General features: G+C 58.1%; 52 protein-coding genes and 5 pseudogenes (1 of these 57 running past the window's edge). 29 read left to right on the top strand and 28 right to left on the bottom strand.

The genetic code is table 11. The annotated features are described in order from the left end of the window. The 8 genes from tssG to tssA form a co-directional block, all read right to left on the bottom strand. Positions 1–872, bottom strand: partial view of a type VI secretion system baseplate subunit TssG gene (gene tssG, locus JTP94_RS14605; protein ID WP_204851210.1) — the 5' portion only. The gene continues 154 nt to the left of window position 1, outside the view; 872 of the gene's 1,026 nt are visible here — the first part of the coding sequence; it begins with the start codon at positions 870–872; the stop codon falls past the left edge of the window. Positions 873–893: 21 nt separating this feature from the next. Continuing rightward, complete coding sequence (gene tssF, locus JTP94_RS14600; protein ID WP_204851209.1) at positions 894–2,675, bottom strand: type VI secretion system baseplate subunit TssF; 1,782 nt, start codon at positions 2,673–2,675, stop codon at positions 894–896. Beyond that, the gene (gene tssE, locus JTP94_RS14595) at positions 2,668–3,177 is read right to left on the bottom strand and encodes a type VI secretion system baseplate subunit TssE (RefSeq protein ID WP_204851208.1); all 510 of its coding nucleotides are present in this window, start codon (positions 3,175–3,177) and stop codon (positions 2,668–2,670) included. The genes tssF and tssE overlap by 8 nt, the downstream gene beginning before the upstream one ends. Next, on the bottom strand, positions 3,170–3,997 hold the full coding sequence (locus JTP94_RS14590; RefSeq protein ID WP_204851207.1) for a type VI secretion system accessory protein TagJ: 828 nt from the start codon (positions 3,995–3,997) through the stop codon (positions 3,170–3,172). The genes tssE and JTP94_RS14590 overlap by 8 nt, the downstream gene beginning before the upstream one ends. Then, complete coding sequence (gene tssC, locus JTP94_RS14585; protein ID WP_281434807.1) at positions 3,994–5,397, bottom strand: type VI secretion system contractile sheath large subunit; 1,404 nt, start codon at positions 5,395–5,397, stop codon at positions 3,994–3,996. The genes JTP94_RS14590 and tssC (JTP94_RS14585) overlap by 4 nt, the downstream gene beginning before the upstream one ends. 49 nt (positions 5,398–5,446) lie before the next feature. Beyond that, positions 5,447–6,925 (bottom strand): type VI secretion system contractile sheath large subunit, encoded by a 1,479-nt coding sequence (gene tssC, locus JTP94_RS14580; protein ID WP_204851206.1) that lies wholly within the window; start codon positions 6,923–6,925, stop codon positions 5,447–5,449. A 110-nt stretch (positions 6,926–7,035) separates the two neighbouring features. Further along, complete coding sequence (gene tssB / locus JTP94_RS14575) at positions 7,036–7,548, bottom strand: type VI secretion system contractile sheath small subunit (RefSeq protein ID WP_034511320.1); 513 nt, start codon at positions 7,546–7,548, stop codon at positions 7,036–7,038. A 105-nt stretch (positions 7,549–7,653) separates the two neighbouring features. Beyond that, the gene (tssA, locus tag JTP94_RS14570) at positions 7,654–8,643 is read right to left on the bottom strand and encodes a type VI secretion system protein TssA (RefSeq protein ID WP_204851205.1); all 990 of its coding nucleotides are present in this window, start codon (positions 8,641–8,643) and stop codon (positions 7,654–7,656) included. A 286-nt stretch (positions 8,644–8,929) separates the two neighbouring features. Between tssA and tssH the strand changes: the two genes are divergently transcribed. From tssH to JTP94_RS14495, 15 genes and pseudogenes are all read left to right on the top strand, one after another. Beyond that, positions 8,930–11,677 (top strand): type VI secretion system ATPase TssH, encoded by a 2,748-nt coding sequence (gene tssH, locus JTP94_RS14565; protein ID WP_204851204.1) that lies wholly within the window; start codon positions 8,930–8,932, stop codon positions 11,675–11,677. Between the two features lie 63 nt (positions 11,678–11,740). Beyond that, positions 11,741–12,217 (top strand): Hcp family type VI secretion system effector, encoded by a 477-nt coding sequence (locus JTP94_RS14560; protein ID WP_034511314.1) that lies wholly within the window; start codon positions 11,741–11,743, stop codon positions 12,215–12,217. 117 nt (positions 12,218–12,334) lie between these two features. Beyond that, positions 12,335–12,883 (top strand): hypothetical protein, encoded by a 549-nt coding sequence (locus JTP94_RS14555; RefSeq protein WP_092574930.1) that lies wholly within the window; start codon positions 12,335–12,337, stop codon positions 12,881–12,883. 7 nt (positions 12,884–12,890) lie between these two features. Next, positions 12,891–15,047 (top strand): type VI secretion system tip protein TssI/VgrG, encoded by a 2,157-nt coding sequence (gene tssI, locus JTP94_RS14550; RefSeq protein WP_204851203.1) that lies wholly within the window; start codon positions 12,891–12,893, stop codon positions 15,045–15,047. A gap of 7 nt (positions 15,048–15,054) precedes the next feature. After that, positions 15,055–15,444, top strand: coding sequence for a hypothetical protein (locus JTP94_RS14545; RefSeq protein ID WP_204851202.1), 390 nt, complete (start codon positions 15,055–15,057; stop codon positions 15,442–15,444). 1 nt (position 15,445) lies between these two features. Further along, complete coding sequence (locus JTP94_RS14540; RefSeq protein ID WP_204851201.1) at positions 15,446–16,735, top strand: DNA/RNA non-specific endonuclease; 1,290 nt, start codon at positions 15,446–15,448, stop codon at positions 16,733–16,735. A 3-nt stretch (positions 16,736–16,738) separates the two neighbouring features. Further along, positions 16,739–17,131 (top strand): hypothetical protein, encoded by a 393-nt coding sequence (locus JTP94_RS14535; protein ID WP_204851200.1) that lies wholly within the window; start codon positions 16,739–16,741, stop codon positions 17,129–17,131. Positions 17,132–17,135: 4 nt separating this feature from the next. Further along, positions 17,136–17,603 (top strand): hypothetical protein, encoded by a 468-nt coding sequence (locus JTP94_RS14530; RefSeq protein WP_204851199.1) that lies wholly within the window; start codon positions 17,136–17,138, stop codon positions 17,601–17,603. Positions 17,604–17,887: 284 nt separating this feature from the next. Then, complete coding sequence (locus JTP94_RS14525; protein ID WP_034511304.1) at positions 17,888–18,139, top strand: hypothetical protein; 252 nt, start codon at positions 17,888–17,890, stop codon at positions 18,137–18,139. Between the two features lie 9 nt (positions 18,140–18,148). Further along, positions 18,149–19,165 carry a DUF2169 domain-containing protein gene (locus JTP94_RS14520; protein ID WP_204851198.1) on the top strand — a complete coding sequence of 339 codons (1,017 nt, stop codon included), beginning with the start codon at positions 18,149–18,151 and terminating at the stop codon, positions 19,163–19,165. Beyond that, on the top strand, positions 19,162–20,217 hold the full coding sequence (locus tag JTP94_RS14515) for a hypothetical protein (RefSeq protein ID WP_204851197.1): 1,056 nt from the start codon (positions 19,162–19,164) through the stop codon (positions 20,215–20,217). Before JTP94_RS14520 ends, JTP94_RS14515 begins: the two co-directional genes overlap by 4 nt. Continuing rightward, positions 20,217–21,206 carry a DUF4150 domain-containing protein gene (locus tag JTP94_RS14510; RefSeq protein ID WP_204851196.1) on the top strand — a complete coding sequence of 330 codons (990 nt, stop codon included), beginning with the start codon at positions 20,217–20,219 and terminating at the stop codon, positions 21,204–21,206. Before JTP94_RS14515 ends, JTP94_RS14510 begins: the two co-directional genes overlap by 1 nt. A gap of 36 nt (positions 21,207–21,242) precedes the next feature. Then, complete coding sequence (locus JTP94_RS14505) at positions 21,243–22,265, top strand: type VI immunity family protein (RefSeq protein WP_204851195.1); 1,023 nt, start codon at positions 21,243–21,245, stop codon at positions 22,263–22,265. Next, entirely contained in the window at positions 22,244–23,284 is a 1,041-nt protein-coding gene (locus tag JTP94_RS14500; RefSeq protein ID WP_204851194.1) for a type VI immunity family protein, read from the top strand. Before JTP94_RS14505 ends, JTP94_RS14500 begins: the two co-directional genes overlap by 22 nt. 399 nt (positions 23,285–23,683) lie before the next feature. After that, positions 23,684–24,264, top strand: a pseudogene (locus JTP94_RS14495) (type VI immunity family protein). Between the two features lie 229 nt (positions 24,265–24,493). On the opposite strand, the gene dhaL (JTP94_RS14485) reads toward JTP94_RS14495, so the two are convergent. The 8 genes from dhaL (JTP94_RS14485) to JTP94_RS14450 form a co-directional block, all read right to left on the bottom strand. Further along, positions 24,494–25,150 carry a dihydroxyacetone kinase subunit DhaL gene (dhaL, locus tag JTP94_RS14485; protein WP_204851191.1) on the bottom strand — a complete coding sequence of 219 codons (657 nt, stop codon included), beginning with the start codon at positions 25,148–25,150 and terminating at the stop codon, positions 24,494–24,496. A 55-nt stretch (positions 25,151–25,205) separates the two neighbouring features. Next, a complete protein-coding gene (locus tag JTP94_RS14480; RefSeq protein ID WP_246754972.1) occupies positions 25,206–27,302 on the bottom strand; it encodes a bifunctional sugar-binding transcriptional regulator/dihydroxyacetone kinase subunit DhaK in 2,097 nt (698 codons plus the stop codon). Positions 27,303–27,442: 140 nt separating this feature from the next. Further along, positions 27,443–28,084, bottom strand: a complete 642-nt coding sequence (gene dhaL / locus JTP94_RS14475; RefSeq protein WP_204851190.1) for a dihydroxyacetone kinase subunit DhaL — start codon at positions 28,082–28,084, stop codon at positions 27,443–27,445. 13 nt (positions 28,085–28,097) lie between these two features. Next, entirely contained in the window at positions 28,098–29,090 is a 993-nt protein-coding gene (locus tag JTP94_RS14470) for a dihydroxyacetone kinase subunit DhaK (RefSeq protein WP_204851189.1), read from the bottom strand. A gap of 33 nt (positions 29,091–29,123) precedes the next feature. Continuing rightward, positions 29,124–29,897: an SDR family oxidoreductase gene (locus tag JTP94_RS14465; RefSeq protein ID WP_204851188.1), complete on the bottom strand. Its 774-nt coding sequence runs from the start codon at positions 29,895–29,897 to the stop codon at positions 29,124–29,126. Positions 29,898–29,958: 61 nt separating this feature from the next. Then, positions 29,959–30,948, bottom strand: coding sequence for a substrate-binding domain-containing protein (locus JTP94_RS14460; protein ID WP_204851187.1), 990 nt, complete (start codon positions 30,946–30,948; stop codon positions 29,959–29,961). 85 nt (positions 30,949–31,033) lie between these two features. Further along, positions 31,034–32,038, bottom strand: coding sequence for an ABC transporter permease (locus JTP94_RS14455; RefSeq protein ID WP_204851186.1), 1,005 nt, complete (start codon positions 32,036–32,038; stop codon positions 31,034–31,036). Between the two features lie 54 nt (positions 32,039–32,092). After that, positions 32,093–33,571, bottom strand: coding sequence for a sugar ABC transporter ATP-binding protein (locus JTP94_RS14450; RefSeq protein WP_204851185.1), 1,479 nt, complete (start codon positions 33,569–33,571; stop codon positions 32,093–32,095). Positions 33,572–33,819: 248 nt separating this feature from the next. Between JTP94_RS14450 and JTP94_RS14445 the strand changes: the two genes are divergently transcribed. The 4 genes from JTP94_RS14445 (at position 33,820) to JTP94_RS14430 (ending at position 37,701) form a co-directional block, all read left to right on the top strand. Further along, positions 33,820–34,533 carry a FadR/GntR family transcriptional regulator gene (locus JTP94_RS14445; RefSeq protein ID WP_204851184.1) on the top strand — a complete coding sequence of 238 codons (714 nt, stop codon included), beginning with the start codon at positions 33,820–33,822 and terminating at the stop codon, positions 34,531–34,533. 64 nt (positions 34,534–34,597) lie between these two features. Beyond that, positions 34,598–35,572: a mannonate dehydratase gene (locus JTP94_RS14440; RefSeq protein ID WP_204851183.1), complete on the top strand. Its 975-nt coding sequence runs from the start codon at positions 34,598–34,600 to the stop codon at positions 35,570–35,572. Between the two features lie 38 nt (positions 35,573–35,610). Further along, entirely contained in the window at positions 35,611–36,513 is a 903-nt protein-coding gene (gene kdgD / locus JTP94_RS14435) for a 5-dehydro-4-deoxyglucarate dehydratase (RefSeq protein ID WP_204851182.1), read from the top strand. Between the two features lie 66 nt (positions 36,514–36,579). After that, entirely contained in the window at positions 36,580–37,701 is a 1,122-nt protein-coding gene (locus JTP94_RS14430) for a lactonase family protein (protein ID WP_204851181.1), read from the top strand. Positions 37,702–37,812: 111 nt separating this feature from the next. On the opposite strand, the gene JTP94_RS14425 is transcribed toward JTP94_RS14430, so the two are convergent. Next, entirely contained in the window at positions 37,813–39,909 is a 2,097-nt protein-coding gene (locus JTP94_RS14425; RefSeq protein ID WP_204851180.1) for a bifunctional diguanylate cyclase/phosphodiesterase, read from the bottom strand. A 394-nt stretch (positions 39,910–40,303) separates the two neighbouring features. Here JTP94_RS14425 and JTP94_RS14420 point away from each other — a divergent pair, with 394 nt between their 5' ends. Next, the gene (locus JTP94_RS14420; RefSeq protein WP_204851179.1) at positions 40,304–41,218 is read left to right on the top strand and encodes a DMT family transporter; all 915 of its coding nucleotides are present in this window, start codon (positions 40,304–40,306) and stop codon (positions 41,216–41,218) included. 87 nt (positions 41,219–41,305) lie between these two features. On the opposite strand, the gene JTP94_RS14415 is transcribed toward JTP94_RS14420, so the two are convergent. Further along, on the bottom strand, positions 41,306–42,889 hold the full coding sequence (locus tag JTP94_RS14415) for a DHA2 family efflux MFS transporter permease subunit (protein ID WP_204851178.1): 1,584 nt from the start codon (positions 42,887–42,889) through the stop codon (positions 41,306–41,308). Further along, on the bottom strand, positions 42,886–44,193 hold the full coding sequence (locus tag JTP94_RS14410) for an HlyD family secretion protein (protein ID WP_246754971.1): 1,308 nt from the start codon (positions 44,191–44,193) through the stop codon (positions 42,886–42,888). The genes JTP94_RS14415 and JTP94_RS14410 overlap by 4 nt, the downstream gene beginning before the upstream one ends. A 200-nt stretch (positions 44,194–44,393) precedes the next feature. On the opposite strand from JTP94_RS14410, the gene JTP94_RS14405 reads away from it, so the two are divergent. Continuing rightward, positions 44,394–44,987 carry a TetR/AcrR family transcriptional regulator gene (locus tag JTP94_RS14405; protein WP_204851177.1) on the top strand — a complete coding sequence of 198 codons (594 nt, stop codon included), beginning with the start codon at positions 44,394–44,396 and terminating at the stop codon, positions 44,985–44,987. A gap of 256 nt (positions 44,988–45,243) precedes the next feature. Here JTP94_RS14405 and fic read toward each other — a convergent pair whose 3' ends face one another. From fic to JTP94_RS14375, 6 genes are all read right to left on the bottom strand, one after another. Then, positions 45,244–46,350, bottom strand: a complete 1,107-nt coding sequence (gene fic, locus JTP94_RS14400) for a protein adenylyltransferase Fic (protein WP_204851438.1) — start codon at positions 46,348–46,350, stop codon at positions 45,244–45,246. 391 nt (positions 46,351–46,741) lie between these two features. Next, positions 46,742–46,894, bottom strand: a complete 153-nt coding sequence (locus JTP94_RS14395) for a hypothetical protein (protein ID WP_204851176.1) — start codon at positions 46,892–46,894, stop codon at positions 46,742–46,744. 138 nt (positions 46,895–47,032) lie between these two features. Beyond that, on the bottom strand, positions 47,033–47,713 hold the full coding sequence (locus JTP94_RS14390) for a transposase (RefSeq protein WP_271023005.1): 681 nt from the start codon (positions 47,711–47,713) through the stop codon (positions 47,033–47,035). A 79-nt stretch (positions 47,714–47,792) separates the two neighbouring features. Further along, a complete protein-coding gene (locus JTP94_RS14385) occupies positions 47,793–47,957 on the bottom strand; it encodes a hypothetical protein (RefSeq protein WP_204851175.1) in 165 nt (54 codons plus the stop codon). A gap of 271 nt (positions 47,958–48,228) precedes the next feature. Beyond that, complete coding sequence (gene rsgA, locus JTP94_RS14380; protein WP_246754970.1) at positions 48,229–49,302, bottom strand: ribosome small subunit-dependent GTPase A; 1,074 nt, start codon at positions 49,300–49,302, stop codon at positions 48,229–48,231. 240 nt (positions 49,303–49,542) lie between these two features. Further along, positions 49,543–49,752: a cold-shock protein gene (locus tag JTP94_RS14375; RefSeq protein WP_037191038.1), complete on the bottom strand. Its 210-nt coding sequence runs from the start codon at positions 49,750–49,752 to the stop codon at positions 49,543–49,545. Between the two features lie 731 nt (positions 49,753–50,483). Here JTP94_RS14375 and JTP94_RS14370 point away from each other — a divergent pair. From JTP94_RS14370 to JTP94_RS35780, 8 genes and pseudogenes are all read left to right on the top strand, one after another. Further along, positions 50,484–50,675 (top strand): CsbD family protein, encoded by a 192-nt coding sequence (locus JTP94_RS14370; RefSeq protein WP_033184625.1) that lies wholly within the window; start codon positions 50,484–50,486, stop codon positions 50,673–50,675. Between the two features lie 70 nt (positions 50,676–50,745). Beyond that, positions 50,746–51,084 (top strand): hypothetical protein, encoded by a 339-nt coding sequence (locus JTP94_RS14365; RefSeq protein WP_204851173.1) that lies wholly within the window; start codon positions 50,746–50,748, stop codon positions 51,082–51,084. Positions 51,085–51,171: 87 nt separating this feature from the next. Next, a complete protein-coding gene (locus JTP94_RS14360) occupies positions 51,172–51,723 on the top strand; it encodes a host attachment protein (protein ID WP_312038171.1) in 552 nt (183 codons plus the stop codon). Between the two features lie 75 nt (positions 51,724–51,798). Further along, positions 51,799–52,275 (top strand): cation:proton antiporter, encoded by a 477-nt coding sequence (locus JTP94_RS35920; protein WP_312038170.1) that lies wholly within the window; start codon positions 51,799–51,801, stop codon positions 52,273–52,275. After that, entirely contained in the window at positions 52,206–52,796 is a 591-nt protein-coding gene (locus JTP94_RS35915; RefSeq protein ID WP_312038169.1) for a cation:proton antiporter, read from the top strand. The genes JTP94_RS35920 and JTP94_RS35915 overlap by 70 nt, the downstream gene beginning before the upstream one ends. Positions 52,797–53,071: 275 nt before the next feature. Then, a pseudogene (gene istA, locus JTP94_RS14350) lies at positions 53,072–54,574 on the top strand (IS21 family transposase). A gap of 12 nt (positions 54,575–54,586) precedes the next feature. Further along, a pseudogene (istB, locus tag JTP94_RS14345) lies at positions 54,587–55,309 on the top strand (IS21-like element helper ATPase IstB); the annotation flags it as partial. Between the two features lie 550 nt (positions 55,310–55,859). Next, complete coding sequence (locus tag JTP94_RS35780) at positions 55,860–55,982, top strand: hypothetical protein (RefSeq protein ID WP_271022995.1); 123 nt, start codon at positions 55,860–55,862, stop codon at positions 55,980–55,982. A gap of 34 nt (positions 55,983–56,016) precedes the next feature. Here the strand turns inward: JTP94_RS35780 and JTP94_RS14340 are convergent, their stop codons facing one another. The 3 genes and pseudogenes from JTP94_RS14340 to JTP94_RS35520 form a co-directional block, all read right to left on the bottom strand. Then, positions 56,017–56,886 carry a transglutaminase family protein gene (locus tag JTP94_RS14340; RefSeq protein ID WP_204851172.1) on the bottom strand — a complete coding sequence of 290 codons (870 nt, stop codon included), beginning with the start codon at positions 56,884–56,886 and terminating at the stop codon, positions 56,017–56,019. Between the two features lie 177 nt (positions 56,887–57,063). Continuing rightward, a pseudogene (locus JTP94_RS14335) lies at positions 57,064–57,399 on the bottom strand (AI-2E family transporter); the annotation flags it as partial. 116 nt (positions 57,400–57,515) lie between these two features. Then, positions 57,516–57,671, bottom strand: a pseudogene (locus JTP94_RS35520) (response regulator); the annotation flags it as partial.

The following is a 57,671-nucleotide window of genomic DNA, read 5'->3' as shown; positions in this document are numbered from 1 at the left end:
AAGGGGATGTGCTCCTTCTTCAGGACGACCTGAATATCGAAATCAAGTGCCGGGCCGACATAAAGGCGTGTCAATGCAAAGAGCGCGTCGATGTTACTGCTATCAGGTGAAAGGGAGCAGTAGTCCTCGTAGTCGACGGGTCCGATGACGACGCGAAAACTACCGCCGAAATCATGGATCGCCGCTCCCGCCGTCGCGTTTACCCCCAGCTGCACGCCGTGGGCCTGGCCCATGCGGCTGCGCTCCTCGATGGGGATGGAAAGCCAACGCCCTTTGAACAGCTCGATTGCCACGGGCAGCCCACTGAACTCATGCAGTATGGCCTGCAGATTGACCGTATTGCGGGTCCGGGCCGCAAAGAAACCTGAAAATCTGAGGATGAGCTCATCGTCGGGTCGAACCTGCTCCTTCAGCCGAGCCGTGCCGAAGCCCGCAAGCGAAAAAAGCGTCGTGACGAAGGAGTTTCCGTTTCTGTCCGGATTCCATCGTAGCCGGCGGGCAAGGCGATACTTTTCGCTGGCATCGACGAAAAGCTCGGTCAGACGGCTGGTGAAAAGATCGAAGAAGCTTGCAAGTCCGCGGGCGCGATTGCGCTCCTCGCGCATCACAAGTTCATTGTAGCTCGGCGGCATCGCCCCGAGCGGCCCGAGCAGACCGCCCATGCTGGCACTCAGCGACGCACCATTGCTTTTCCGTTTGAAGTCGTTGACGGCGAGCGGGGCCGGCGAAACGCCGAGCGGCGAGGACACCGACAGATGATCGCCAGCCGAATGTTGGGCGACGCGGAATGCCGTCGTCGGCTCGAAGCGACCGGGGTCGCGTTCGAGCAGCGATGCGAGCATGTCGCTGTCACTCGGCCGGAATTGATCCATCGGCTTCAAACCATCCTTTCGTCAGAGCAGCGGCCGTTCGGCGGCGCGGGCCGGCCAGACGGCGATCGGTTTTGATTGTCCCTTCATTGAGATAGAGAGACGGGTGAAACTATTGATCGAGGTGTAAAGACCGAAAAACCGGTCGAGAACGCTGCCAAAGAGATAGGCCGACGGCCTGTCGATCGCCGCGGGGTCGAATTCCAACCGGATATCGGTGCCAGGAACCATGCCGCCGCTGCCAAGACGGGTCATCGAGCTCTTCGCCTCGATCCGCACCAATGCATCGGCAAGCTGTCTGGTCTCGCGGCTGTCGCGGAAGGCGTAGAGCGAAAGGATGTCCTTCAGCGCGGCCCCGTCATTGTCGAAAATGGAGAGATGGTTGAGCTGCAGATGCGACATGAGTCGCCAGTTGCGGCCCTGCTGCTCGTTCATCCGCACGGAAGGGGTTGGAGCCATCAGCGCCTCGACGGTACCGACTGCTTCGCTACCGGAGGCAAGCTGCAGATAGGGGTGGCCGCCGCCGAAGGGCAGTTGTTCGGGCAGTTCGCGATTGAGGCAAAGGGCGTCGATGCTGGCGATCTTGTCGATCGGTCCGCTGGGGCGGCGCGCGCGATCCACGAAGGCAATCTCCATGTCCGAGGTGCCGTCATCGGCATCGAAACGGCGAGCGCATTGCCAGAACAGCGACGAGGCTCCACCCTTCAGGCCGCGACCGAAGAAAGGCTGGCACTGCTCCTCCTCGCCGGCGCGTCCGGACACGAGCACTCTGTCGATCGCATAGATCTCGCGCGTCTTCTGCCGTCTGGCATCCGGCAGGACGCGATATTCGGTGCGCGTGCCGTCAAGCGCGATCGGCTCGCAGGTCTGGCGGAACAGATTGACCACCGGCGTCGCGTTGAGCACGAAATCGCGCGCCGAAATCGTCCGCTCCAGCTTTGCGTTGGTTTCATCGAGATAGATGAAGATCTCCAGCGTCTCTCCACACCAGGCTTTCAGGCCAACAATGTCGATGAAGAGGAATTTCTGCGGTAGCGCGAAAAATTCGGTCAGCAATCGGTAGCCGGCAAAGCTTGAGGCGGGATAGGGCAGTATGGCTTCGTCCGGCTCGAATCCGACCGGCCGCAGCGCCTTCGCCGGCAACATCACGGGGGCGCGATCATCCGCGTGATGGGCAAGCGCGATGCCGAGCGTGTGGTTGACGAGAAGCTCGTGGATGGCAACCGCCTGCTGCCAGGACGAGCCAATATGCAGCCGGAGCCGATCAAGGCCGATTTCGTTGAGCGGCTTGTTGGTGTCGCGCGCGCGGATCGACAGACGCAGGCAACCGGCAGCACCGGCGTGCGGCGAGGGCGGCGCGCTGATCGGATGGCCTGCCAGCGAAGCCGAGACGATCTCGATCGGCGCGACATCGGTATCCTGGGTCGTGCGAAAGCGGCAGCTCTCGCCGCCGATCGGCTCAGCGAAGATTTCCGTATGACGCGGAACGGTCTGAACTGAGGCAAGCGTGTTGCTTGGCGCAAAGCGCACGATGCTCATCGAGGGCAGCGGGGCGAGATAATGCGGGTAAAGCGTTTCGAGCAGGCCGTCGGTGAGTTCCGGAAACTCGTCATCGAGCTTCTGGCGCACGCGGGCAGCCGAATAGGCGAAACTCTGGATCAGCCGCTCGACATGGGGATCGTCGGCAACTTCGCCGGTCACGCGCAGACGGCCGGCGATTTTCGGAAAGGCATCTGCGAAGCGTGCCGCGCGGCGGCGGATGGCGACGAGTTCGTCATTGTATCGCTGCAGGAAGCCGTCAGCCATTGCCGGCCTCCACAAGGAAACGCTGCGTCGACGGATCGATCGTCGATTCAAAGCTGATCGGCGGCATGCCCTCATGCACCCGGAACGTCGCCTGGATGCGCATACGCAAGGCGCGTTCGCCGTTGCCACGGCTCTTCAGGATGCTGACGCGCACGTCGGAAAGGCGCGTCTCGAAAAGGGCGATCCGTCTCTCGATCAGGCGCGCGAGGCGGCTTTTGGCTTCATCCGTGACGAGGTTGGCCGATACCATGCCGTCGACACCGAAGGATACCAGCGCATCGCCGAGTTCCTCGTGGATCGAAGGTGGTGCGGTCGGGCGGCGTCGGGTATTGAGCAGGGCTTCCAGATCGCGGCGGATGCATTCGCGCAGCTCGCGCAATTGCTCGGCCGCCGTCAGCGGCGGGTCCTGCAATCGATCCGGGTTCTCGTCGATCAGCCGATCGATGATCGATCTGGCGACGATCCTTTCCCGGGGCCTGTAGCGTTCGAGCGGGTCAACCATGGGCGGTGCGCCTCGTCTCTTCGGCGTTGCGGGACACGGCTTCCAGCGTCTCCAGGTCATGGAAGGAGACGAGGTCATCGCCGGCCAGGAAACACTTCTGGCCGCGGCCGGTGGTGATGCCCGTCGGCTCGTCGATCCATTCGGTCTCGCGGCCCAGCAGCAGCTTTGCTCCTGTCGTTCCGTGATAGATCGCGGGCAGGAGGACCTGAGCGCTGGCGCCATCGGCGAGCTCCAGCTCGGCTGTGCGGAAGGCGAGATCACGCGGGCGCGATATGGGCTCGAGGCGAACAGCGGCGATCCTGGAAAAATCGATCCAGAGATAGGCTCCGCCGGTCATGATCGCTTCGAGCGCATGCGGAATTCGGTCGTCGAGATCGCGGAAATCCGAAACCGGCTTGCCGTTCCAGCTCATCGGTCGTTCGCCCCTGAGCTCTTCGAGGGATTGAAGTGCTGCGGCCGTTTCCGGAGAGCTGTCGCGATGTGCAACCGCAACCTTCAGTGCCGCCTGGTCGAGCGCGGTCGGGCCATTCGGGAAATCCGGAGTGGCTGCCTTATCGAACCAGGCCGACCGCGCTGCCATCGCCCGCAACTGATTGCGCAGCAAGGCAAAGCCCATCGTGTCTTCCGGAGCGAAGGTGGCAGCGAGATTGCACTGGGCGTCCGCGCGCGCATAGTCGCCGGCAAGGATCAGGAGATCGATGAAGAGATGCCTGGTGTCCTTGTCGCCCGGCGCCACCTTCAAATGCGCCTTTGCCTGCTCGATCGCATCATCGAGTGCATTTTCGCGGAGGGCTTCGGCGATCTTGGCGGAGAGAGTCATGCAGACATCCTTTGCGGCGCGTTTGCGGGACGGGAGAGCGTCTGCGTCGAGTTCGCTGCTTCCGCGATGAGATGGAAACTTGTCGACACGTCGTCGAGCTGGAAATGCGGCTGCAGCCGCACAGTGCAGGCAAACATGCCCGGCTTGCCGGGAATTTCATCGACCGTGATACCGGCCGAGCGCAGCGGGAAGCGGATACGCAACGGCACATCGGCATCGTCGTTGCCCAGAGTGTAGCTGGAGAGCCAGTCGTTGAGCTTGCGCTCGATCGAGACTGTGTCGGCAAGTCGGCCGATCTCGTCGCGCATGATGACCTTGAGGTAGTGCGAGAAGCGGGAGGCGCAGAGCACGTATTGCAGCATGGCGGCGATGCGCGCGTTTTGCCTCGCCTGCTCGCTCGAATAATGCGGCGGCGCATGCAACGACTGGTTGGAATTGAAGATCGCCGAGGAGGAGAGGTAGGTGGTCGCGACCGGCACGATGCCGAGTTCGCAGAGTTGCTGCTCCTGTGTGTTGGTCAACCGTATTTCGACCGGCGCCTGCTGTGAAAGCCCATGGCTTTCGGTCCCGAGATCGTAGGGCGCCAACTCCTGCGCACTCAACATGCCGCCATCGACCGCGTCCTGGGTCACCCCGCGGATATCGGCGAACCATCCGGATTCGATGAAGTTGCGAATGACGATCATTGCAAAGGCAAAGGCGCCATTACCCCACAGCAAGGTGCTGCCGTCGGCGGCAATGCTTTCGCGAAACGGAAATTGATCGTCGCGTTCACGCGCGAATGCTTCATAGGGCGAGCGCATCAGGATCCGCGGCGCGACAAGTCCCAGAAACCGCGAGTCTTCACGCGCACGAAGCCCGTTCCAGCGAATGCGGGTGGGATCATAGGCAAGCCAGGAAAAGTCCTGGACCCGGTTCAGTTCGTCGAAATGCTGCAGGCCGATTGTCTGCGGCGACGCGGCTGCGATGAAGGGGCAGAAGGCCGCGGCCGCGGCCATGCCGATCTGCGTCAGAGCACCGATCGTATCGCCGCCGCTCGGATCCTGAGGCGAGAGTTCATAGTCGCCGATCAACAGGCCGAAGGGTTCGCCGCCGGGCATGCCGAATTCGCGACTGTAAACCAGCTCGAAGAGATGGCTCTGGTCGAAATCGGTCGTGCGTTCGAGATGCCGCGACAGCTGCGCCCAGCTGACGCTCAGGAGCTTGATTTTCACGTCATCCGATTGCCCGGTGTGGTGCACCAGCATGGCAAGCCCGCGCCACCGCGCTTCCATCGCCTGGAATTCGGGATGGTGCAGGATGGCGTTGACCTGCCGGTTAAGGGCATCGTCGATCATGGCGATCACGCGATGCACCTGACGGGGCCAGGCGGCTCTCGATTCCATCGTCGTCGCGATCATGTTGGCTGACTGAAGGCGCACGGCGGGATGACCGCCGCGCGGTCTCCCCCTAGTTCTTGCTCGGAATACGGGCGACCATTCGCAGCGAGGTGGTCAATTCCTCCATCTGAAGCCAGGGTCGCATCCAGGCAACGGCGTTATAGGAGCCGGGCTTGCCCGGAACCTCCTGGACCGTCACCTTCGCATCGCGCAACGGATACTTGGCGCGCGATTCCTCGCCCGCGTCATCGTTGGCGTTGACATAATTGGAGATCCAGCGATTGAGCCAGTTCTCGCAGTCCTCGGCCTCCATGAAGGAACCGATCTTGTCGCGGCCCATCACCTTGAGATAATGCGCGAAACGCGATGTCGCCATCATGTAGGGCAGGCGAGCGGAAACCGCCGCGTTGGCTGTCGCTTCCGGCTTGTCGTAGAGTTTCGGCTTATGCGTGGTCTGCGCGCCGAAGAACACGGCATAGTCGGTGTTCTTGTAGTGGCAGAGCGGCAGGAAGCCGAGCTTGCCGAGCTCTGCGTCGCGACGGTCGGTGATGCCGACTTCGGTCGGGCATTTGAGATCAAGGTCGCCGTCGTCGCTCGAGAAGATATGCATGGGCAGGTTCTCGACCTTGCCGCCGTTTTCGGCGCCGCGGATGGCCGTGCACCAGCCGCTCTGGGCAAAAGCGTCCGTCAGCCGCGTTCCCATCACGTAGGATGCATTCATCCAGCAATAGGAATTGTGCTCGAGTTCGCCACTCTTGGAATGCTCCGTCTCGTCGAAGCCGAAATCGTCGATCGGGTTGGTCTTCGGTCCGTAGGGCATGCGGGCAAGGACGCGTGGAAGCGCAAGCGTGACGAAGCGCGAATCCTCGCTGTCGCGGAGGCTGCGCCATTTCGCATATTCCACCGTCTCGAAGATCTTTTCGAGATCGCGCGGACGGGCAAGCTCACGATAGTCGTCGAAGCCGAACATGCGGGGGCTTGCCGCTGAAATGAAAGGGGCAAAAGCGGCTGCGGCGATCGACGAGATGGCCTGCAATGTCTGTACGTCATCGAAGGAATTGTCGAATTCGTAGTCGCCGATAATCGCACCCATGGGCTCGCCGCCCGGGGTGCCGAATTCATCCTCGTAGATCGACTTGAAGAGCCGCGACTGATCGAATTCCACGGCCTTTGCCAGATCCTTCGAGACATCGCGTTTCGATGCGTTGAGCACGCGGATCTTCAGATTGACGCTGGTCTCGCTGTTCTTGACCAGGTAGTGCAATCCGCGCCAACTGCCCTCCAGCTTGGCGAACTCAGGCGATTGCATGATGGCGGCGAGCTGCCGGGAAATCTTCCGATCGAGTTCGGCGATGGCGTTGTTGAGGGTGACCGTCAGGTTGCGGTCGTAGGTGACGGTGCCCTTCAAGGCCTGGTCGGTCAGTGTCCTTAGGAGGTCCTGGGCGCGATCGGGTTCGGTTTGCCGGGTTGCTGAAACGATCTGCGTCAGCAGATCCTCCTCGGGCGCAAATTCGGCCTCTTTGGTCTTCAACTGGCTTTCAGCGCTCATTTTTCGATCCTTACGGAAAATGCGGCGATATCGGTGAAGCTTGCGCGCTTGCCGCTATCGGCTGCTTGAAACAGGATTGGCCGATCCGCCCCGCGGACCGCCGATTGCTATCAGCTTGCTGCCGGCTTTTCGTGGGCGCCGAGTTCGGACATCAGCTTCGAAAGATCCGCCTTGTTTTGCAGGACCTCTTCGAGCAGCCGCTCCAGCTCTTCCGAACGGTCCGCCTTGCTCATCAGGTCGCGAAGCTGGTTACGGGCATCGAGAAGGGCCTTCAGCGCGGGGACCTGATTGACGACGGAGCCGGGTTCGAAATCCGTCATACTCTCGAACTTCAGCGAGACGGCAATATCCGAGCCGTTGCCTTCGAGCGTGTTTTCGACCGTGATGTTCAGACCGGGGGTCATGCGGCGCATCACGTCGTCGAAATTGTCCCGATCGATCTGCACGAACTTGCGCTCGCCGAACGGTTTCAGCGGTTGGGTCGGATTGCCGGAGAAATCGCCGAGCACGCCGACGACAAAGGGCAGTTCCTTCACGACCATGGCGCCTTCGGTCTCCACCTCGTACTTGATGTGGACCCTCGGCTTGCGCACTCGCTCCAGTTTTTCATGAACACTTGCCATAAGCTTCTCCTTCAATCCCAGGCGGCAAAACTTGCTTTTCAAATGTGGCGCAACTCGATTTTGGAAAGGGCGGGTTGCAAAAAGTTGAGCGGTAGGTTGTATCGGCTACCCGCTCTTGTTGGATTTCGGCTGAATTCCTGCCGCCGTCAGCACGGCGTTTCGAGCCTGCTGTTCCGGCAGCAATTCGGCCAATAGTTCTGAGAAATCCATGCGTCCACGCCGCACCATCGTCTCGATCGCCATCGAGATCGGAGAGTGCGGCTCTGTGCGACGGAAGTAGCGCGCAACGGCGAGCAACAGCTCGAATGCCTCTTCGCGCGAGCCTATCGATTCGGCGCTCAAGGGCCGGGCACGCGGCTGAGCCGGCTCGTTCGTCCCTTCCGGCGGCTGCGGCACGACCTCGGCTTCGACTGTCTGGGCTTCGATGCCGGCAAGCGTGCGAAGTGCTGATGCGGCCTCAAGCAGGACATTGTGCGTGTTGGAGCTTGGTGGCGCCTTCGCTCCGCAGCGCTCATTCAGGATGGAAACGAGTCGGTCAAAGGCGGCGATGCAGCCGTTGACATGTTCGAGATGGGTGCTCATCGCCGAAGTGCCGGCTTCGATCACGGCCTGGTTCAGTTCCTCGCGTCGCCTGGTCTCGTTGGGTCGTTGCGAAAGCTGGAAATCCCAGAGCGAAAACTGGCCGAATTTCATGCCGGGCACGAGCGCTGTAAGCCGGATCGCCTGGATGATCGTGCCTTCGCCGCCGACCCCATTCAGCCCCGCCAAGGGTGCAAGACGCTCCTCTATGTCGTCCTCGCCGACGGAATGAAATTTCTCCCAATGCTTGTCTAAAAGCGACGCTATCGCCTGGTAGACATCCTTCAATCCTTCGAAACCACGAATGCGTAGTTCTGCTTCCGCGAGCCACGCTAATACTTCGAGGTCCTTACTTTTTGAAGAAACAATCTGCAATCCCAGATTGCTAACATCTGACCAAGCAGGTGGAACGCTAATATTCTCACCAGGCGATATACCTCGTTCTGCAGCCCGAGCCTGGTTTCTTGCGTCCTTTATTCTATAGTATATTTCGCGCATAGAAGTATTACTGCGCATGTTTTCTCCACATGGCGCATTTTCTTCAAATGGAGTCTCTATGTCGCGGACATTGAGCAGGGGCTTAACTCCGAATTTTCAACTACATCGCTTAAGCGCAAGATAGTTATGTCGATATATTTCATTGTCAACCGTGTATATTCTGCAACAGAATTATGACAATGCCAAATTTGGAAGTCAGGCAAAAATTAATGTTTGCGGGCTGGACACATTTGGATAAGCGCCCTAGTTGTTCTCGCGACATGGAGGATGCACCTTGTTGGAAACCTAAGGGGGAGATTTCTACGTGTCCAATATCGATCTCAATCGTCTGATCAGAACGCTTGAGCCAGAATTGCGTGTGGGTCTTGAGGCTGCAGCGTCTCTTGCTGCACGGGATCGGCATGCCGGCGTGGATGTCGCACATTGGATACGTGCGTTGCTCGACGCACCGGAAGTTTGCTCGTTTTTTGAAGGGCTTAACGTGTCTTCACACGCTCTGCGAGCCGAGCTCGATAGCGCCATTGCGGAGTTGCCGCGAGATGGCGGCACGGCACTGGTGCTATCGCAGAGCCTGCTTGCGTTGATGCGGGAAGCTTGGCTGGTCGCCTCGCTTCAATGTGGCCGGAACAGCATCGCTCTGGCCGACCTTCTCACTGCGCTAACCGATGATCAATCGCTGCGAATCATGGCCCGCGGTATGGCGCCTTCGCTGCGAAATCTCGACCGCAACGCGCTCGAAAAACGGTTGAATGTTGTGTCATCAACGGCTGGCGCCGCTTCGCCGACCCAACATTCGGAGCAAGTTCCGGCCACTGGTGAGAACGAATTTCTGCGTCTTTACACCCGGGACATGACCGCCGATGCCAGGCTTGGCCGCATAGATCCCGTCATCGGACGCGACCGCGAGCTCCGTCAGGTCATCGACATCCTGATGCGACGCAGACAGAACAATCCGATCCTGGTCGGCGAGGCCGGCGTCGGCAAGACGGCGGTTGCCGAGGCGCTGGCGCTTGAGATTGCCGCCGGAAGCGTGCCGGATATGCTGAAGCCGGTCCGAATTCTGCTGCTGGATCTCAGCCTGCTGCAGGCTGGAGCGGGCGTAAAGGGGGAGTTCGAGCGTCGCCTGCACGGCGTCGTTGCCGCGGTGCGGGCTTCAGTGGAGCCGATCATCCTGTTCATCGACGAGGCCCATGGCCTGATCGGCGCCGGTGGCCAGGCCGGACAGGGCGACGCAGCCAACATCCTGAAGCCGGCACTGGCGCGCGGCGAGCTGAGGACGATCGCGGCGACGACCTGGAGTGAATACAAGCGCCACATCGAGAAGGATGCGGCGCTGACCCGGCGTTTCCAGGTCGTTCAAGTTCTGGAACCCGACGAAGAGACGGCTATCCGCATGCTGCGCGGCATCGTCGACAGCTTCAAAGCCCATCACAAGGTTCGCATTCGCGATGAGGCCCTGGCCGCCGCCGTTCGCCTTTCGGCGCGCTACATCCCTGCGAGACAATTGCCGGATAAGGCGATCAGCCTCATCGATACGGCCGCTGCCGCCGTATCCCTGGCCCGACAAACCATTCCTGAAGCATTGAAGGGTCTGCGCTACGAGCAAGAGATGCTGGAAGCCGAGGCCGCGGCGCTCACAGCCGAGCCCCCCGCGCCTGAGCTTACTGCCCGCCTGGTCATCATCGAGACCGAGAAGCGTGAAGTGATCGCCGAGATCGAGCGGCTGCAGGCCAAGCTTGACGAGGAGATCCGGCTATCGAAGGAAGCCGATCGAATTGAAGCCTTGCTGAAAGATGCCGGCGCGCAGCCGACCGAAGACGGAACACCCATGCGCGGCGACAACGTCGCGCTTTTCCCGCCCCATGGCTCGTCCCCGGAAACCATTCGCGCGGCGCTGGCGCAGGCGGAACGCAATCTTGCCGATTTTGCCGGAGAGATGCCTTTGGTTCCCCGTGTCGTCGACAAGGAAGTCATTGCCGGCATCGTGGCGCGTTGGACCGGTATTCCGGTCGGCAAACTGCTGTCGGATCAGGTCGAGACGGTCAAGACGCTGGATGCCAGGCTCAAGGAGCGCGTCCTCGGCCAGGATGCCGCAATTGAACGGATTTCGGCTGCCATGCGGTCCGCCCGCGCCGGACTTTCCGATCCGCGCCGCCCGCCGGCCGTCTTCCTGCTCGTCGGCATGTCGGGAACCGGCAAGACCGAAACGGCGCTTTCTTTGGCCGATCTTCTGTATGGCGGCAGCCAGTATCTGACGACCATCAACATGTCCGAGTTCAAGGAGGAGCATAAGGTTTCGCTGCTGCTCGGATCGCCGCCCGGCTATGTCGGCTATGGCGAGGGCGGGGTGCTGACCGAAGCCGTGCGCCGCCGCCCCTATGGCGTCTTGCTGCTGGACGAGATCGACAAGGCCCATCCCGGCGTCCAGGAAGTGTTCTACCAGGTGTTCGACAAGGGAACGCTCCGCGACGGCGAAGGCCGCGATATCGATTTCAAGAACACCACCATCGTCATGACGGCCAATACCGGCTCGGAATTGCTGGCGGCGTTTGCCGCTGACCCGGAAACGATGCCCGAGGGCGAAGCGCTGGAAGCCCTGCTGCTTCCCGAATTGCAGAAACATTTCAAGCCCGCTTTCGTCGGCCGCACCACGGTTCTGCCTTTCCTGCCGCTGAATGGCGCGACGCTGAGCGGCATCGTCGACATCCAGATCGGCCGGATCCAAGACCGCGTGGCTGCCTCATACGGCACGACCGTTTCGCTGTCGGCAGAGGCCCGAGAGGCGCTGGTCGCCCGCGCCAAGGCGAGCGAAATGGGCGCCCGTGCCATCGAGACCATGATCGGACGCGATCTTTTGCCCGAACTGTCGACCTTCTTCCTCGACGCCGTTGCGGCGGGACGCAAGGTCGCCGGCATAACCATCAGTTTTGGCGATCACCGGTTCCTCATCGAGGAACATCCGGTGGACGACAGTGAATTCGCTGGCCGTGAAACAGGCGGCACGGCGAATGAGGCAGCCCCGGACGAGCATCATGTCCGGATGCGGCATTAGACGGAAAGGTAACCCGCCTTGCAGCGACAAGGCGAATTCAATCCCAACAGGAGAGCTGAGAGCATGCCGATTTATCTGCAAATCGACGGAATTCAGGGTGATGCCACCCACGAGCAGCACAAGAAGTGGATGGATATCGAAGTCATCCACTGGAACGTTTCGCGCAACATGAAGACGTCGGCCGGTTCGGCAGCGAACCGTGAAGCTTCCGAGCCCACCGTTTCGGAAGTGATCCTGACCAAGGTCAGCGATTCCTCGTCGACCAAGCTGTTCCAGGAAGCATGCTCGGGCCGCACCGGCAAGCAAGCCGTGATCCATCTGGTAACCACAGGCAATCCGGGTGATACCTATATCGAATACACGCTCACAAACACGCTGATCGCCAGCTATTCGGTCGATTCCAATGGCGATCGTCCGGTCGAAACGATCAAGCTCAACTTCACCAAGATGGAAGTGAAGTACACGCCTTACGACGACTCGCAGTCGCCGCAGTCGCCGATGATCGCTTCCTACGACCTGGCAACGACCAAGGCCGCCTAACGATAGCACCGTTTTCCGGCGCGTTGCGATTAAACGCGCCGGAGCAGTGTTCGACGCTAAATCGCCGCCGTGGCTGCGATTTGCACGTTTTTGACAACGTTTTTCATCGAGGTCGCCATGGTAGATTTTTCCGTTTCGTCGCCGGCGCTGCAAATGGAGCCGGTGAGGCAGACCGACCTTCCGCCAATGAGGCGCGCAGGCCGCGGTCCTTCCTATGATTACTTCTCCTATCCCAGTGGTCCGCGCGAATTCGCCGCCCGGAACCAGGCCATGGGTGCTGCAGCATCTCTCTTTCGGATGTTTTCCGAAAAAGCCAATGAGATGTCGTTGACGCATTGGCTGCAGCGATGGCTGCGCAACAACGAAGCCAACATCATCCGGGAGATGGATACCAACCATCATTCCGTGTTCGTTGCCCAGTTCAACTATTCCGTCACCGACGGTGAGACCCGGGCGTATATGGCACGAGGCGCCTATCTGCTCGGCACGGTCGCTTCACGCGCCGAAATCGGCAAGATCCTGACGCCGGAAGTGCTTTACGGCCCCGGCATGCACGAGACCTTACCGAACGGCACGTTGTTTCAGATGGCCTATCTCGTCGGCGGCCGCAAGCAGGTGCTCGGTAGCGCCGGCAAGGCGGGTGCAGCGAGCTCACGGGTAGGATGACGCACAGATGAACGACCAGCCTTCGGCCAATGATTTCATCCAGGCGACCCGAAATCTCAGGGTCGTCTCGCCGCTAGGTACCGACCAGCTCCTGCCGGAGCGGGTGACGATAACGGAAGGCGTATCCTCGCTTTTCGATATCCGGCTTTCCGTGCGCGCCAAGCGGGAAGTCATCCAGCCGGAGGACTTGATCGGCCGCCTGGTCGACATTTCCATCGAGGTCCAGCAGTCCGAAGATGGCGGAGACGGCGTTCGCCGTCCCTTCAACGGTCTGGTGACGGCTCTTCAGGAGGGACCGCCGATCACGCGCGGACTGCGCTCCTATTCAATGGTGCTGAAGCCGCAAATGTGGCTGCTATCCCAGCGCTCGGACTGCCGCATATGGATGGACAAGACCAGCATCGACATTGTCGAAACGCTGTTTTCCGAGCACGGCATTCCGGCACCCGACGTCTCCGGTGTGGTCACGACACCCCCACCGCAGCATTATTCGGTGCAATGGAACGAGACCGATCTGGACTATCTGACCCGCCGTTTTGAAGAGGACGGCCTGTTCTACTGGTTCTCCCATGAGAATGGCAGCCACCGGCTGCATGTTTCCGACGGTGCGAATTCATGGGCCGGACCGTCACCTTCCGCGCAAGGCGAGGGCAGGGTGCGTCTTGCGCAAGGTTCGACCGACCGCAACCATATCAACGAATGGATGAGGCATTACGCTTATATCCCCGGCCAACGGGCCGGCGCCGACTGGAACTTCGAGACCCCGCAGATCGTGCCGGGCACCACGACGCCTTCGCTGGTGCAGATGCCGGGCGCGATGAAGCGTGAGCTTTACGAATATCCCGCCCGTATTGCCTCTGTCTCGGAAGCCGAGCGGGCAGAGAAGCTTCGCATGCAGGCGAGCGAGGCCGACCACAATCGCGTCGTCGGGCGTTCGACATCGCGGATACTGGAGGCGGGTCGGCGGTTTACACCCTATGAGGTTGCCCATCCCGAACATGTCTACGAGGAGCACGTGATCATCCGCGCGACCCACGTCGCCGTCGATCCTTCGTACGAAACCAACATGGATCAGCCGGAATATACCAACGAGTTTGAGGCGGTGCCGTCACGCGTGCCGATGACGCCGCATCGCAACACCGAGCGGCCGCGCATCCGCGGCACGCAGGTGGCCATCGTCGCCGGTCCCGCCGGCGAGGAGATCCATCCGGACCAATATGGCCGCATCAAGCTCTGGTACCCCTGGGACCGAAAGGCAAAGAAGGACGGTTCGGACACCTGCTGGGTGCGTGTTGCCCAGAACTGGGCGGGCGGCACCTGGGGCGGCCAGATCATCCCCCGCATCGGCATGGAAGTCATGGTCGCCTTCATCGACGGCGATCCGGACAGGCCGCTGGTGACCGGTATGGTACCAAACCCGGCCAATAGCGTGCCCTATACGCTGCCGGCGAATAAGACAAAATCCATCTTCAGAACACAAACGCACAAGGGCACCGGGTTCAACGAGTTGACGTTTGAAGACGAAAACGGGCGCCAAGAGATCTACATGCACGCCCAGCGCGATCATCGCGTGCATGTGGAGAATTCCCATTCGAAACGCATCGACAACAACCAGGCGGAGTCGATAGGGCACAATAAGTCCATCGAAGTCGGCAATAACCATCACGAAGTCATCGGCGGCAACATGACGCTGATGGTCGGCCCGAACATCTTGCAAAAGGGGGTCACGGCCGCGATGGGAATATTGCGCGACACGGTAGGCAATGTGCTGACGGATAAGCTCGGCGGCTTCACCGATATGCTCGGCTTTATCTCTCAAGCCACCATGGGCGAGGGCAACATGATCGTCGGCGTCGGCAAGAACAAGGCCGAAACGGTGATGGTATCGTCTACGGAAATCGTCGGAGCTGCCAAGGCAACCACGGTCGGCGGTGGGTATCAGCTGACCGTTGGCGGCGTGAAGAACGAGAGCGTGGCGATGGGATCTTGGGAGGAAGTGGGACAGACCAAAGTGTCGATGATTGGATACAAATACGAGATCATTTGCGGCAAATCTCGATTGGTCATGGAACGAGATGGGACGATTACCCTTGAAGGGGTCAAGCTCAACATCAAGCAGGACACGTCCGTTACCGTGACTGCTGGAAAAATTGACATGAATTGAGGATGTGATGGCGACGAAATTCCTCACAGGCACTTGGGAAGGCGACGAAACGGACAATCAGCAAAAGCGCGATGACCGTCGAAAAGCCTTTTGGGAAGAGCTTGGTATCACACCCGCGAAAGATACATCCGAAATTGATATCCCCGTCGCCCAGCGGATGGATCTTTTCCAGTCATTGGTCCAGCAAACGATATCAGGCCCGGAGGCCAATGTGCAGATGAAAGCCATAGCGCTTGCCGCTGCGCAAGCAGTCGGCGGTATGACGCTTGGGTCAATGGACGCTGGGGCGCCAAGCCTCGCGTTTTCGTGGAGCGAACTCCTGCCGATTGAGATGAAGAAATTCTTTCAACAATGGCACGTCACCGCTTTTGAAGCATCAAAAATAGACGGTGCATGAGATGGGTCCCGGTACCGGCGCTGCGAACAATTTAACCAACGCGGGAAACAACCCAGGCGCGGGCGCGGATATCACAAAAGGAACCCATGCCGACAATGCGTGCTCGATTGTCGCCTACACCGGCGAGAAATTTTATGAATACGTCGCCATAGCCAAGATGGTCTATGTGCTTGCGACCGACGCGGAAGCCCGCAAGCAATTGATGGCCGGCATTTCTGAAGGCGGTTTTGGCCATCTCATGTCGGGCTATGGTTATTCCGAAATGGCCCAGAGCAATTTCCAGTTATCCGCAACGGAGCAGATTCTCAGCTGGTTTGGGTTAGGTGACAAAGACAAAGCTGAAAAATATGCCAAGGATGGCATGAATATGCAGCTTCTGAGCCAATCCGAATATAGTAAAGCCGCCGACGCGATAGCTGGCTATTTCAGTGAAACATGGAATGCCATCAAAAAGCGGTTTACACAATGCGGCTGGCTTTATGGCATTGCCACGCTGACGGTAGACGGTGTCTTTTTGGTGGGCGATCTTGCGCTCGGCGAGGGAATAAGCGCTGCCGCCAAGGCGATGTTGAAATCGCTCAAGGTTTTCGTCCGCGTGGTGAAAGCTGGAGAAGAGGCGGGTAAAGCCTCGAAGGTCGTCGTCGAATTCACGCATGCGTCCGGTGGCAAAGTGGAGCGTGAGTTTGCTGTAGATCAACTCGAGCGTGAGTTTGGAAAGCCTGAAGATCATCATCCAGGGGTAAAGACAGAGGACCCAAATCATAATCCGTCCCCCGAAAATGAGCCGAAGAATGGTGACGCGGCTGGCAAGCCAAAATCAGGCAAGCTTACCCGCGGCAGAAATGAAAACGAAATCACTTACGATCCGGAAACTGGTAGGCCGATCAATGCGAAAGGCACTCTGCGCGAGGACTTTGGAGGCACGACCAGAGGTGACAATGCTACGGCCATCGGTAAGCTAGGCGATCCGGGTGATCAGGGCGGTCACCTCGTTGCGCACAGATTTATGGGCGATACGCCAGATTATGGTATCGCTCCTCAAGCTGGCAATCTTAACACCGGCGCATGGAAAACGATGGAGAATGAGTGGGCCGACTGGGTAAACAAGGGCTACGAAGTCAATTATAACATTGACGTCAATCCGCCTGGATCGGTGCGTCCAAGCAGCTTTGATGTTGAGTACACCATTCGCGATCCCAAAACGGGCGCGGTTAAATATAGTAACGAGAAACGCTTCAAAAATGAGGCGGGCCAAAGCTTCAACAGAATTCGATTTCGGGACATGGAGTAATAAATGTCGGAAAACATGGAACTCATGGGCGACATTGCACGGGCGATTGTGAACTCGGGCAAAATGCAGGGTGTCGAGTGGGTCGAGATCTCAATTGTGGTTACAGTTGATGAGAGCGGCGAAGCAAGCGAGATATTCGGCTATGCTTACGATGAGAAGGGAAATTATACCGCTGTTGCGCCAAAATTGCGCGAGATCGAGCAGCCAGTAGCCGCATATCGAGAATGGCTTCGTCAAGACGGAGACAAAGGCTTTCGAAAGATTCTATTCCAATTCAATCGTGTGAGCCGCAAGGTTAACGCTGACTTTGAGTATGAAAACCTCGGACGTTGGCAGGTAACACCGAAGAACGTCGATGCCATAATCGCGCAACTTCGCCCTAACCTCGGAGAATAGGGCATTGTCGGACAGCCTCTACAGAAATGGTGGAACGATTGTTTCGCTTGCCGATGAGCGGCAGCGACGGCGTGAGCATCTAACAGCTGTAGTGCGGTCAGTCCTTGCTGCGGATGTACTTACGGATGAGCGTTGGCAGACTATAGCCGTCGTATTTTCGATTTCTGATGGTGGGCGGAATTTCGGCAACAGTGGCTATGCCTATGGCGCGGATGGCCCATGGTGGGCTTTTAGTTGCTCTATAAAGGATGTGAAGCCAGCTGTGATTGCGTTTCTTGACGATTCTAATCGGGGGATTCCTCAGGCCTTGTGTCGGGTACTTCTACAGTATGACAGAAGGAGCCAGCGTGCGCGCCTTGTTTCGGAAACCGATACTCCGGAACGCTGGTCCATCACGCCAGGGACGGCACGAACCATGATAAAGGAGCTTCGGCCTGATTTCGATAATTTCGGTGGGAATACTTCCGCCTGAAAGGAGGGCCACGTGGATTATGCGCTATCCGAGTATAGGTTTGAGGGCCGCAAACATCAGTCTTCCCGTTGGCGGAAATCGGATGGTCGTGTCGGCCAGCCTCAATTCGCCGCCCTCCTGGCCAAAAAATGAGACTCTCGACGGGGCGGAAGCAAGGTTTCGGAAGCTTTACCCCAACACGCCTTCTATTGCTGATTTGTCGAGCTTGCGAGCGAAGCAATCAACGTCATGACAGCAATCCCTGTAATCCGCATTCCAAAGAGAAACCATTCGGGTCCAAAATCATGAATGATATCCCAAAGAAAGCTCTTTTCGTTGAAGCCATACCGCTTGATGAAGGGGGCACGTGGTCGAAGTTGCGTAAGCTCGCAGAGATGCTGGAGATCGATCCAGACTCGGGAACGATGACCATCCGCAACGGAAAGTCATCGCTCACACTTCGACAGGATGGTCGCATCACGGTGCAGGGCGTGTCGATCGCCCAATCTGCCGAACGTCATATATCGCTCGATGCCGCGACGATTGACCTGAATTGAGGTGCTCCCGTGTGGCAGGTTGATAACCGGACTCCATTCGCGGCATTGGGTTATTTCGTACGCGATCGTCGAGGGATGGAGAACTGGGTTGTGGCGGTTCGCGCTCGCTTCGACATACAGGAAGGCGGTCTTAACGCTGTCGCCGACGATCAGGGTGAGATCCGTATCACGCCTGATTACGCGGATGATGAAAATTTGGAACTGGCGGCGGAGGCCGATATCTCGCCATTTCGGCCTAAAGTTGATTTCTTGCTTGCAGGGAATGTAACGGCCCTGGACGGCCGCGCCGTCAACCAGATGGAAGCAGGCTTTGACCTGGGGACTTATACCAAGCGCGCGTTGGTCTTTGGCCCACGCCGGCTTCGTAAGAAATCCGGTAGACTACAGCTTGAGGGCTATGAATCCTATCGCGAGTCCCGCCTCTCCTGGCGCAATAGTCTGGGAGGAGCAGACTTCATGAACGCGGATAGCCCGGCAAATGACGTCAATCCTATCGGCATGGGTTGGACCTCGGAATGGCGGACATTGCCGGATGCAACGGAGATCAGCCTGCCGCTAGTTGAGAACCCGAAGGCGTTGATCGATGAAGGTGCTTTGCCAACCCCATATGGATTTGGCGCCATTCAACCATCGTGGGCGCCTCGCGCGGAACACGCCGGCACCTACGATGAGGATTGGAGAAAATACGAAGCTCCCCTTTTGCCGCAGGATTTTTCGGATCGCTTCTTCCAGGCCGCGCCAGAGGACCAGATATTCGATTTGAAGGGCGGTGAGACAGGGCGGGTTATCGGACTTCATGAGGGTGGCGACTACCCATTCCGTCTGCCGCAAATCATTATGGAATGCACCACCTGGACCGGTGGCGAAAAGACGGAGAGCCGTCCGAGGCTGGTGTCCGTATTATTGAATGGGTCGCGGAAGACAGTGGAAATGGTTTGGAACACGGCCATCCCATGTCCGGCGGGGGATATGTCCATTTCAGGCTGCCGTGTGCATATCAGACAGATGGCGGGGGTCGTGCGTTGAGCAATCCCGCGGTCGAGATTGTCGCTGTCGGCTTGCATTGCCCGTTGGGCAATGGTTTTGCTCAGGCATCCGAGGCGTACTTCGCCAATGAACGCAATTTTGTGAAATCGCGGCAGGGCCCTATCGGTGTGGATGGTGCGCCAATGACGCTTTCCTGCGTCATTCCATTCGCAAGCATGCGTAACTTTGAGTTGCGGCTGCAAAAGTTATTCGGCGGCGCCGCCGACGATCTGGCAGCAATCGGTACGTCGAAGCCTGTCCCATTGCGTCTTGTCGTCCCCCGCTGGCTTATGAACCATGACATCGGGAAGAGGTTGCGGGTCTGGATATACGATACCTATCCCGGTCTATTTTCCAATGTCGACATGTTGGCGGATGGAGACACGCTCGCTCTCTACGAAATTGTCCGGGGTGCGAATGAGATCTCGGGAGGACAATTCCCCGGCCTTGTTGTCGGAGCGATCGATAGCTTTATGGATGCTGAGCTTTTAGATCTGCTCGCCATGAGCGGCCGCATCTATGGGCGGCAGACACCGCATGGCCTGGTTCCTGGCGAGGCAGCAGCATTGATCTCTATTGGAGATGCCGGTGGTGCAAGCCAGCCCATCGGCGCCCTGAAGTCCCTATTTACCGGCTTTGAGACGGAAAAGCCTTCGGCGCCGCAGGGTGTCATTGGAAGAGGGCTTGCAAAGCCTTTACGCCAAGCGTTCGAGGCCTTTGCTCCAAACCGGTTCCTCACTGATCTTAATGGGGAACGGTGGCGATCAGAGGATCTGGGATTTGCCTTGTCCGGCGCTCTTATCCCCGAGCCACTTCTTCAAGATTTCGAGACGCCGCTCGGCCATACCGGAGATTGCGGCGCCGCGAACGGTATGGTGCTCGCAAGTTTCGCGCTTGCCTCCAAGCTTCCCGAAATAAACGCAGGGGACGGGCAAGAAAGCAGTCAGTCGGATGACGGCACGCCTGTGAAATCCATCGTATCGACGTCTCACCCGGACGGCCCGCGTTGTGTGGCGGTGATCGAAAGCTATCGGAAGAAGGATCGAAGCTGATGCAGGAAACCATTGCTATCAATGGATTGACGCTCTGCCACAAGCATTCTGATGGCTGGGTGAGATCGACGATGCCGGATGTCTGCAAAAGCCCCGACAAGCCTATCCCCTATACCAACACCGCCTACGCACGAGACCTTGCCAAGGGCACGACGACCGTTTTTTCGCATGGTGGAGCGATGAATGGGATTAAGGGCTCCGAATTCTATCGTTCGTTTGGCGATGAGCCCGGTGTCGGTGGTGGCGTCATCTCCGGTGTGAACAAAGATCGCGCCACTTTTCTTTCGTGGTCGCCGAACGTGTTCATGGAAGGCCGCAATGTCACGCGCCTGACAGATCGTATGTTGCTGAACAAGGGTAATACGATCTCTGCGGGCGGCTACTATACAGGTGACGTTAAAGGGCCTCAGCGCGAGATATTGGAAAAGATATGTGAATTTGCATGTGAATGCAAAGCTGCAAAAACCTTCAGCCAGCGTTGCATCGACGGCAAGATAGCAGATTGGGCCGGTCAGGCAGGACGTAACGTAACACCCGGCGGCGCCTATGAAATTGGCGAGGATGGGAAGTGGACATATCGTCTGGATGACGGTGGAAACCAACTGAGAGGTGGACCCAAGGGCACGAGAATGCCTGACTACACCGATCACGACAACAATAGTTTTGGCGAAAACAAATTGCCGAAGGATCGATATCGTGGCGATCAAAATGACGTCTACGATGAAATCGGGCAGGATACCGACCAAGATCGCAACGACATCAACTTCAAAAAAGACTGTAAATGCGATGATGACGATGGCAACAAATCGCCGGTTACTCAACCAGCCCCACAGGCGGAACGGGAATCCGAGCCATCGAATAACGAGAGTTGGTTCAGCCGTAACGCGGGATGGCTCGTTCCGGTTGGTGTAGGTGCCGTGGCCGTAGGCGCCATTTTGCTTGCTCCGGAGACTGGCGGATTATCGCTCGGTGCGCTCGGGGCGTTGTGAGCTCGATATGGTCCTTACTCGCAGGTGGAGTGAAGAGTGACAGAAATTGATTACAATAAAATCCTGTCGGAATTTCGGACCATATCCGATCTGACGAAACTAACGATTGCTGACAAGCGCGGCAATCCGGCACTTCAATTCGGCTTCGTCCTGAAGCTATATTTCAGTCATGCTTATGACAACGATGTCCGTATGCAACTCATACGTCTAATCGAAGACTACGGCAGAATCTTTTCCGATAAGATCACCCACTACATGCCTTACGATGGCAACCGCCTGAAGCCCACGAAGGGCTTCGACTATATCGGTTATTTCACTGATCACATGCGAAGCATACCACCTGAAGAGCGGGTGGAAGGATTTGATGCGGAACTTTATGGTTTTGCCAAGGCTGTCGATAGAGATGAGCCCACGCCCTATCATATCGGTGTGGTGGCTCGGCCAGCGATCGCGGAAAAACGATTGGGAAACAAGAATAACGCATTAGGGCGATTGGAAGCCTATTTCCCGGCTGACTGGCCCCAAGGCGACTATTCCAAGCTGCTAACCGTTTTGAGCCGCTGGGCGGCGATCGGGCAGCCCATTCACGGTACCTTCGGTCTAGGCCTTGTCATGGAAGAAGGGGGCGGACGAGGTCCATTCGTTGACCTTGCGGTTCCATTCCTGAAGCGGTTCGCGGGCTTTGACTATCCAGACCTGAGCCTATGGCGTGTTAGAAGCGAAGCTGCGACGACGCCCGTTATACGGTCGATTAATTGGTTAACTCTGATTGATGACGAGCGGCTCGAAATGATCGGTGGCATAGATAAGACCCGTGATGCACTGAATGCCGCGTGTTCCGTTCATTCCTATGATGGCGGTGTCATTGTTCAGGCGGGACCGGAACCAAAAATCGGTGATATCAACCGTGGGGAGATTCTGGACGCCTATCGCAGCGTCGCAGAAGTTTTAAAGCCTCTCCGATTCGAGGATTTCGGTCGGCGCGGAATCTTTGAAGGCCTCTCTCCGCCATTGGATGACAAAGACGAGACCCTGGCATGGTTAAGGCGTTTCGATTGATGCCGCATTTTGGCGCAAGCCTCCGAAATGTCAGGATCACAGCGATGACTTTAACTGCATCCGCCGCCGCAGAGATCGACAATATCGTGTTTGCGCGCAACGGCTTTGTGGAGACGAGGGTTGGATTCGCCTTGGAGCTTTACCTCTTGAAAGGCGAGACGGTCGAAACGCGGCTGGCTCTTTGCTCCATGCTGCGGGAATACCATGCATTGTTCCCTGATCGACTATCGCATTTCGTCAAAGTCGACGCCAATTGTTTAACAAAGGTCCAGGGCGAGGCATATATCGATTACTACGAAGACAAGGCAAAGAGCCTGCCGTCGAGCGAGCCTATGGATACAATGGTGTTCGGATATCCCGGTAAACGAATTATTGATGAGCCGACGCCGCTGAGTATTTCGTTTTCGGCTGTTGGGCCTGATCCCCTAAGGCCGCTCGGCAGGTCATACATATGCGCTTATTTCCCGGCGGCATTTGTTGCTGAACGCGGTTACAGTATCCTTCTCGATATGACGAAACGCTGGGGGGCAATGGTCGAGACGCTGCATGGAGGTGCCGGCTACAGTCTTTTGTTCGAACATGGGATCTTTTCAGGCGGAAATGCAGCTGACACCACTATCCTTCCTGCCTTAAAGCGATTTCCCGGCCTCGATTTTTCTGATCCTGGACATTTTGAAGTCGAATCTGATCTTGGCGATGGGCTGTCGATCAAGTCGATTAACTGGCTTACATTGCTTGGCGATAACCTTGTCGAGAAGCTTGGCGACACAGTTATGTTGCAGGAACAATTGGGCTCCACATGTCCTATATATCCGTTCCGAGGTGGTATCGTTATCCAAGCAGGTGAAGAGCCCCAACTTGGAGACGTCAATCGCGGATTGGTCCTTGATGACTATCGGCGCGTCGCTCAGGCGCTCCACCCAGTTCGTTTCGAAGCCTATCGCCGAGGCCTCTTTCCACTTCCGGCCCCTCTCGACCCAATCGAAGAAACCCTGAGCTGGGTAAGGCGATTTGATTAGTGGAGATTGCAGTATTTCGGCAGATGCACGCGACTGGAGTTTTCTCGACGCGATAGGGATGGCGTCCGAGCGCGGTATTCCCATATTGCGCTTTGGTCACTATATCGATTTTGCCTTGCAGAATGCTACGAGTATCGAGATTCGTGAGCGAATGGCGGACGTCCTGCTGGAATATAAGCAAATTTTGCCGACAAGGTGACGCACTACATACCACATGACGGCCGCCGGCTGCATGCTTTGAGTGATATCGACTATGACAGTTATATCCGGGAACGAGCGCGTACGCCTGATAATGTCAAGAATGATGACGGTTTCGATGCTTCGTTGTTCGGTTATCCCGACGGTGGCGACTTGGATGATCCGACGATCTATTATGCCGAAGCAATCGGGCAGACGGAGATGCGGGAGTTTTCCCGCATCGGGATCTATTTGCCGGCCAGTTGGCCCGAGACTGTCGGCTATGATCGCTATCGATTCCTTATTCTCGGTTGGTGCGGGAAGATAAAGCCTGCTTATGGCACGGCTGGCCTTTCGATCTTGTTCAATGAAGGCCGCCAGGGACTTGCCGACCGTCTCCTGGCATTCCCCATTGCCAAACGGTTTCCTGGCTTGGACTTGCCGGAACAGTCACGCTGGTATGTGCGGATGAATCGTCTGCGCAAACGGGCGATACGCACCGTCAACTGGTTGACATTCATTGACGACGGCTTGTTGAGCGACCTCGGTGGCCAGTCCAAACTTGCCGAAGATCTGGGCGCTTCGTGCCCCCTATATCCCGATGATGGCGGTATCGTCATTCAGGCCGGCGAGAGGCCGCAGTTGGGCGAAATCGCCGTGGGATGATTCCGGAGGCATATCAGCGTGTTGCCCAAGTGCTGAAACCGATCCGTTTCGACGATCATCAGCGACTATTGATCGATGCGCCGCAGCCTCTTGACGCTCTTGAAGAGACAATAAAATGGGTCAGACGTTTCGATTGATTGCTGTGTGCTTCGCCGAGAGAACGCGCATGCATCAACGGAATGCCACCGTCATCTCCATGGCGCGACTAAGCTTGGGGCAGAAGTCTTATTGCCTGCGGCCATCAGCATCCGCTCGTTGAATAGGCCTAGGCCTTTTAAATTCTGTCGAACGATGGCAGAAGCGTCGACGTTTTCTGGATGAGGTCATCAAACGAGTTGGCAGCGATTTGAAAGCCTCGATTGAGGCTCAACCGCTCCCTTTGCCCTCCACAAACGTATCCCGCATCGCACGCAGGATGATTACGGCTGATGCTGCCCCCGGATCGATATGTCCCAAAGATCGCTCGCCCAGCCGAGCCGCCCGTCCACGGGCCGCGACCATGGAGCTTGTCGAGTTCGCGCCCGCTTCGGCCGCTTCCAGGATGCCGTTCCACATGCCAGCAACATCAAGCGAGCGAGCGCTTGCATTGACGGCGGCTTCGGCGGCGGGGATCCAGGCGTCGAGCATCGTCTTGTCGCCACGTCGGCCCTTGCCGCGCTGTTGAATGCCGGCCCTCATTTCGTCGACGATCATCGCCTGGCAGGCCGGCGAGAGCGATTCATCCGATTTCAGCGCTTGCGAAGCCCTGCGGAAACCTGTCGCGTAAAGCGGTCCGGTCGATGCGCCGACGGCATCCAGAAAAGCTGACGCCGCCACGGCGAAGATCTCCGAGGGCAGCGTCTGCGCAAGATCAAGTTTTGTCAGTTCGGCATTCACGGCCATGAAGCCGAGGGACATGGTGATCCCGTGGTCCGCGTCACCGATCGCTCCGTCCAGTTCCGAGAGGTGGTCCTTCCCGGCATTGATCGCGATCGATATGCGCTGAAACATGCCGCACAGGCATCGCGCCGCTTTTTCTGACATCGTCTTCCTCCCGATCCAGCAGGCCCTGAGGCTTGCCGGGCACATTCTTATACGATCATCCGACCCTCAGAGCGAAGGTATCGCATGGGTGGTACAGCAATTCCGTCAGCTCCTGATCGAGATGCAAAATGGATATGGATGCGCCGACCATGTCGAGCGACGTGCAGTAGTGTCCCACCCAATTCGCCTCGATCTTGATGTCCTTGGCGCTCAGCCGTTGCTCGACGCGCCGGAACAGGATGTAGAGCTCCATCAGCGGCGTCGCACCGAAGGAGTTGATCAGCACCGCGACCCGGTCGCCCGAAGCAGGCTTCATTTCGGAGAAAATCCGGTCCATGACACGGTCTGTAATCTCGTCTGCGGTCATCATTTTCTCGCGGGTAACGCCGCGTTCGCCGTGGATGCCCATGCCGAACTCGATATCGTCTGGTCCGATCTCGAAATTGTGACGCCGCGTCTGCGGCAGCGAACAGGGCTCCAGCGCAACACCCATTGTGAAGGTCCGGTTATTGGCCTTGCGCGTTATGGCCTCGCAGACATCGAGCGAGAGGCCCCTGTCGCAGGCCGCACCTGCAATCTTAAAAATGAAAAAATTGCCCGCAACGCCGCGGCGACCTTCCCTGTCCTCAATGGGGGACGATGCGATGTCGTCAGTGGTCAATACGGTCCGAACGTCAATCTGCTGTTCCTGCGCCATTTCCGCAGCCATCTCGAAGTTCATGACGTCGCCGGCATAATTGCCGTAGACGAAGAGCACGCCTTTTCCGCCGGAAGCCGCCTTGGCGCATTCGAGGATCGGCGTCGGCGGGGGCGACGAGAAGATATTCCCGATGGCGACAGCGTCGGCGAGGCCCTTGCCGACATAGCCGAGAAAGCCGGGTTCGTGGCCCGTGCCGCCGCCGATGACGAGGCCGACCTTTTCTGGCCGGGGGCCGTTGCGCGCGACCAGCGCCCGGTTCGATCCCTTGATCGGCGCGAGATAGGACGCATGCGCCTTGACGACACCATCCAGCATTTCGTCGACGACATCATCGGGATTGTTCAGGAACTTCTTGATATGCGTGCGATAGCTGCTGGGCAGTGCGACGCTGTTATCCGCTTTCGGGCGCTGGGTTGCCTTCGGGTCGAACCCCGTCACCCCATCCGCATTCAGAATGCCTCGACCGGTGGCCGCGTCGGTGATCAGCACATTGATATAGCCGCCGCGCAATGCCGCAAGAATGGCAGGCACCTTATCGAAGCCGCCGGCGACTCCGATACGCAAGCCGATCGACTTCAGCATATCGAGGGATATGCCGATGGTTCTGTCATCGAGCGGACCGGCGACCGGCAGGCCTTTCGGATCAATGAAGCGACCGGCGACGACGCCGACGGCATTCTTGGCCAGATAATCCTGAAGCGAGACGGATTCGAAGAAGCCGCTCGTGTGGATCGTCGAATTCGGCCGCAACGAGGATATGCCGAAGAGGGCCTTGTTGGCTTTGGAAAGGATCGAAAACTGATCTTCGATCAGCGGCTCGCGCAGCAGGATACCGCGAACCTCGGCCGTCGAGACGATGGCCGGAGCGGTGATATTGATCACCCTGCCGCCAACGGCATTGGCGAAGGCGGCCGCACAGAGCTCCGGCGTATAGGCGAAGCGTGCCCGCGTGCCGCCGGTCGCCTGAACGATCGTGACATCCTGCAGGTTCGGAACATTGGAATGTTCGGCGATCGCCAGAACCGTGCGACCCCAGGCGACGGCGAGTGTATCGCCGGATTTCAGCAGTTTGGCGATCGCCTGCGCGCCTGCTGTTCCAAGGCGGTCGATCAACGGGCGTGTTCCATCGTCGCTCGGCACCACGAGACAGTCGTGCAGCCCGAAATGGCGTTTGAGCTCCTGCGCGATGGAGAGCGAGCTCAGGCGCGAGGGCTCGAGCGAGATATTGACGATGCCGCGGCTGCGCGCGTCGGCCAGGTAGCTGTTCACGGTCGCGCGGGAAATGCCCATAATCTCGGCAATATCGCCCTGGGTCTTGCCGTCTTCATAATAGAGCCAGCAGGCCCATACATAAGGATCATCGCCATAGCGTAGCGGCATGGCGTCGAGCGCGTCCGGCACGCCCGCCTTGCTTCCACCCGTTTTGCTGACCGAAGATGCCTTGCCTGTCATGATGATTCACGGTTCCCTTGTTCCGCGCGAAGATGAAAGCAATGGCGCATCTTTGCAATCGCTTCTTCGCGGGAAGGGCGGCGCGCGACCCCGTGCAGGGTCACGGGATCGCGCAGCCTTGGGAGATGAGATGTCCCTGTCTATTGCAGCCTCGCTTGGGCGCCCAAGGAAAGCTCCTTCAGGATGATGGCACAGGACGTCGCGCCCGCATCCAGCACGCCGAGCGAACGTTCGCCTAGCCGGCTGGCGCGGCCGATCTTGGCGACCAGATTGATTGTGGAGTCTCGGCCAACCTCGGCTGCGGCCACCAATGCATCCAACGCCTCGGCAAAGGATTTGCCTGATGCATTCGAGGTGTCGAAAGCCTCGGTCGCCGGAACCAGCGTATCGAGCAGCGTCTTGTCGCCGACCTTGGCCGAGCCGATCGACTGGATGCCTTCGAGACCGGCATGCAGCATCCGGCTATAGGTGGCGCTGTCGATAGCGTCGACACCTTCCAGTTTCTCGGCGAACTCGGTGAACATGACGCCATAGAGCGGGCCCATCGAGCCGCCGATCTCCGTCATCAGGATCGTACCCAGCGTGTCGAGCGAAGCGGCGAGCGAGAGGTTTTTGCCCTTCAGGCGCTCCGACGCCATGCCGAAACCCTTGGCCATGTTCACGCCGTGATCGCCATCGCCGATCTTGCCGTCGATTTCGCTGAGATAGGCGCGGTTTTCGACGATGCGGTCAGCCATAGCGAGCACGATGTCACCCGCCGTTGCATTGTTGAATGTCTGCATGGTTGCGTCCCCCTCAGAGCAGCGTCGTGCATTGGACTTCGACATCCAGAAGCTCTTTCAGCTCCGGGTCGAGCGCCATCACGGTCAGCGTCGCGCCGACCATTTCAAGCGAGGTGAAATAGTTGCCGACATAGGTCTTGTAGATTTTCAGACCGCGTTCGGAGATCTTCGCCGCGATCGTGTCGTTCAGGATGTACAGCTCGTTGACCGGTGTAGCACCGAGGCCGGATACGAGGACGGCGACTTCCGTGCCGGCAACCAGATTGTGATCGTCGAGAACGATCTGGCACATGACGTCTGCGATTTCGGCTGCTGTCTTCAGGGGCTCCACGCGAACGCCAGGTTCGCCATGGTGGCCGATGCCGACTTCCATCGTGCCGGGCTCGATCTGGAAATTCGGGTGACCAACAGCGGGCAGGGTGCAGGGACCAAGTCCGATGCCGACCGAACGGCAGCTGTCGATCGCCTTCTGAGCGGCGACGCGTACTTCTTCGAGGCTTGCGCCTGTCGCAGCCTTGGCGCCGCCGATCTTCCACATGAAGATCTCGCCGGCCACGCCGCGACGCTTCTCGCGCTCCTCCGGCGGTGCGGAGCAGACATCGTCATTTGCGACCACGGTTGCGACTTCGATATCGTCCTTGGCGGCGAGTTTGATCGCCATCTTCACGTTCATGTTGTCGCCAGCATAGTTGCCGTAAAGGCAGATCACGCCGCGGCCGCCATTGGCTTCGCGAATGGCATCGTGGAAACTCTTGGCCGTCGGTGAGGAAAAGAGTTCGCCGACGGCGACCGCATCCAGCATGTTCTTGCCCGTATAGCCGATGAAGGCCGGTTCATGCCCCGAGCCGCCGCCGGTGACCACCCCGACCTTTCCGGCATGAGGCGCATCCTTGGCGATGACGACGCGTGGGTTTCCGGCCAGACGAACAATATCCGAATGCGCCTTGATGAAGCCTTTTACAGTGTCTTCAACGACTTCATCGGGGTTGTTGATGAACCGCTGCATGGTCTCTCCTGTCGTATTGTCGAGCGCTTGGGCTCAAAGAATTGTGTAGCCGCCATCGATCAGAAGATCGGCGCCGTTGATCATGTCCGCACCGGCCGAAGAGAGGAAAACAGCCGCGGCTGCAATCTCCTGCGGATACGCGAAACGACCGGTGGGAATGCGCTTCTTCGCTGCCTCGCCCTTCTCGCCGGCCCAGGCCTTCTTGCCGAGCTCTGTCAGAACGATGGTCGGGGAAATGGTGTTGACGCAGATGCCGTGCTTGCCCCATTCGGCTGCAAAGGTCTTGGACATGCCGATGACGCCGAACTTAGAGGCGCAGTAAGCGACGTGTTCTTCGATGGCGACGGTGCCCGCCTGCGAAGCGAGGTTGACGATCTTGCCGCCCTTGCCGGCCGCGATCATGGTGCGCCCAACGGCTTGTGTTACCAGAAAGGTGCCTTTGAGATTGATGTTTATCGTTTTATCCCAATAGTCTAGCGGTAAGTCTTCAGCAGGCGCGAGAAAAACGACGCCGGCGCTGTTAACGGCGATGTCGATGCCGCCGAAATGCGAGACCACATCGCTGACGGCCTTGTTGACCGAAGCGGGATCGGAGACATCGCAGGCAAATGGTGCGGCACCGCCGCCGATTTCGGCAGCCTTTGCCTTCGCCATGTCGACATTGATATCGAGAACGGCGACCTTTGCGCCCTTGGATGCAAATGCCGTCGCGACCGCGGCGCCGATGCCGGATCCGCCGCCCGTGACAAGGGCGATCTTGCCTGACAGTGGGAAGTTCAAATCAATGTCTGGGGATGTCTCGGTCATCTTGTTCAAGCCTCTAGCTGTGATGAAGTGGGGCGAGGTCCTCGCCCCACCTGCATTGATCTTACTTGCGGGTTTCGAGCAGCTTGTCGACGTTATCAGCCGTCACCGGCGTCCAGGGAACATTGTAGTTCTTGTCCTTGCCATCGTTGAAGGGCATGGCTGGATACTGCGACCAGATCTTGGATTCCGGCTTGTAGTTACCCTTCTTGGCGGCGAAGATCGCAAGATCGAGTGCGCCCTGTGCCTGCGCGCTGGCATCCTGCAGGATGGAGGTCATGGTGCCCTGCTTGACGGCGTGGAGCGCATCGGTGATGCCGTCTATGCCGGCAATGGCGAAGTCCTTGACGTTGAGCTTCGCGGCCTTGATCGCCTCGATTGCGCCGAGCGCCATCTCATCATTCTGGCCGATGACGCCGTTGATCTGGCCCGGATGCGATGTCAGCCAGTTTTCCATCAGCGTCTGGGCTTCGGCACGCGACCAGTTGGCGGTCTGGTCTTCCAGCACCTTGACGTTCGGGCATTCGGCAAGAGCCTTCTTGTTGCCCTCGAGGCGAGAGATCTGCGCCGACTGGCCGATCGGGCCTTCGAGGATGACGACATTGCCCTTGCAGCCGATCTTGTCGAGTACGGTCTTGGCTTCCATGTAGCCGGAGACCGTATCGTCGGAGCCGACGTAGGATGACAGGAGATCGGAGTTCACGCGGGTATTGGAGCCGACGACCGGGATGCCGGCATCGTGAGCGGCCTGCACGGCGGTCGCCGCGGCTTCGATATCGATCGGCACGAAGATGATCGCATCGAACTTCTGGGTGATCATCGTGTTGACCTGCTCCTGCTGAACGAGCGCGTCGTAACGGCCGTCGAAGATGGTGAGATCAACATCGCCGTTCTTGACGGCAGGGTGTTCCTTCAGTGCTGCCGACCAGATCTGCATGAATTCCGCATTCAGGCCGTAGGGCGCCGCGCCGATCTTCAGCTTCTTGTCTTGGGCGAGGGCCGGCGAGGCCAGAAGTGCGGTGGCCGCTGCAAGAGCAATCAGTAATTTCTTCATTTTAATTCTCCTCCGTTGAAAGTCCGGCGGCCGTTGTGACGCGCCGTTTGGTTTCCGAGTGCGCAGCACCTGGATGTCTTCGGGCTTAGCCGCCCAGATTTCGCTTTTGGTCGAGCATTACGGCGCCGACGATGAGGGCGCCCTTGAGGACCTGCTGGTAGTAGGATTGGATCCCCATCAGATCGAGGCCGTTGTTCATGACGCCGATGATCAAGGCGCCGATAAGGGTGCCGGTGATGCGCCCGACGCCGCCGGAGAGGCTGGTTCCGCCGATGACAACAGCGGCAATCGCATCGAGTTCGTAGGCAATCCCAGCCTGGGGCAGGGCCGAGCCGGTACGCGCGGCAAGCAGCATGCCCGCCAGTCCGGAAAGGCCACCGGAAATGACGTAGACGAGGAAGCGCAGCTTGCTGACATTGATGCCTGACGTGGTGGCGGCGTGCGGATTGCCGCCCACGGCATAGATATAGCGGCCGAAGCGGGTGCGATTGAGAACCCACCAAGCGACGCCAAAGACGATGGCAAGCAGGATGACGGGCATCGGAATGGACAAGACGCTGCCGGTGCCGATCCAGCGGAAGTCGGGCGTCAGCGCCGGAACCGGTTTGCCGCCGCCATAGATCAGCGTGAGGCCGCGCGCTGCCGAGAGCATGCCGAGCGTTGCAACGAAGGCGGGAACTGCGAAGCGCGAAACGATGGCCCCGACCAAGGCGCCGCACGCAACACCGACCAGCAGTCCGACTGCGAGCGCCACATAAGGCGGATAGGGCGCACCGACGATGCCGGCCGTCGCCGAGGTCGTCGCGAAACTTGCGCTGACGATGCCGGTAAGCGCAACGACGGAGCCGACAGATAGGTCGATGCCGCGTGTGAGGATGACAAATGTCATGCCGATCGCCAGCACGCCGTTGATCGACGTCTGCAGCAGGACATTCGAGATGTTGCCGGGCGTCAGGAAATACTCGTTCGAGACCGAGAGAATGGCAGCGAGCAGCAGGAAGGCGAGGAAGATCCCATATTCCTGTATGATCAAGCGGCGCCGGTCGGAGCCGAACCAGGAATTGGACTGATTGTTTTCAGTGGCGGACATTGCAAATACCTCTTGTTGCCGGGCGCTGTTTTTGGGCTTCGTCGTCTGTCGCGTTCAGGTCGACAGGTGCACGAGCGATTGCGCGTCGGCATCCTCCCTCTTGAGAATTCCCGCAGAACGTCCTTGACGCATCACCAGGATGCGATCGGACATGCCGAGAACCTCGTCTATTTCCGATGAGATCATGATGACCGTGCCGCCTCCGGCGGCGAAGTCGCAGATGATGCGATAGATCTCGCGCTTGGCGCCGACATCGACGCCGCGTGTCGGCTCATCCAGAAGCAGCACTTTCGGCTTGCGCAGAAACCATTTACCAAGCACGACCTTCTGCTGGTTGCCGCCAGAGAGACCCGATACCGGCATGCTGTCGCGCGCGGCCTTGATGCCGAAACGCCTGATCATGTCGAGGCTGGCGGTTGCTTCGGCTTGGCGATCCATCGCAAAGCGTGGGCTCATTTCCGGCAGGCTTGCCAGGCAGATGTTGTTGCGCACGCTGTCGGTGAGATTGAGCCCTGTCAACTTACGGTCTTCGGTGACGAAAGCGATGCCGTGCCGCATGGCTTCCGCCGGCTTGCGCACGACAATCGGTTGTCCGCCGAGCTTGAGCTCGCCACCGCTTGCCGTATCGAGGCCGAAGATACAGTTGAAGATCTCGGTGCGGCCTGACCCCATTAGGCCGTAAATGCCGAAGATCTCGCCCTTGTGGGCGGTAAAGGAGATGTCGTCTACTTTGCCTTCGGCCCTCAGGCCCGAGACTTCCAGTCCGGGCGTACCCGTCGGCACATTGGTCTTGACGTATTCTTCGCCGAGTTCGCGGCCGACGATCATGCGGATGAGGCCGGGCCTGTCGATATCGGCCAGTGCGCCGCTGCCGACATAGGAGCCATCGCGGAAGGCCGTATAGGAATCCGCGATCTGAAAGATTTCCGAGAGCCGGTGCGAGACATAGACGATGCCTTTGCCCTCGGCCTTCAGCCGCTCGATGGTCGAGAACAGCTGCTGCGCTTCCTTCTCGCCGATGGCCGAGGTGGGCTCGTCCATGAAGATCACTTCGGCATCATGGCTGAGCGCCTTGGCGATCTCGACCAATTGAACCTGGGCGACCGAGAGATTCATCATGAATTGCGTGGCGCGGATATTGAACTGCAGGCGGTCAAGCAGAGCCTGCGCATTGCGATTCATCGATTTGAAATCGATGCCGCCGAAACGGGCCGAGGGTTCGCGGCCGAGATAGATGTTCTCGGCCACCGTCATATGCGGGATCGGGCTGAGCTCCTGTTCGATGATGGCGATACCGGCGGCGAGAGCTTCGGCGGGGCTTGCGTAGTCGACTTCCTTGCCGCGGCGGCGGATTGAGCCCGCATCGCGCTTGTGGATGCCCATCAGAATCTTGAGAAAGGTCGACTTGCCCGCGCCGTTGCCGCCGCACAATGCGTGGACAGAGCCGGGACGCAGCTGAAACCGCCCGTCGCGCAATGCGGCCACGCCGCCAAAGGACTTCTTCAGTCCTTCCACTTCAAGCAGAAAATCCAATTTCTCCTCCGCACTCCCGATGCCGGATCAAAGGTCGGCTAACACTGATTGCCACCGCCGAGCACCAATGTTGACAATATTCGGTATGCTTTCGACAAATGTCAATATAGTGATTTGGAATTCAGGAAAACGCTTTCGCGGATACCTGCTTCACTATGGTATCCACATGTCATAATATGAATTTCAGGATTGATCCGGCCTATGGTTGAAACAGATCGACTTGCCACGACAGATTTGGGGACCACGGAATGACGGTAATCGGCCGAGGCCGGCAAAGACTGGCGCAACAGGTCATCGACCAGTTGCGCGCCCAGATCGAGACGGGCAAGCTTCAGGCGGGCGATCAGCTTCCGACGGAGCCGCAGTTGGAGGCGACATACGGCGTCAGCCGGACTGTCGTGCGTGAGGCGATTGCCGATCTGCGCTCTGCCGGGTTCGTCAAGCCGATCCAGGGCAAGGGTGTGTTCGTTGCCGAAATGGCGGCGCGCGCAGGACTGACGCTGACGCCTGTGGAGATCAGAAGCATCCCGGAAACGCTGGAATTGCTGGAGTTTCGCATGGCCACGGAGGGTGAGGCGGCCGCCATTGCAGCCTATCGCCGGACCGCCGAACAGGAAGCGGCTATTGCCGCGGCCAATCGAAGAATGGCTGTCCTGATAGAGCAGGGGCTCCCGACCGTCGAGGCTGACTACGAATTCCATATGGCTATCGCCACCGCCACCAACAATCGATTCTACGTGGATGTGCTCAGGCATTTCGGTGCGCGCACCATTCCGCGCGGGCAGTTTCCGACATTGCCGGAGGCGAGTGATCGCGCTTATCTGGAAAAGGTTCATGCGGAGCATGTCGAAATCCTGGCAGCGATCGCAGATCAGGATCCGGATCGAGCGCGCCAGGCGATGCGTGGCCATTTGAGGGAGAGCCAGCGACGCTATCGCTTCCTTGCAGAGCAGCAGCAATAGGGCTCGACTCGCCAGACAAGTCATATTATGTCATATGACATGAATCTCACGGGAGATGCCGCAGGTGTATGCAGGGACGCAGGTCGAGGCACGGGACGACGACGACTACCGGGTTTTCGGACAATTGGGGCTGAAGCATATCTGTGCGGATCCGCCGGGAAGACCTGAGAGCTGGACGCTGTCCGATCTCGAACGTCACCGTGATAAGGTCGAAAGCTTCGGGCTGATCCTGGACATGATCCAGCTGCCTCTGCCGTCCCAGCCGATCGAGAAGGCTTCCTATCCCGATATCCTGCTTGCCGGACCTGATCGCGACCGGCAGATCGACGCGGTCTGCAAGCTGATCGAGGACGTTGCCGTCGCCGGCATCTCATCGGTGAAATACAATCTCAATCTCATCGGTATCCCGCGCACCCCGGAGGAGCCGGGGCGAGGCGGCTCAAGGAATGCGAGCTTCCGCTGGGACAAGGCGGACCACCAGGCAGCCCCCGGCCTGGCGGGTGTACTATCGGAAGACGAGAACTGGGAGCGGATCGACTATTTCCTGGAACGTGTGGTTCCGGTGGCGGCAAGCAATCGCGTCCGTCTCGCCTGCCATCCGCATGATCCCTATACGCCGCCAGGTTATCGCGGCGTCACGCGCGTCCTCGGCACGGTGGAGGGCCTGAAGAAATTCGTGCTGATGCACGAAAGCCCGTATCACGGGCTGAACTTCTGCCAGGGCTCGATCGGCGAGATGCTCGACAATCCGCGCGGGGAGATTGACGACATCATCCGTTGGTTCGGCACGCGGCGCAAGATCTTCAACGTCCACTTCCGCAACATCAGGGGCGGCAAGCTGTCCTTCATGGAGACCTTCCCGGACGAGGGCGACATGGACATGGTCCGCTCGGCCCGGATCTACAAGGAGGTCGGCTATCAATACATGCTGATGCCCGACCACGTGCCGACGATCAGCGGACGCGATCCGACCGGCGTCGCCTTCGCCTTCTGCTACGGCTACATCGCCGCTCTCGTCCACGCGCTCGAACACGCCTGAAGCATCATTGCTCCATCGATCGACAAAAGGATTTCACGATGAACCCGAATGAACTGAAAAGAGCAGTTGGCAGCGGTCTTCTGTCGTTCCCCGTCACGCATTTTGATCAGGACCTGACGTTCGACGAAGCCAAATATCGCAGTCACGTCGAGTGGCTGGCAGGCTACGATGCAGCGGCACTTTTTGCAGCCGGCGGCACCGGCGAGTTCTTCTCCCTCAATCCCACCGAGATCCCGCAGGTCATTCGTGCCGCCAAGGCCGCGGCAGGCAACACGCCGATCATTTCGGGAACGGGCTACGGAACGTCGCTTGCCGTTGAAATTGCCATGGCCGCGGAAAAAGCCGGCGCGGACGGCCTGCTGCTGCTACCGCCCTATCTGATGTTTGCAGAGCAGGCAGGTCTGATCGCCCATGTGCGGGCCGTCTGCCAGGCCGTCGGCATCGGCGTCATCGTCTACAATCGCGACAATGCCGTGCTTACCGCCGAGAGCCTGAAGCGGCTTGCCGATGATTGTCCGAACCTTATCGGTTTCAAGGACGGTGTCGGCGATGTCGACAAGGTTATCGAAATCACCACGACGCTCAAGGACCGCCTGGTCTATGTCGGGGGCATGCCGACCCACGAAGTCTATGCCCAGGCCTATTTCGGCGCCGGAGTGACGACCTATTCCTCCGCCGTCTTCAATTTCGTGCCCGCCTTGGCGCAGCGCTTCTATGCAGCGCTGCGCGCCGGCGACCAGGCAACGGTGGACAATATCCTCAAAGGCTTCTTCTTCCCGTTGGTTACCCTGCGCAATCGCAAGAAAGGTTATGCAGTATCGATCATCAAGGCGGGCCTGCGCGTGCTCGGCAAGGATCCGGGTCCGGTGAGACCGCCTTTGACCGATCTGACGGCGGAAGAAATGGCCGTGCTGGAAAAGATCGTCGCCGCAGCCGGATAATATTTGCTAGAAGGCCTGTATGATCGTCAAGCCAGGCCGGTTGTCAACGCTCGGGTGAGGTGACCCATGATTGAAGCTTCGTTCAGTGCAGCTGCCCGGACTTTCGTCTATGTCGCAGCAACGACGGCGGGGACGATCGACATATACGGTATGGATGAAACGACAGGCGCTCTCACGCAGGTTTCGACTTTCGACGCTGGCAAGATGATCATGCCGATGACCGTCAGTCCGGACAGGAAGCATCTCTACGCCGTTATCCGTTCGCAGCCGTATCGAGTGCTGACGCTGGCAATCAACCCTGAAACCGGCAAGCTGACGCAGGAGGCTGTTGCTGCTCTGCCCGATAGCATGGCTTACGTCTCCACCGACCCATCGGGCAGGTTGCTTTTCACCGCCTCCTATGGCGGCAACAAGATCGCCGTGTTGCCTGTCGGCAAGGACGGGCGCGTCACCGATGGCGCACGACAGATGGTCCTCACCGGCCGCAATGCCCATTCGATCGTCAGTGATCGCACCGGTAAATATGTCTTTGCAACCAATCTCGGTTCCGATGCCGTGTTGCAGTTCGTCCTCGATCCAGAGACCGGCATGCTGGAGGCGAACGATCCGCGGCAGGTCGCGACCAGGCTGGGATACGGCCCGCGCCACATCGTTCTGTCTCCGGACAACAAGTCCGTTTATGTCCTGACCGAGCTGACCGGTCATGTCATCCACTACGGTCTCGATCCCAGCAGGGGCACGCTCAGCGAAGTCGAGAGCGTGGCGTCCGTGCCTGACGATGCGGGGCTGTCTCCGGGCATCGCCCCGCCAGTTCCCCCACCATTCAATGCAATCACGCCCGCCGCAGCCCCTGCGGATGACGGCAAGCCGAAGGTTTGGGCCGCCGACATCGGCATCACGCCGAACGGTAAATTCCTCTATACGACCGAGCGAACCACCAGCAAAATCGCGCTCTTCCATGTCGCCGGTGGGGACGGGACGCTGACCTATGTCACGAATTACCCGACCGAGCAGCAACCGCGTGGCATTCGCATAGATCCGTCAGGCCTGTTCCTTGCGGCGTCCGGCGAGAAATCCGACAAGCTCTCCGTTTATGCCATCGACCAGACGAGCGGCGCGCTCGCTTCCGTCGGCCGATATCCGGTCGATGCCGGCGCGAACTGGATCGAAATCGTGACGTTGCCGTGAACTCGGACGGCCGAAGAGGAGCTGTTATGCTGGTGCGGTAACGTGAGGCGGTGGGTCTATCCCGCTCTTCACGGCCGGTTGGGACGCCTCATATCCCGAAACAATTGCTGGCTACCCGGCCTGGGCTACCAGCACCGCCATAAGGTTTCCGACCTCGGAAGCGGGAAGGGGCTTTGCAAACAAAAAGCCCTGAAACATCTCGCATCCGGCTCCTTCGAGGAAGCGAACTTGCTCCTCGGTCTCTACGCCCTCGGCGACCACCTCCAATTCGAGAGTTCTGCCAAGTGATACGATGGCGGAGGTGATCGCCATGTCGCCAGCTTTCTCGGGAATGTCCGCAATGAACGATCTGTCGATCTTCAGCCGGGAGAGGGGGAAGCGCCTGAGGGTGCTGAGGCTCGAATATCCCGTGCCGAAATCGTCGATAGCGAGGCTGACACCGAGCTCTTTCAATGCATGCATGCGCTCTATGGCACCCTCCACATCCCGCATGATCAAGCTTTCGGTCAGTTCGAGTTCGAGCCATTGCGGATCGAGGTTGGCAGCCTGCAGTGCCGATGCAACCTGGTCTATCAGCGAATTCTCGAGAAACTGCCTGGCGGAAACATTCACCGCTATACGCAACGCCGGCAGACCCTGGTCCTGCCAGGCCCGAGCTTGGCGGCAAGCCTCGCGCAAAACCATATCGCCGATCGAGACCACCAGCCCCGTTTCTTCGGCCAGCGGGATGAAGGTTCCCGGCAGCAGCAAGCCTTCGACAGGGTGCTGCCATCGTACGAGCGCTTCGACGCCGATCACTTGACCGCTACGGATATCCTTCTGCGGTTGATAGTGGAGCACGAATTCGTCCCGCTCCACCGCCCGCCGCAGTTCTTCGATGCGGGTCAGCTTGCTGCGGGCTTCTTCCCCCATCGCAGGCGTGAACAGCTGAATGCCGTTGCGACCGGATTCCTTCACGCGATAGAGCGCCATATCGGCGTTTGCGAATAGCTCCGACGCAGTGTCGCCGTGCTTTCTGGAGCACGCCACGCCGATGCTGCAACTGACCCGAATTTTGACGCCATCGATGGTCAGCGGTTCGGACATCCCTTCGAGAATAGCCTTGAGCCTTTCATGGAAAGGGTCCTGGTTCTCTTCCAGGACAATGATGAACTCATCACCGCCGATCCTCGACACGATGCCGCTGCTTCTAATTTGCGCCGATATTCTCTGGGCCACCACCTTGAGCAATTCGTCTCCCGCGGCGTGTCCAAGGCTGTCATTCACCAGCTTGAAATTATCAAGATCGACAAAGGCTACGGCCAGGGACTTCCCCGCCTGCGATGCCTTTTCCAGGAGAGCGACGACCTTTCGATTAAGGAGCGTGCGATTTGGCAACCCGGTCAGCGCATCATGTTCGGCAAGATAGGCGATATGAGCGATGTCACGATGCCGATCGATGGCGATGCCGACGGTTTGAGCAATGCCTGCGAGGAATTCCGTGAGGCCGGTTTCGTCATCCTCGGTCTTCGATGCCGTCAATGTCCCGTGCTTGCCTCCATCTCGTGAGAAGATGGGAAACTCGATGACTTCATCCGCCAGGGTCTGGCGTTGCTCGCCATTCAGAATGAAGTTGACCTGTCTTCCATTGAGAAGGCGCTCAAGGAGGGCTTGGGCATCCTTGAGAAACGAACCGAGGTCGACGCCTCGCGCAACGTCATGGAGAAGCTTCGTCTGCGCGCTCATCAACTCCTCTGCGCGCTTGCGGGCGGAGATATCGCGAGAGGCTCCGACAACGCCGATGATATTGCCGTTCTGGTCCCGCAACGGCACGCGCGACATCATCAGCCAGCCTTCGCCCTTCATCCGTCGTTCCTCCACGCCGAGATCAGGCTTACCCGTCTCCATGACCCGTCGTTCGACTTCATCAATCTTATGAGCGTCGGCCATCGGGTGAATTTCGGCATCGGTGAGGCCGATCAATTCGTCGACATGCGTAAAGCCGTTGTTGAGGACGATTGCACGATTGGCAAAAAGGAAACGGCCGTCTCTATCCTTGGCATAGATGAAGTCAGGCACGTAGTTGATCATCGCCTCGAGCCATTCGTATCGCTCGGTCAGCGACAGAAGCTGAGCTTGGAGCAATTCGAGCGGCTCACGCGGCTGCCGGTCGGCATCGTTCTGATCTTCTATGGTTGACTTAGACGGTTTCCCCGGCTGCTGCGTCATCACTGCTCTCTTGCTTGGCTAACGAATAATATCGGCAACGAGTTATGCAACCATGAAAACGCGGGATGCATTTTTGGCCGTTGGAGGTGAGGGCGTAAATCTCCTCCAGCGACCCACCGAGCGCCTTTCCTCCCGCATGATTGGCTACACGGTCGAATTGGTCTGCCTCTGCCGCTCTTGTCACCTTTCTTCGCCGTGCGAAACACCGAGTGCTCATAGGGGCAAAAGGTAACAGGCGTGACCTGATCCCGCAAATTGTGCGTCTGCGCCTCAAAAAGGCTGATCGGAATATAAGCGTCGAGCCAGGCGACCCGCTCGCGGCCGCCTTGCGGGGTAGGGGCAAAACCGGCTACAGCCGTGCGAAAGAAACATAAGAATCGTCGGGAGAAGCATCATGGATGTTCGCAAAGCCGGCACGGATGGCAATCTCGTGCTTGCCGGCGTGCTTCTGATGCTTCTCGGCGATTTTCTGTTTTCACTGAACGATGCCATGGGCAAGTGGTTGGTCGCGAGCTTTTCCGTCGGCCAAGTTCTGGTGATACGCTCGCTCGGCTCCTTCATCATTCTCGCGCCCATGATCGCGCGGCAGGGAAGCGATGCACTCTTCCGCATCGAGCGGCCGCCGCTGCAGCTTCTGCGCATAGTGATGACGACCGCCGACGTTGGTCTTTTTTATGCGGCTGTCACTTATCTGCCGCTTGCCGATGTCATGACCTTCTACATGGCCGGTCCTATCTATGTCGCCGCGATCTCGCATTTCTTCCTTGGCGAGAGGATCGGTTGGCGGCGATGGCTGGCCGTCTTCATCGGTTTTGTCGGCGTATTGATCGCGCTTAAACCTTCGACGGCAATGTTCTCCTGGCCGTCGCTTTTTGGCCTTTGCGGCAGCCTCGCGTTCGCGATGACACTCGTGCTTGGCCGGCGGCTGCGACAGACGAATGATGCGACGCTCGTCGCCTGGCAGACTGTCGGCGCACTTGTCGCGGGACTCGTACTCAGCATCGGCAACTGGCGTTCCGCGTCGACGCTCGATTTTGCGGCCATGTTGGCGCTCGGCGTTGTTGCCGGCAGCGCCCATATGCTGATAACGCGATCGCTGAAACTTGCGCCCGCGTCGCTGCTCGCACCTCTGCAATATACGCTGCTTATCTGGGCGATAGCGCTTGGTTTCTTCTTCTTCGGCGACATTCCGGATATCCAAGTCTTCCTCGGAGCCGCCATCATCGTGCTTGCCGGCCTTTTCATCTTCCACCGGAAGAATCTGACCGACACTATCCCGAAAGACGCTGTCGCACGGGACGGGCATTGAGGCGGTGGCTTTCTCCGTCTCCTAACGCTCCTCTGAAGAACCTGAACACATCTGAACAAAGGTGGGGCTGCTAGTTCTCAATAGGCTCTAATGTCCCACGGATGCCTTCTTGCCGAGTGTTACGTTGCGTAGCGTAAGGGCCAATGGGATTGCGGCCAGGGAAATCAGCGTCAAAACCCAGAAGGCGTCGATGTAAGCCAGGAACGAAGCCTGGCTTTGCACCTGCTCGTTGATCCAGGCAAGCGCCTGCTGATTTGCCGTCACCAGTGAACTGCCCTGACCGGTGAAGTAATTCGTCACCTGGTTGAGCGTATCCTGATAGGCTCCATTCGAAGGAATGACATGCTCGACCAGACGGCTTTGATGAAATTGTTCCCGGTGGGTAATGATATTGGATATCAGCGACACGCCAATCGATCCGCCGGTGTTGCGCGCGGCATTCAGCAGCGCCGATGCCTGGTCCGTCTTGCTGGAGGGGATGCCGTCATAGGACGCCGCGGTAATCGGCAGGAATATGAAGGGCAGACCAATTCCTTGCAACATGCGCGCCTCGGCAAGATACCAGAAGCCGATACCACTATAGGCGCTGGTCACCTGATACATGGAGAAGGCAACAAAGCCCGCGCCAACCGCGATCAGGTATTTCGGCTGAATTTTTGAGGACAAGGCGCCGACGACGAACATCATAACCATAGTCACAACGCCGCCGGGAGACAGCATCATGCCAGCCCAGGTTGCCGTATAGCCGAGATTTGCCTGAACCAGCTGCGGCAGATACTGGGTTGTCGCCAGGAGCAGCGCCCCCGTCGCCATCATGACCAGAAAGCATGTGCCGAACTGCCGGCTAACGAGCATCCTGATATCAACGGCTGGATTCTTGTGCTTCAACTCCCAGGGGATCATTAGCGCAAAGGCCAAAGCGCAGATCGAAGCTGCCATGATGATGAAGTTCGATCCAAACCAATCGTCTTCAAGGCCGCGATCGAGCATCAGTTCCAACGATCCGAGGAAGGTCGCAACCAGGCCGAAGCCGATCCAGTCAAAGCCAATCTTTTCCTTGCGCAGCCGGGCACGCTCATCGGCGCTGCCTTCGGGCTCCTTGATCAGCATGGCAACAGCGACGAGCGACAGAAGACCGACCGGCCCGTTGATCAGGAAGCACCAGTGCCAGGAAAAATTATCGGAAAGCCATCCGCCCAAGGTCGGACCCACTACCGGGGCGACAACAACAGCCACCCCGAACAGGGCAAAGCCCTGCCCACGTTTTTCCGGCGGAAAACTATCGGCCAGAATTGATTGAGCGACTGGCACCATGCCGCCACCACCGATACCCTGCAAAATCCGGGCAAGGAGGAGGAACTGCAAACTCGGCGCAAAGCCGCACATGACTGAGCTGACGGTGAAGAGCGCCAGGCAGCTCAGGAAGAAGGCCTTGCGCCCCATAAGGCGCACAAGATAGCTCGTCGCTGTCACTATCACCGCATTGGAGACGAGATAGGTGGTAACAACCCAGGATGCCTCGTCCTGACTGACGCCGAGGCCGCCGGAAATGTAGTTCAGGGCGACATTGGCGATGGTCGTATCAAGCACTTCCATGAAGCTGGCAAGTGCTACGACAATGGCGATGATCCATGGGGTTGCCGACGGTTTGGCAACAGCGCTCGCGCTCATAGCAAGTCCCTCAAGCTTTCCCATATGGAGAGGCTTGCGTCGGTCCGCACGGTGGGTACGACCGACATGCCCGGTCCCAGCGTCACATCGCTCGGCACGTCATCAAGCTCGATTTTCACCGGTACGCGCTGCACGATCTTTACGTAGTTGCCGGTGGCATTTTCCGCCGGAAGTAGGGAGAATGCCGTTCCAGATCCCGGCTGTACGCTTGCGACATGGCCATAGATCGTGCGTCCTCCATAGGCATCGATTGTCAGCGTCACCGGCTGGCCCGGACGCATCTGATCGAGCTGCGTTTCCTTGAAATTGGCCGTCACCCAGAGCTTGTCCGGCACGAACATGGCAAGGTTCGAACCCGTCTGGACATATTGGCCATCGCTGGCGGAAAGCTGCGCCACCCGTCCGGGCTGTACCGCCGTCATCATCGTGTAGGAAAGATTGAGCTTGGCTTGGTCCAGCTGCGCCTGGTCCTGCTTGAGGGTAGCCTGGGCACTGGCGATCTGGAAATCGTAGGCATCGAGCTGGCGTTGTGCAGCAGTCAAGGAGGCTTCGTTCGTATTTAGGGTGGCCTGCTGCTGGTGCAATTGCGACGTATATTGTTGAGCCTCTTGAATAGTGCCGGAACCGCTCTTCATCAGCGTCTGGTAGCGGTCATTTTGTTGCTGGGCAAAGACGAGGTTGGCTTTGGCCTGCTCGATCTGAGCTTTGGCCTCTTCGATATTCGCCTGCTGAACCTGCTTCTGCGCTTGCGTATTTTGAATATTGGCATTTGCCGCGGCAACCTGCGCCTGCGCTTGTTCAAGAGATGTCTGATAATCGCGGTCGTCGATGCGGGCGATCATTTCGCCTGCTGTCACATGCTGGTTGTCGGTGACGGCAACCAAGGAAATATAACCGGCGACCCTTGAAGACACGGCATATTGACGGGCGGCGATGAAGGCATCGTCCGTGCTTTCGTAATGTGCGCCGTTGTCCCAATAGACATATCCTGCAACGGCCGCCACGGCCAGTGCACTTCCGCCGATCAATAGCATCCTCAAACGTCGAGAGCCTCTACCCTTGGCTTCCTCCGCATCAGAATTGTCCACAGCCCGCTCTGTATCGTCACCGACATAGGCTTGGTCGCCGGGAAGCGGAGCCTCTGCCTGCTCCTGTCTCGCTACGATGCTGTCTTGCTCATTATTTGCCACCGCACCGCCGGGCTTCGGCTCCAGCACGATCAGCTTTCCAAAAGTCTCATCCTGAGGCGCGCTCATGTTGAACCTCTTTCGTCGCGACACAATAAAAGAAACGGAACGTTTCATTTAAATATTGACGTAGATCCGATCGAGGTGTTAGTCAAGGGCCTGAGAGGGCGTGAACCCGCATTCATGCCAATCAAAAATCGGTGAGGCGCGCTTTGGCGAGAGAAACGACAGAATCCAAAATCACAAAGCCGAAGCTAGACACGCACCGGCGGGGCCGTCCGCCGCGGGAAAAGGCTGGAGAAGTCGAAGACAGGATCTTGCAGGGCGCACTCCAGGTTTTTATCGCCCGCGGTTACGAGGGAGCCAGCATTGACGAAATCGCGGAGGTAGCCAGGGCCGGGAAGCCGAGCATCTATAATCGTTTTACCAACAAGGAGACCCTGTTCAGGGAGGTTGTTCTGCGCTGGGCGCAGAAATCCACCGAAATGACGGCCTCTACTACATCAGGCAGTATCCTGGAACGGTTCGAGTCCGCAGGCACCTTGATCGTGCAACGCGCCGTCAAGGATGAGACCATTGGGCTCATACGTAGCGTGATTGCCGAAGCCACGCGCCATCCCGAGCTGGCAACAACAATCCATTACGCCATGCGAGCACATGGGGTGGCCACGGTGATGAAGCTGGTGGCGGAGCTTGCCGAGGCCGAGGAGATCAGATCTCTTCCGGCCTTTGCACCGAACAATCTTGAGGCCACGGCGCGGCGCTTCATCGACCTGGTCTTGCTACCGATGATGATATCCTCGCTGTTTCATGCCGACCTGACGCCGGTCAAAACGGAAATGGAAGATCATGCGCGCAAGGCGGCATCCTTTTTCCTGCGCGGTTGCGGCTATTACCCCACCAACGCTTGAGGCAAAGGTGGACCGACTGCGGCACGATAGCGCCGCGCCAGGGAATCCGCTCAGCGACAAATGATGCATCCGTTATCGGCGAATGCGGAAGCGTCTCCCCAGCAGGAAAACGCAAGCCGTCGAGGATCAGCTTTTCATCAATACCCCAGTCGGCGCGATCACATTGTTTGCAACGTGGCGGAGTGAGGTTGCCGCCTTACTTTTTCAGGCAGTCCATGCGCTTAGCCGATCAGGCGCTGTCTGGCGTCCGGGCGCTTCATCGCTCGACTGCCACCGGAGGCCGACGGTCGGCGAGAAGAGCAAGTAGAGCCGGATTGATGTAGAGGTTTTCTCGACCGGCTTTTATCTCCTGTAGCAGGCCCAGTTCAGCAAGGGATTTCAGATAAACCGAGGCGGCCTGCCGCTTCGCTATGTCGGCGGCCACCAGATCGCCGATACGACAATAGGGGTTCACGAAGATTACCTCGGCCAGCTCCCGCGAATAAATCTTCGGCAGGTCTCGCCTGATGCGCTCTGCGGTTTGATCGAGCAGATCCCGGATAGAACGGATGCGCGCCGTCGACCAGTTGGCGGTCTCCCGGATTGCCTCAAGCATATAGAGGATCCAGTCCTCCCACGCGGAGTCCGTCGTCACGGCGAGCAGGCGATCGTAGTAGGCTTGTTTGTTGCCGATGATGTAGCGACTGAGATAGAGGACCGGGATGTCCAGCAGGCCCTTGTCGACAAGGTAGAGCAGGTTCAGTACCCGGCCCGTTCGACCGTTGCCATCGGTGAAAGGATGGATGGCTTCGAACTGGTAGTGCATCACGGCGAGCCGGATCAGCGGGTCGATATCCTCGGCCTCGTGGATGTATCGCTCCCAGTTCGACAGCTTGTCCCGCAGCAGCGATTGTCCCTCCGGCGGCGTATAAATAACGGCGCCTGTTGCCTCGTTCATCAGCGCCGTTCCCGGCGTCGCGCGAATATCCAATTCGACGCCTTTGATAGTCCTGCAGACGGCAATCGCTGTGGACGCCGACACAGGACGCTGTTTGAGCGTCTGGAAGCCTTCACTGAGGGCGGTGCGATAGCGTAGTGCTTCTTTCGTCGCCGGATCAGCCTGGTTGCCGGCTTCATTTGCGAAGCGGAACAGCCTGTCAGCCGTGGTGACGATGTTCTCGATCTCGGAACTCGCCTGTGCCTCGAGCAGCGGAATCGAATTGATGAGGACCGCCTGATTGGGAATGAGCTGGCCGGAAACACGCAGTTCCGCCAGTGCCGCACGGGCTGCAATGCAGGCTTTCAGCACCGCCTTTGTTTCCACATCCTTGTACGGAGGCAGGATGGGGAGGTCGTTGTAAGGGCGGTTAGGCTGAAATGGCATGTCGATCAATCCTCGTACGATCGACATGTCGAGCGGATATGTCGTCAGCATCGACATATCGTCAAATCATGTCGATGGAATCGCAATGTATCGACACATCATGTGTCTCGCAAGCGGTCTGTACAAATGCAGAAGGTGCTAGCAAACGTTCCTTTGCAAGCGTGTTTTATGACCGAAATAGAAGGCCATACAGCGCGTTATTTGACCGAAGATGATCAACGACCCATCGCGGCAGCTGAAGGTGCGTCAGCGGCCTTCCATGGCGGAAACGCCGCAAACCCGGGTGTTTCGGAGGACGACCGGGAAGGCGTTACGGTTTAAGCCAGGCATTGAGAGCAGGGAAGGCGCGGGAGAGGGCGTAATCCGGCGCAATGAGCAGGTGTCAGTCCACTCAATCGAGCAAAAGAATCCACCGAACCTGGGTGAAAAGTGGCGAAAAAGCCCGGATTTCCGGTGAATCCACCGATCCAGGACGGCCGACATGCGTGATTTGCGCCCTGAAATCAATAACCATCGATAACCGAATGGAACGATCATAGGTCACTACTGGCCTCCGGATTGGCTTCAGACAAGTCCACTCGATGTGCCGGTGGTGTGTGCTTGACGATACAAAGTCAACGTCCAATTTTTCGCCCGCTGACACCCGGCAAGTTAATTATGCGCCGTTAGACAATACGCGCGCTTAGGCTTTTGCTGCAATAAGACCAGCCAGTGGCGGGATAGTTTTACCGTGGATGCCGAGCCGGTCGCCAAGGTAATGGTAGAAGGATAAGCCCTGTTTCTGGCAAGTCTTCATGAGGCCAAACATCGTGTCACGGGCAACCCGACCATCTCTGCTCATGGTGCCGCCAGAGATTTTTCGCCTGATGACGAAGCTACGCAGGTCGTTCTCTGATGCGTTGGTGTTGAGCGGAATTTCCGGCCGTTCAAGCACGCGCAGCAGTTCCGCCTTTCGGCGATGCAGCCGGACCAGCAATGCGTCGAGTGCGTCATAGCCGGTGCGCAGCTTAAAAATCCTGTCGAACCGTCGGCGGAAAGCCGGAATTGCCTGCGGGGAGGGCTTCTGCTTCCATATCTTTAGAGCCTTGTAAAATCGCCAGACGAGATCGCGAACCAGTGCGAGCGATCGAACCTCTTTCGCCTTTGTCGGCATCAGCTTTTGCAAAAGACGCTCGCAATGGACCCAGCATAGGGCATGATTGCCGACCCGGAACTGACCGGCGTCGTCTGAGATGATTACCATGTCGCCGACAAGGCCATGATAACGGATACAGCCCCAAAGTCCGGCTTCGGCCAGTAAACCAACCCCTTGCCTGTCAAAGATCTCGACACCCTTGTTGGCTAGATGCTCCAGAAATGGCACCTCGTTTCGGAAGCGCTGCGAAAAATTTGAAACTTGGTTCGCCCAGCAACTACGCGGAAGTGTGGATATAGGGCCTTTGTTAAACACTCACACGTCGTGCTTCCTTGTCGGACGACTTTCGATCCGACCCGTATTTTTCAATGATTGCCTTTGCATCCTCAACCGATATGCGATGCTTTTTGGCAAAGGGAATCGGCTCGTAAGGCTGCTGCGCTGCCGCGGCACTTGTTTTCTTGTCAGACATGGATGTCTCCGATTTTACTGGTTCCAGCGGGATGCTGAAGCGCTTTTGACTGAGTGGAATAGGGGGATGGAGTAGGGGCGCACGAATTGCCGGAATGCACTCGCGGCATCACCGCATACCGCCGCCAAGGCATTCCCTTATCCGAGCCAAAGGGCTGCTCATTTTGAATGATGAGTGAGAAGGCTCGGCATGGGACGCCTCAATCAGTGCACCCTATGCCAGTCCACAAGGCGGCCTCTTGAAAGCACGGCGTCTAAAGCGAGATATCCTCTCAGTATTTGTTCTTGCGGACGATTTTGTTGCCCCGTGGCCCAGCATACACTGGCGTTCTGCCGCGGTTTTCCTCGAGCAGGTTGCGCCAGCGTTCCAGGCGATCAGACGCCAACGCGCCGGTGCCGACGGCCGCCTGTACGGCGCAGCCGGGTTCATGGGCGTGCGTGCAATCGCGAAAGCGGCAAAGGGGAGCCAGATCGGTGATTTCGCTAAACAGCGTATCCATGCCGTCGGTAACATCACTCACATACAGCGTTCTTATTCCGGGCGTATCGATCACCCATCCGCCGCCGGCAATCGCATGAAGGGATCGCGCTGTTGTGGTGTGCCTGCCCTTTGCGTCGTGTTCGCGGATCCCTCCGGTCTTTTGTATGGTCTCAGACCCCGGCCCGGCCAAGGTGTTCACCAGTGTCGATTTTCCCACACCGGAGGATCCCACCAACGCCACGGTTTGCCCGACACCGCACCAGGGCTTCAGAGCGAAAATTGCATCTGCCGACCGCGCATTCAAAGTAACCACTGGCAAACCTCGCTGTAACGCCATGGCTTGCTGCTCGTATGTTTCAGCATCGGCGACGGTGTCGGCCTTGGTCAGCACCAGCACCGCAGTGGTGCCCGCCTGGTTAGCCGTAATCAAATAGCGTTCCAGCCTCGCGGGGTTGAAATCGGCATTGCACGAGGTCACGATGAACAGCGTATCAACATTTGCCGCAGCTAGTTGCTGACCGTTTCTGCCTTCTGTACGCCGCTGCAGCAATGTCTTTCGTTCAAGACATCGGACAAGCATGCCCGTTAGGGGGTGAGCAAGAGCCCAATCCCCCACCGCGAAGTCAGCGGTGTTCGTATTGACAGGAAGTTTGAGCCCGATCGGTCCTGTGGCATCGATCGCCTCAAGGCGCGCCCGGTGCACCGAAGCAACTCGCGTGGGTACAAGATCCGTCTCGCCTGACTTTACTTGAGCGGCAAAGAAATCGGACCAGCCGAGCAGTTCCAGCGATGAGGACTCGTTGGAACCGGTCAAAGTTTGGTACGGAAATTCGGTGACATGTTCATGGGTGAGCTTTCCGTCCAATTCAGATTGAGGGGCTCTATCGTGGGGCTTGTGGCTGCTAGTCAAGCGATGAAAAGTCGTCCATGTTAACAGCGGGATCTCCAATCGTCTACGCCGACGAGCCATGAAGATGAGCCTAACGGCGATCAGAAGGATTGCATATCAAAAAAAGGCCAGGCAAACTGCCTGACCTTGGTTTGGTATCATGCTCTCAACAGTGCCAGTACATCCGTGGTCAAGGGAAAGCAGATACCGAGTGCGTTAGGCAGCCTGGAGATTGCAGGCCGACATTTTGCCCGACTTTACGTCGCGCTCCAGTTCGAAGCCAATCTTCTGGCCTTCGACGAGCTCGCGCATACCAGCGCGCTCGACAGCCGAGATGTGGACGAACGCATCGGTGCCGCCATTATCAGGCTGAATGAAACCGAAGCCCTTGGTGGAATTAAACCATTTAACTGTGCCAGTGGTCATGAAGAACCCTTTCATAGCAATAGAGAGACCACAACGCTCACGCGTTGCAGCTGGTGGATAGCGATTTTTGAAAGGAAGGTTCGTTCAGGGCGCGGTGCCAAACGCGCGGTAACCAAAGCTCAGCAAGCAAATATCGATGAGGCTTATGTGGTCATATTTATGGAATTGTCAACTTTTAGTTTTTCAAGTTGAAAAGCCTCTCTCTTTGATTGTGCACCTGATTAGCGCAATCCAGTGGTTCAGGCTGCGCCAGTCCCCGACTTGTTAAATTGCACGTAAGACTGACCCAGTTTGCCATCTCGCCGAGACCCAGAGGAAAATATGGAGCTCTGTCAAATGAACAAGGACAGATCGGTTTGTCGTCGACAATCGAACACCGTGGGGCCGGGGACTTCCTTATGGCGACACGGCGCGAGTTCGCCGGCCCGCCGGTAGCCAGCCCAACCCGCAAGGGTTTCGGATCTTCCCGGCGTCCATTGCGGTCCTTAAACCAGGCCACGTAACGTTCGCGTGTTTGCAGGAGGGGAACACGATCCAACAACTTGGGCCGCTCCCCGTGCCCTGCGCCGGAGCGATCTCCGTCAAACTGATCGCCATTGTATCAGTGATGTGTCGCTTGCTGACGTCCCCTTTGCGTGGCTTCAAAAGAGCAATTGTTGCGGAGGAGCGTTCACGCGTGGAACGAATAGCGGTTTCATGGCTTTCGTTTCAGCCAAACGAAGGAGAAGATTATGGGAAGCACTGCAGACAAGATTAAGGGCACGACGAACGAAGTCGCCGGCAAGACGCGGCAGGCCGTGGGCAAAGCCGTTGATAATCACGAGGAACAGGCAAAGGGTGCCCTACAGGAAGCCAAGGGCAAGGCCCAGGTTGCCAAGGGCGACGTCAAGGATGCGGTGAAAAAGGTCGTCGATAAGGCATAGCCAAATTCGAGCACTCAAGTTCACTTTAAGCCCGCGCTGGTCGCGGGCTTTTTTCACGAAAGAAACGACCATGAAATGTGTAGCATTCGCCATTACGGCCGTCCTTGTCGGTCTTCTCACAGAAAACGCTTTTGCCCAGACAGCTGAGGATCCGGCAGTCAACGCCTGCAAGAACACAGGGCTTCTCGCGCTCCAGGAGCGGTCGCCGGAGATCACCGATCTTGTCATGGACATGGAAAGCCTCGCCATCAGCAATGCTGATACTAAGGTCGAGGATGTGGCCGTGAAGACCGTCATTCTTGGAGAGGCCTACATCGCCCGAAAGGAAAAGACCGGAAAGCCGGACAGGTTCGTATGCTTGCTCGGCGACAAGGGCAAGGTCCTGCTGACGTTTTTCACCGCCCAGTAGCGCGTCAGCGAGCTCTCTAAATATGGCGGGAAGCTAGAACGATCGGGAAAGGTGCACGTCCTCGTTTGCTGCATATGGATGCGGGCGATGTGGCGACATGCTTGGCCGAGAGAACCGATTCACCTCGAAAAGCCACAATCGCCGTCTCTAGTATTTTTTCGCGGAAAACGCGACGTTCTCGTCGTTCGCGAAATTCCTCGTGAAGCGGCTCGAGCCAACTTCATGGGAAATCCAATGATACTTCCGCAAGGTACAGTCGTCGCCGTGACCGACGGTGAAAAACTAGATCTCTATCGCAACACCGGGACTGGCGCGGAACTCAGTCTAACCGCGCTACCTGACATTTCCATAGAGGACGAAGCCAAAGGCTCGGGCGGTCGCCACGGAAGCACCTCGGCGAACCCGGATGAAAGCCAGATGGCGGAAGACGGATTTTCCGCCGGTGTCGCTCAATACCTCAACAAGCAGGTGTTGGAGGGCGGGATTGTCAATCTCGTGGTCATTTCGGCGCCGCGTTCACTGGGCGAACTGCGAGAGCACTATCACAAGTTCCTTTCCGCCAAATTGCTTCTGGAAATCCCAAAGGATCTGACGGGCCACTCTGCCCAGGATGTCGAGAAAGCCGTGCAATCCGCTTGAACCCGTTTGTCGTCGGCACATTGCGACACGATACGGGACTTCAGAAAGAATTGAATCATCGGCAAGGCAGAGTGAATGGATCTGTATATCGTCACTCTGACCATCCTCGGTGTTGTCGTCCTTCTGACGGCCTGGTTGCCGCTGATGATGAGAAGGCTCCCATTATCGCTTCCAATCGCGTGTCTGGCCATTGGCGCACTGCTTGCATGGTCGCCGTTCCCACTTCTCCCGCGCTTCAATCCGCTGGAAAGCCGTGAATTTACCGAGCGGATGACCGAGATTGTCGTCATCGTCGCTTTGATGGGTGCGGGGTTGAAACTCGACCGTCCGATCGGATGGAAACGGTGGATGACGACATGGCGGCTTCTCGGCATAGCCATGCCGCTGACGATCGGTGCTCTGGCATTCCTCGGGTCATGGATACTGGGGCTCGGAGTGGCGTCTGCTGTTTTACTCGGGCTTGCCTTGCCCCGACCGATCCGGTGCTCGCCAGTGACGTGCAGGTCGGACCACCACAAACGGGTGAGGAGGACGAGGTCCGCTTTGCTTTGACATCCGAAGCCGGTCTGAACGACGGCCTGAGCTTCCCTTTCGTCCACCTTGCCATCGCCCTGGCGCTTGCCGCGAAAGAGGGGAGGGATCTTTTGCAGCATTGGGCATTTCTGGATGTGTTCTGGAGACTGGCCGCGGGCGGCGTCGTTGGATGGGCGCTGGGGAAGGCCTTCGGCTTTTTGTCGTTCAGGATGAGAGGAAGCAGCCTCGCGAAGACGCAGGATGGCTTCGTTGCAGTGGGCATGACATTTACCACGTATGGGCTGACGCAACTGGTTGGTGGCTACGGCTTTGTCGCCGTCTTCCTTGCGGCGGTCGCATTCAGGGCGAGTGAGCGGGACCATGATTTTCATGAGCAACTTCATGACTTCGCCGAGCAAATAGAACGATTGCTGATGATGGTTCTACTGGTCTGCCTCGGTTCGATCGCGGCAAGCGGTCAGATGCTCGGGGGAATTGATTGGCGGGTCGCGGTCGTCGCCTTCTTGGCGATCGTATTTGTCCGTCCGATCATTGGCTGACTGAGTCTGATCGGCTCCGGACATCCGCCGGGCGAAAGCCTGATCATCGCTGTGTTTGGCATCAGGGGCCTGGGATCAATCTACTACCTGCGGGTTTCACAAAGTCCCGGACAGAGATTTCAGTAAGTCGCGGACATCGATTTCGGAAAGTACGGGACAGCGACTTTACTAAGTCGCGGACAGCTATCGCGGCGGATTTAGATCGATTTTCGTGAGCGCCGATCTGGCACTTTGCCCTCGTGGTTTGAGCGAGGACATGATGCCCAGACGGATCAATACTGCGGCTGACGTTCGAGCAGGGATTGTCGATACGTGCCGTTTCTGAGCGGCTGAAGATAAGCAAGACGTCGGTTTCGACGTATGTGCTGCGGGCGCGGGAAGCCGGGCTTGCGGTCTGGCCGCTTCCCCCGGACCTGGACGAGGATGAAATTCTCCAGCAACGACTATTCCGCCGAATGGGGCGACCTCCACGCGATACCGTTGAGCCGAATTGGCCGAAGGTGGCCAGCGAGCTGTAGCGCAAGGGCGTAACGCTCAATCTGTTATGGCAGGAATATCGGGAAGCTCATCCAGATGGCTATGGGTACACCTGGTTTTGCGGCCGGTTTGCCGATCACGAAAGCCGTGCCAAGCCCACCTACCGTAGCCGTCATGTCGGTGGCGTGGCGATGGAATGCGACTACGCCGGCCATACGATCCCGATCATCGATCCTTCTTCTGGCGAGATCCGCGCGGCGCAGATCTATGTGGCGGTGCTGAGCGCGTCGCAATTGACGTTCTCTTATGCAAGCTTCAGTCAAAAGCTGCCGGATTGGATCGAGGCGAACCAGCGGGCCTTCAGTTTCTTTGGTGGCGTGACGAAGACGACGATCTGCGACAACCTCAAGTCTGCGGTGGCTAAGGCTCTTTGGTTCGAACCGACGTTGAATGCGACCTTTGCCGCCTTCGCCGAGCACTATGACACAACAGTGGTTCCAGCACGCCCTCGGCATCCTCGGGACAAACCCTCTGCGGAAGGGACGGTTTTAATCGTCGAGAGGTGGGTCCTGGCCAGACTTCGAAACGAGCGGTTCTTCAGCCTTGTCGATCTCAATATCCGCATCAGCGCTTTGATCGAGGACCTCAATACCCGAACGATGCGGCGATATGGCAAATCTCGGCGCGCTTTGTTCGATGAAGTCGAGCGCTCCCAGCTCAAGCCATTGCCTTCAACGCCGTTTGAGTATGCGGAATGGAAGATCGCGAAGGTTCATCCCGATTACCATGTCGAGGTCGAGAAGACGTTCTATTCCGTGCCGCACGGCCTCATCGGAAGGCGGGTCGACATCAGACTGACCTATCGGGCCGTCGAGATCTTCTTTGACCACAAACGTGTCGCCAGCCACATTCGAAGCTCGCAGCGCTCAGGCCACGTCACCGTCAATGAACATATGCCCAAGGCTCACCAGCGCTACGCAAACACGACGCCCCACACATTGCGCCGGGAAGCAGCGAAGGTCGGGACCAATACCGCGACCTTTATCGAACGCCTGCTATGCGACCGCCCACATCCCGAACAGGGCTATCGATCCGCTCAAGGCGTTCTTTCTCTGGCGCGCCGCTACAAATCCAATCGGCTCGAGATGGCTTGCGAGCGAGCACTGATCATCAACGCGCTGAGCTATTCGTCCGTCGCCAACATTCTCAGATCTGGTCTCGATCAGGCTCCAACCATGAGCGAGGCCGTGAAGCCGGCGCCGCCGCACGGCAATATCCGCGGCAAAACCTACTACCAATGAAGAGGACATTAGATGCTAACACATCCGACACTGGAGCAAATGAATGCGCTTGGTCTTGCCGGCATGGCAACGGCTTATCGCGAGCTTCTCGAGCAAACTCATGGAAACGATCTGAGCTTCGACGAACGGCTCGGTCTGATGCTCGACCGCGAGATCGCCGTCAGAACAGACCGAAGGCTGACAAACAGGCTCGCCACCGCAAAACTTCGTTTTGCCAATGCTTCGATCGAAGACATCGATTTTGGATCGCATCGGGGCCTCGATCGCCGGAACGTCCTGTCTCTGGCACAAGGTGCATGGCTCAAGGCAAACGAGAACCTCATCCTGACCGGCCAGACAGGGACCGGTAAGACGTGGATTGCTTGTGCGTTCGCACGCCAGGCGGCTCGCCTCGACTACTCTGTCCTCTACGTTCGTATGCCGCGGTTGTTCGAGGACCTCGCACTTGCCAGGCTGGACGGGCGCTTTCCGCGCCTCGTCGACAAGCTTGCACGCGTTCACCTGCTGGTGCTTGATGACTGGGGAACCCATACCTTGAACGACCGGCAGCGCCTCGATCTGCTGGAAATCTTCGAGGAAAGATATCGGCGGAAGTCCACCCTGATCACGGCCCAGATTCCCGTGGCCGCCTGGCACGAGATGATCGGAGAGGCCACTTTAGCCGATGCGATCTTGGACCGTATTGTTCACAACGCACACCGCATAACGCTCGAAGGCGACAGCATGCGGAAGCGGAAAGCCACCGATGCTCTTGACCGGCGCCGAAATAAACGAAATCAATCATCAGTAACAGCAACTAGGCAACCGGGAATCGATCCCACCCGTTGTCCGCGACTTAGCGAAACGCTTGTCCGCAACTTGCTGAAATGACTGTCCCGATCCTCTGAAATCCGCATACTACCTGGCATACGCAACGGGCCAAGCCGAGTTCGAGCGTGTCGAGACCGTCTGGGCAACTGTCCTCCTTATCGTTCTCACGTCAATTGTTGTCCACGGTATCGCAGTCACCCCGGCGATGAGATGGATCGACGGCCGAAGGTCCCGCGCCCGCCGAAAGCAAACGGCGCACTCTGTCTATTAAACGGCCAACGAAGGTGGAAGCCGCAGAGCGGTGAACGCTCCACAACCGGGCGTCCTAGGGGTCAGTTCCGACGCAGGTCAATTCGGCTTGTGACCACCAATTTGCCAGTTGCGGGATCGGTATCGATGGTCGTCAGCCGCATTCCCGACACTCCGATTTTTCGATCTCCTGCAGCGCCCATCAAGTGCAAGCGAACTCCTTGAGATGATCGACACCGGCGAACCGCTGGCGGCCACTATCTATCGGCTTTACCTTGAGGTTGAGGCTGCCGTTCCGATGGTGATGGACGATAATCTCGTTCGGGTCGTGATCCGTGCGAATGGCTAGACGACTAAAATCCTCGTGGGGCTGCTTGCGAAGCTCATGTGGAGACCTCGACCTCGACCTCGACGTTCATGGATATAAATGCGTCGGAGGCACCGACGAAGCTGCCGGCGACGGGAACGGACTGCGCGATATCACGGGTGACGGCGACGGGGATGAGATTGGCCCCGCCCATGCTGCGATTGGTCGGATCAAATGTGATCCACCCTGCGCCGGGGACGAACACCTCGACCCACGCATGGGTCGAGCCCTGATCCTGCGAACCGAGCAATATTTGATCGGGATTGAACAGGTATCCCGACACGATACGCGCTCCAAAGCCCAGACAACGGACAGTTTCGGCAAACAGCACCGCGAAGTCACGGCATGATCCCCAACCACCATCGAGCGTCTGGGTTGGCGTCTGTGTGCCTTCCGCCTCACGGCTTTGATAGGAGATCGATGACGACACCCCAGCGCTTATGTCCTTCAGAAGCGAGAGCGTGTCTGTCGAATTGCTTGCGACAAATCCTTGTGCCCACCGCTGAAGTTGCTGAGACGGGTCTTCATACTGCCGAGCCGTCAGCGCGCCGAGATCCGTCCATTCCTCGTCCGAATAGCGGAATGGAAAGGTAAGGGCGGTGCCTGCAATGGCAAAGACCGGCCATGCTGCGGCGGTAAGGTCGACCACGGCGACGCTATCAACGGTCAGGACATCGGCCATCTCGTTGAAAACCGCGGTGGCAACGGCGTTGCCGAATACGTCGATCGCCCAACTGACCTGGGCCTGTGGTGTTATCGAGACCTCATGCGACAGCAGCTGGAGATCGGGGCTCTCGCGCGGCCTCAACATCAGCCGGTGAGGCCTGAGATTGACCACGTAGCGATAGTGATAGATCGTGCGGTGATGGATACGAATTTGTGCCATGATTGTTTCCGGTTCTCTTGGCGTCGGCTCTCTGGGCGTCGGCGTAAGAACGAGCCGCCGCATCTGTCAGACAGGCTCGCAAGCTCGTCCATCACCTACGCTTCGTCACTCCCGTCCGTTGCTTAAGGTGCTGGGAAGCCGGTGAATTCTTATTCAATTCTTTTGGACTTTGCTCTTTCAGCGCTCTGCTGTTCGATCGAAAATCGGCCATGCGGCAATAAACAAGGCGGCGATCAAGGGGCCGATGACGACTCCGTTGATGCCGGACCGGGAGATGCCGCCGACTGTCGAGATCAGTACGACGCAGTCGAGCAGCCGCGTTCCCTTACCGACCAACGGTGGACGCAGCAGATTGTCGATCAGCCCTATCACGCATACGCCGATGTTGACCAGGACCGCTGCTTTCAGCCAGGCACCCGTGAGGAGAAGCCAGATGGCTGCGGGAGGCCATACAAGGGCGGCTCCAATTGCAGGCAGCATCGACAGGAACGTCATCGTCAAAACCGCCAGAAGGTCGCAAAAGCTCGTAAGCTGCATCGACATGTTTGCCTTGTTCCCGGCCGGTCTCTTTCCCTACCAGCTTACAAGAAAATGTTGCACAAGACTGCTTCGTTGGCTGAAACGGCTCCTTATGCGGTGGGAAACCTAAAGTCGCCCAAAAGCATCCTGGCCATCGCGTCAGCGATGGCATGATCGCTGTAAGGCTTTGAGAAGAATCGACTTCCCTCAGGAAGGCTGCTCTCTTGGAGGATTGCCCTGCCGGAAGCAACAATCAACTTGACCGG

It is taken from the genome of Martinezella lusitana, assembly GCF_016901135.1.
GTDB classification, from domain to species: domain Bacteria; phylum Pseudomonadota; class Alphaproteobacteria; order Rhizobiales; family Rhizobiaceae; genus Rhizobium; species Rhizobium lusitanum_D.
Note: the sequence above shows the minus strand (reverse complement) of the source record. Positions and strands in the feature narration are given on the sequence as shown.

Bases quoted from the DNA above. Each gene is read 5' to 3' on its own strand.
- tssF (WP_204851209.1), bottom strand. From the start codon at position 2,675: ATGGCTGACGGCTTCCTGCAGCGATACAATGACGAACTCGTCGCCATC.
- tssE (WP_204851208.1), bottom strand. From the start codon at position 3,177: ATGGTTGACCCGCTCGAACGCTACAGGCCCCGGGAAAGGATCGTCGCC.
- JTP94_RS14590 (WP_204851207.1), bottom strand. From the start codon at position 3,997: ATGACTCTCTCCGCCAAGATCGCCGAAGCCCTCCGCGAAAATGCACTC.
- tssC (WP_281434807.1), bottom strand. From the start codon at position 5,397: ATGATCGCGACGACGATGGAATCGAGAGCCGCCTGGCCCCGTCAGGTG.
- tssC (WP_204851206.1), bottom strand. From the start codon at position 6,925: ATGAGCGCTGAAAGCCAGTTGAAGACCAAAGAGGCCGAATTTGCGCCC.
- tssB (WP_034511320.1), bottom strand. From the start codon at position 7,548: ATGGCAAGTGTTCATGAAAAACTGGAGCGAGTGCGCAAGCCGAGGGTC.
- tssA (WP_204851205.1), bottom strand. From the start codon at position 8,643: ATGCGCAGTAATACTTCTATGCGCGAAATATACTATAGAATAAAGGAC.
- JTP94_RS14560 (WP_034511314.1), top strand. From the start codon at position 11,741: ATGCCGATTTATCTGCAAATCGACGGAATTCAGGGTGATGCCACCCAC.
- JTP94_RS14555 (WP_092574930.1), top strand. From the start codon at position 12,335: ATGGTAGATTTTTCCGTTTCGTCGCCGGCGCTGCAAATGGAGCCGGTG.
- tssI (WP_204851203.1), top strand. From the start codon at position 12,891: ATGAACGACCAGCCTTCGGCCAATGATTTCATCCAGGCGACCCGAAAT.
- JTP94_RS14545 (WP_204851202.1), top strand. From the start codon at position 15,055: ATGGCGACGAAATTCCTCACAGGCACTTGGGAAGGCGACGAAACGGAC.
- JTP94_RS14540 (WP_204851201.1), top strand. From the start codon at position 15,446: ATGGGTCCCGGTACCGGCGCTGCGAACAATTTAACCAACGCGGGAAAC.
- JTP94_RS14535 (WP_204851200.1), top strand. From the start codon at position 16,739: ATGTCGGAAAACATGGAACTCATGGGCGACATTGCACGGGCGATTGTG.
- JTP94_RS14525 (WP_034511304.1), top strand. From the start codon at position 17,888: ATGAATGATATCCCAAAGAAAGCTCTTTTCGTTGAAGCCATACCGCTT.
- JTP94_RS14510 (WP_204851196.1), top strand. From the start codon at position 20,217: ATGCAGGAAACCATTGCTATCAATGGATTGACGCTCTGCCACAAGCAT.
- JTP94_RS14500 (WP_204851194.1), top strand. From the start codon at position 22,244: ATGGTTAAGGCGTTTCGATTGATGCCGCATTTTGGCGCAAGCCTCCGA.
- dhaL (WP_204851191.1), bottom strand. From the start codon at position 25,150: ATGTCAGAAAAAGCGGCGCGATGCCTGTGCGGCATGTTTCAGCGCATA.
- JTP94_RS14480 (WP_246754972.1), bottom strand. From the start codon at position 27,302: ATGACAGGCAAGGCATCTTCGGTCAGCAAAACGGGTGGAAGCAAGGCG.
- dhaL (WP_204851190.1), bottom strand. From the start codon at position 28,084: ATGCAGACATTCAACAATGCAACGGCGGGTGACATCGTGCTCGCTATG.
- JTP94_RS14470 (WP_204851189.1), bottom strand. From the start codon at position 29,090: ATGCAGCGGTTCATCAACAACCCCGATGAAGTCGTTGAAGACACTGTA.
- JTP94_RS14465 (WP_204851188.1), bottom strand. From the start codon at position 29,897: ATGACCGAGACATCCCCAGACATTGATTTGAACTTCCCACTGTCAGGC.
- JTP94_RS14460 (WP_204851187.1), bottom strand. From the start codon at position 30,948: ATGAAGAAATTACTGATTGCTCTTGCAGCGGCCACCGCACTTCTGGCC.
- JTP94_RS14455 (WP_204851186.1), bottom strand. From the start codon at position 32,038: ATGTCCGCCACTGAAAACAATCAGTCCAATTCCTGGTTCGGCTCCGAC.
- JTP94_RS14445 (WP_204851184.1), top strand. From the start codon at position 33,820: ATGACGGTAATCGGCCGAGGCCGGCAAAGACTGGCGCAACAGGTCATC.
- kdgD (WP_204851182.1), top strand. From the start codon at position 35,611: ATGAACCCGAATGAACTGAAAAGAGCAGTTGGCAGCGGTCTTCTGTCG.
- JTP94_RS14430 (WP_204851181.1), top strand. From the start codon at position 36,580: ATGATTGAAGCTTCGTTCAGTGCAGCTGCCCGGACTTTCGTCTATGTC.
- JTP94_RS14425 (WP_204851180.1), bottom strand. From the start codon at position 39,909: ATGACGCAGCAGCCGGGGAAACCGTCTAAGTCAACCATAGAAGATCAG.
- JTP94_RS14420 (WP_204851179.1), top strand. From the start codon at position 40,304: ATGGATGTTCGCAAAGCCGGCACGGATGGCAATCTCGTGCTTGCCGGC.
- JTP94_RS14415 (WP_204851178.1), bottom strand. From the start codon at position 42,889: ATGAGCGCGAGCGCTGTTGCCAAACCGTCGGCAACCCCATGGATCATC.
- JTP94_RS14410 (WP_246754971.1), bottom strand. From the start codon at position 44,193: ATGAAACGTTCCGTTTCTTTTATTGTGTCGCGACGAAAGAGGTTCAAC.
- fic (WP_204851438.1), bottom strand. From the start codon at position 46,350: ATGCCATTTCAGCCTAACCGCCCTTACAACGACCTCCCCATCCTGCCT.
- JTP94_RS14385 (WP_204851175.1), bottom strand. From the start codon at position 47,957: ATGTCTGACAAGAAAACAAGTGCCGCGGCAGCGCAGCAGCCTTACGAG.
- JTP94_RS14375 (WP_037191038.1), bottom strand. From the start codon at position 49,752: ATGACCACTGGCACAGTTAAATGGTTTAATTCCACCAAGGGCTTCGGT.
- JTP94_RS14370 (WP_033184625.1), top strand. From the start codon at position 50,484: ATGGGAAGCACTGCAGACAAGATTAAGGGCACGACGAACGAAGTCGCC.
- JTP94_RS14365 (WP_204851173.1), top strand. From the start codon at position 50,746: ATGAAATGTGTAGCATTCGCCATTACGGCCGTCCTTGTCGGTCTTCTC.
- JTP94_RS14360 (WP_312038171.1), top strand. From the start codon at position 51,172: ATGTGGCGACATGCTTGGCCGAGAGAACCGATTCACCTCGAAAAGCCA.
- JTP94_RS35920 (WP_312038170.1), top strand. From the start codon at position 51,799: ATGGATCTGTATATCGTCACTCTGACCATCCTCGGTGTTGTCGTCCTT.
- JTP94_RS35780 (WP_271022995.1), top strand. From the start codon at position 55,860: ATGATCGACACCGGCGAACCGCTGGCGGCCACTATCTATCGGCTTTAC.
- JTP94_RS14340 (WP_204851172.1), bottom strand. From the start codon at position 56,886: ATGGCACAAATTCGTATCCATCACCGCACGATCTATCACTATCGCTAC.